The 56902-nt window shown below is 44.0% G+C and carries 61 protein-coding genes and 2 pseudogenes (2 of these 63 running past the window's edge); 7 read left to right on the forward strand and 56 right to left on the reverse strand.

Annotation, left to right across the window (positions count from 1 at the left end; translation table 11 throughout):
• The 6 genes from rlmB to truA all read right to left on the reverse strand — a co-directional run.
• On the reverse strand, positions 1-343 hold the 5' portion of the coding sequence (rlmB, locus tag FZ954_RS06270) for a 23S rRNA (guanosine(2251)-2'-O)-methyltransferase RlmB (protein ID WP_148877761.1). Its footprint begins 389 nt before the window's first position; only the first 343 of its 732 coding nucleotides appear in the window; its start codon is at positions 341-343; its stop codon lies beyond the left edge, outside the window.
• Positions 344-799: 456 nt separating this feature from the next.
• Positions 800-2083 carry a trigger factor gene (gene tig / locus FZ954_RS06275; protein WP_125371121.1) on the reverse strand — a complete coding sequence of 428 codons (1284 nt, stop codon included), beginning with the start codon at positions 2081-2083 and terminating at the stop codon, positions 800-802.
• Positions 2084-2510: 427 nt separating this feature from the next.
• A complete protein-coding gene (locus tag FZ954_RS06285; protein WP_148877762.1) occupies positions 2511-3074 on the reverse strand; it encodes a TIGR01440 family protein in 564 nt (187 codons plus the stop codon).
• Positions 3075-3086: 12 nt separating this feature from the next.
• Entirely contained in the window at positions 3087-3569 is a 483-nt protein-coding gene (locus FZ954_RS06290) for an ECF transporter S component (protein ID WP_045500643.1), read from the reverse strand.
• Positions 3559-4320, reverse strand: a complete 762-nt coding sequence (locus tag FZ954_RS06295; protein ID WP_148877763.1) for a bifunctional hydroxymethylpyrimidine kinase/phosphomethylpyrimidine kinase — start codon at positions 4318-4320, stop codon at positions 3559-3561. Before FZ954_RS06295 ends, FZ954_RS06290 begins: the two co-directional genes overlap by 11 nt.
• Positions 4310-5059: a tRNA pseudouridine(38-40) synthase TruA gene (truA, locus tag FZ954_RS06300; protein WP_148877764.1), complete on the reverse strand. Its 750-nt coding sequence runs from the start codon at positions 5057-5059 to the stop codon at positions 4310-4312. The genes FZ954_RS06295 and truA overlap by 11 nt, the downstream gene beginning before the upstream one ends.
• Positions 5060-5180: 121 nt before the next feature.
• On the opposite strand from truA, the gene FZ954_RS06305 reads away from it, so the two are divergent.
• Positions 5181-5708 carry an NUDIX hydrolase gene (locus FZ954_RS06305; protein WP_148877765.1) on the forward strand — a complete coding sequence of 176 codons (528 nt, stop codon included), beginning with the start codon at positions 5181-5183 and terminating at the stop codon, positions 5706-5708.
• A gap of 111 nt (positions 5709-5819) precedes the next feature.
• Here FZ954_RS06305 and FZ954_RS06310 read toward each other — a convergent pair whose 3' ends face one another.
• The 17 genes from FZ954_RS06310 to FZ954_RS06390 all read right to left on the reverse strand — a co-directional run bounded on the left by FZ954_RS06310 (position 5820) and on the right by FZ954_RS06390 (position 19843).
• Positions 5820-6971 carry an FtsX-like permease family protein gene (locus FZ954_RS06310; protein WP_148877766.1) on the reverse strand — a complete coding sequence of 384 codons (1152 nt, stop codon included), beginning with the start codon at positions 6969-6971 and terminating at the stop codon, positions 5820-5822.
• Between the two features lie 3 nt (positions 6972-6974).
• Entirely contained in the window at positions 6975-7655 is a 681-nt protein-coding gene (locus tag FZ954_RS06315) for an ABC transporter ATP-binding protein (RefSeq protein WP_148877767.1), read from the reverse strand.
• Between the two features lie 2 nt (positions 7656-7657).
• Positions 7658-8230 carry a TetR/AcrR family transcriptional regulator gene (locus tag FZ954_RS06320; RefSeq protein ID WP_148877768.1) on the reverse strand — a complete coding sequence of 191 codons (573 nt, stop codon included), beginning with the start codon at positions 8228-8230 and terminating at the stop codon, positions 7658-7660.
• A 250-nt stretch (positions 8231-8480) separates the two neighbouring features.
• Positions 8481-9029 (reverse strand): carboxymuconolactone decarboxylase family protein, encoded by a 549-nt coding sequence (locus FZ954_RS06325; protein ID WP_009659051.1) that lies wholly within the window; start codon positions 9027-9029, stop codon positions 8481-8483.
• Positions 9030-9212: 183 nt separating this feature from the next.
• A complete protein-coding gene (locus FZ954_RS06330) occupies positions 9213-9983 on the reverse strand; it encodes an acetyl-CoA carboxylase carboxyl transferase subunit alpha (protein WP_045500627.1) in 771 nt (256 codons plus the stop codon).
• Positions 9980-10843 (reverse strand): acetyl-CoA carboxylase, carboxyltransferase subunit beta, encoded by an 864-nt coding sequence (accD, locus tag FZ954_RS06335; RefSeq protein WP_148877769.1) that lies wholly within the window; start codon positions 10841-10843, stop codon positions 9980-9982. Before accD ends, FZ954_RS06330 begins: the two co-directional genes overlap by 4 nt.
• Before the next feature lie 65 nt (positions 10844-10908).
• Positions 10909-12276 carry an acetyl-CoA carboxylase biotin carboxylase subunit gene (locus FZ954_RS06340; protein ID WP_148877770.1) on the reverse strand — a complete coding sequence of 456 codons (1368 nt, stop codon included), beginning with the start codon at positions 12274-12276 and terminating at the stop codon, positions 10909-10911.
• A gap of 18 nt (positions 12277-12294) precedes the next feature.
• Positions 12295-12717, reverse strand: a complete 423-nt coding sequence (gene fabZ, locus FZ954_RS06345; protein WP_008809611.1) for a 3-hydroxyacyl-ACP dehydratase FabZ — start codon at positions 12715-12717, stop codon at positions 12295-12297.
• Complete coding sequence (gene accB, locus FZ954_RS06350) at positions 12714-13199, reverse strand: acetyl-CoA carboxylase biotin carboxyl carrier protein (protein WP_148877771.1); 486 nt, start codon at positions 13197-13199, stop codon at positions 12714-12716. The genes fabZ and accB overlap by 4 nt, the downstream gene beginning before the upstream one ends.
• Entirely contained in the window at positions 13200-14432 is a 1233-nt protein-coding gene (gene fabF, locus FZ954_RS06355) for a beta-ketoacyl-ACP synthase II (RefSeq protein WP_045500616.1), read from the reverse strand.
• A 51-nt stretch (positions 14433-14483) separates the two neighbouring features.
• Positions 14484-15218 (reverse strand): 3-oxoacyl-[acyl-carrier-protein] reductase, encoded by a 735-nt coding sequence (gene fabG, locus FZ954_RS06360; protein ID WP_148877772.1) that lies wholly within the window; start codon positions 15216-15218, stop codon positions 14484-14486.
• A 12-nt stretch (positions 15219-15230) separates the two neighbouring features.
• Positions 15231-16151: an ACP S-malonyltransferase gene (gene fabD / locus FZ954_RS06365; protein WP_148877773.1), complete on the reverse strand. Its 921-nt coding sequence runs from the start codon at positions 16149-16151 to the stop codon at positions 15231-15233.
• Positions 16144-17118 (reverse strand): enoyl-[acyl-carrier-protein] reductase FabK, encoded by a 975-nt coding sequence (gene fabK, locus FZ954_RS06370; RefSeq protein WP_148877774.1) that lies wholly within the window; start codon positions 17116-17118, stop codon positions 16144-16146. The genes fabD and fabK overlap by 8 nt, the downstream gene beginning before the upstream one ends.
• 129 nt (positions 17119-17247) lie before the next feature.
• Positions 17248-17472 carry an acyl carrier protein gene (locus FZ954_RS06375; RefSeq protein WP_005591706.1) on the reverse strand — a complete coding sequence of 75 codons (225 nt, stop codon included), beginning with the start codon at positions 17470-17472 and terminating at the stop codon, positions 17248-17250.
• Between the two features lie 53 nt (positions 17473-17525).
• A complete protein-coding gene (locus FZ954_RS06380) occupies positions 17526-18500 on the reverse strand; it encodes a beta-ketoacyl-ACP synthase III (protein WP_148877775.1) in 975 nt (324 codons plus the stop codon).
• Positions 18500-18934, reverse strand: a complete 435-nt coding sequence (locus FZ954_RS06385; RefSeq protein WP_148877776.1) for a MarR family winged helix-turn-helix transcriptional regulator — start codon at positions 18932-18934, stop codon at positions 18500-18502. The genes FZ954_RS06380 and FZ954_RS06385 overlap by 1 nt, the downstream gene beginning before the upstream one ends.
• A gap of 117 nt (positions 18935-19051) precedes the next feature.
• Complete coding sequence (locus FZ954_RS06390) at positions 19052-19843, reverse strand: enoyl-CoA hydratase (protein ID WP_148877777.1); 792 nt, start codon at positions 19841-19843, stop codon at positions 19052-19054.
• 245 nt (positions 19844-20088) lie between these two features.
• Here FZ954_RS06390 and FZ954_RS06395 point away from each other — a divergent pair, with 245 nt between their 5' ends.
• On the forward strand, positions 20089-21456 hold the full coding sequence (locus FZ954_RS06395) for an aspartate kinase (protein ID WP_045500602.1): 1368 nt from the start codon (positions 20089-20091) through the stop codon (positions 21454-21456).
• Positions 21457-21522: 66 nt separating this feature from the next.
• Here FZ954_RS06395 and FZ954_RS06400 read toward each other — a convergent pair whose 3' ends face one another.
• From FZ954_RS06400 to FZ954_RS06445, 10 genes are all read right to left on the reverse strand, one after another.
• Positions 21523-22434, reverse strand: coding sequence for a DMT family transporter (locus FZ954_RS06400; protein ID WP_148877778.1), 912 nt, complete (start codon positions 22432-22434; stop codon positions 21523-21525).
• Positions 22435-22537: 103 nt separating this feature from the next.
• Entirely contained in the window at positions 22538-22831 is a 294-nt protein-coding gene (locus FZ954_RS06405) for a hypothetical protein (protein ID WP_148877779.1), read from the reverse strand.
• A gap of 48 nt (positions 22832-22879) precedes the next feature.
• Positions 22880-23236: a hypothetical protein gene (locus tag FZ954_RS06410; protein ID WP_148877780.1), complete on the reverse strand. Its 357-nt coding sequence runs from the start codon at positions 23234-23236 to the stop codon at positions 22880-22882.
• Positions 23237-23326: 90 nt separating this feature from the next.
• Complete coding sequence (gatB, locus tag FZ954_RS06415) at positions 23327-24760, reverse strand: Asp-tRNA(Asn)/Glu-tRNA(Gln) amidotransferase subunit GatB (protein ID WP_148877781.1); 1434 nt, start codon at positions 24758-24760, stop codon at positions 23327-23329.
• Positions 24760-26226 (reverse strand): Asp-tRNA(Asn)/Glu-tRNA(Gln) amidotransferase subunit GatA, encoded by a 1467-nt coding sequence (gene gatA, locus FZ954_RS06420; protein ID WP_148877782.1) that lies wholly within the window; start codon positions 26224-26226, stop codon positions 24760-24762. The genes gatB and gatA overlap by 1 nt, the downstream gene beginning before the upstream one ends.
• A complete protein-coding gene (gene gatC / locus FZ954_RS06425; RefSeq protein WP_005591696.1) occupies positions 26226-26528 on the reverse strand; it encodes an Asp-tRNA(Asn)/Glu-tRNA(Gln) amidotransferase subunit GatC in 303 nt (100 codons plus the stop codon). The genes gatA and gatC overlap by 1 nt, the downstream gene beginning before the upstream one ends.
• Positions 26529-26730: 202 nt before the next feature.
• Positions 26731-28467, reverse strand: coding sequence for an aspartate--tRNA ligase (gene aspS / locus FZ954_RS06430; protein ID WP_148877783.1), 1737 nt, complete (start codon positions 28465-28467; stop codon positions 26731-26733).
• 310 nt (positions 28468-28777) lie between these two features.
• Positions 28778-29335, reverse strand: a complete 558-nt coding sequence (locus tag FZ954_RS06435) for a cysteine hydrolase family protein (RefSeq protein ID WP_148877784.1) — start codon at positions 29333-29335, stop codon at positions 28778-28780.
• Positions 29335-30123 (reverse strand): GTP-sensing pleiotropic transcriptional regulator CodY, encoded by a 789-nt coding sequence (codY, locus tag FZ954_RS06440; RefSeq protein ID WP_005591692.1) that lies wholly within the window; start codon positions 30121-30123, stop codon positions 29335-29337. Before codY ends, FZ954_RS06435 begins: the two co-directional genes overlap by 1 nt.
• A gap of 211 nt (positions 30124-30334) precedes the next feature.
• Complete coding sequence (locus tag FZ954_RS06445) at positions 30335-31549, reverse strand: pyridoxal phosphate-dependent aminotransferase (RefSeq protein WP_148877785.1); 1215 nt, start codon at positions 31547-31549, stop codon at positions 30335-30337.
• Positions 31550-31806: 257 nt separating this feature from the next.
• On the opposite strand from FZ954_RS06445, the gene FZ954_RS06450 reads away from it, so the two are divergent.
• Complete coding sequence (locus FZ954_RS06450) at positions 31807-32262, forward strand: universal stress protein (RefSeq protein ID WP_048763464.1); 456 nt, start codon at positions 31807-31809, stop codon at positions 32260-32262.
• A 108-nt stretch (positions 32263-32370) separates the two neighbouring features.
• Here the strand turns inward: FZ954_RS06450 and uvrA are convergent, their stop codons facing one another.
• A complete protein-coding gene (gene uvrA / locus FZ954_RS06455; RefSeq protein ID WP_148877786.1) occupies positions 32371-35196 on the reverse strand; it encodes an excinuclease ABC subunit UvrA in 2826 nt (941 codons plus the stop codon).
• 122 nt (positions 35197-35318) lie between these two features.
• Here uvrA and FZ954_RS06460 point away from each other — a divergent pair, with 122 nt between their 5' ends.
• On the forward strand, positions 35319-36263 hold the full coding sequence (locus FZ954_RS06460) for a magnesium transporter CorA family protein (RefSeq protein WP_045500579.1): 945 nt from the start codon (positions 35319-35321) through the stop codon (positions 36261-36263).
• An 18-nt stretch (positions 36264-36281) separates the two neighbouring features.
• Positions 36282-36956 carry a DUF1129 domain-containing protein gene (locus tag FZ954_RS06465; protein ID WP_148877787.1) on the forward strand — a complete coding sequence of 225 codons (675 nt, stop codon included), beginning with the start codon at positions 36282-36284 and terminating at the stop codon, positions 36954-36956.
• 31 nt (positions 36957-36987) lie between these two features.
• On the opposite strand, the gene FZ954_RS06470 is transcribed toward FZ954_RS06465, so the two are convergent.
• The 11 genes from FZ954_RS06470 to gla all read right to left on the reverse strand — a co-directional run bounded on the left by FZ954_RS06470 (position 36988) and on the right by gla (position 45572).
• On the reverse strand, positions 36988-37497 hold the full coding sequence (locus tag FZ954_RS06470) for a GNAT family N-acetyltransferase (protein WP_148877788.1): 510 nt from the start codon (positions 37495-37497) through the stop codon (positions 36988-36990).
• Between the two features lie 97 nt (positions 37498-37594).
• Entirely contained in the window at positions 37595-37834 is a 240-nt protein-coding gene (gene rpsR, locus FZ954_RS06475; RefSeq protein ID WP_000068664.1) for a 30S ribosomal protein S18, read from the reverse strand.
• A gap of 40 nt (positions 37835-37874) precedes the next feature.
• On the reverse strand, positions 37875-38354 hold the full coding sequence (locus FZ954_RS06480) for a single-stranded DNA-binding protein (RefSeq protein ID WP_148877789.1): 480 nt from the start codon (positions 38352-38354) through the stop codon (positions 37875-37877).
• Between the two features lie 11 nt (positions 38355-38365).
• On the reverse strand, positions 38366-38656 hold the full coding sequence (gene rpsF, locus FZ954_RS06485; protein ID WP_002896497.1) for a 30S ribosomal protein S6: 291 nt from the start codon (positions 38654-38656) through the stop codon (positions 38366-38368).
• 176 nt (positions 38657-38832) lie between these two features.
• The gene (gene fni / locus FZ954_RS06490) at positions 38833-39837 is read right to left on the reverse strand and encodes a type 2 isopentenyl-diphosphate Delta-isomerase (RefSeq protein ID WP_148877790.1); all 1005 of its coding nucleotides are present in this window, start codon (positions 39835-39837) and stop codon (positions 38833-38835) included.
• A complete protein-coding gene (locus tag FZ954_RS06495; RefSeq protein ID WP_148877791.1) occupies positions 39821-40840 on the reverse strand; it encodes a phosphomevalonate kinase in 1020 nt (339 codons plus the stop codon). Before FZ954_RS06495 ends, fni begins: the two co-directional genes overlap by 17 nt.
• A complete protein-coding gene (mvaD, locus tag FZ954_RS06500) occupies positions 40830-41777 on the reverse strand; it encodes a diphosphomevalonate decarboxylase (protein ID WP_148877792.1) in 948 nt (315 codons plus the stop codon). The genes FZ954_RS06495 and mvaD overlap by 11 nt, the downstream gene beginning before the upstream one ends.
• A complete protein-coding gene (gene mvk / locus FZ954_RS06505) occupies positions 41759-42637 on the reverse strand; it encodes a mevalonate kinase (protein WP_148877793.1) in 879 nt (292 codons plus the stop codon). Before mvk ends, mvaD begins: the two co-directional genes overlap by 19 nt.
• Before the next feature lie 179 nt (positions 42638-42816).
• Entirely contained in the window at positions 42817-43749 is a 933-nt protein-coding gene (locus FZ954_RS06510) for a serine hydrolase domain-containing protein (RefSeq protein WP_148877794.1), read from the reverse strand.
• The gene (locus tag FZ954_RS06515) at positions 43746-44483 is read right to left on the reverse strand and encodes a CppA N-terminal domain-containing protein (protein ID WP_148877795.1); all 738 of its coding nucleotides are present in this window, start codon (positions 44481-44483) and stop codon (positions 43746-43748) included. Before FZ954_RS06515 ends, FZ954_RS06510 begins: the two co-directional genes overlap by 4 nt.
• 192 nt (positions 44484-44675) lie before the next feature.
• Positions 44676-45572 carry an aquaglyceroporin Gla gene (gene gla, locus FZ954_RS06520; RefSeq protein WP_125383404.1) on the reverse strand — a complete coding sequence of 299 codons (897 nt, stop codon included), beginning with the start codon at positions 45570-45572 and terminating at the stop codon, positions 44676-44678.
• 101 nt (positions 45573-45673) lie between these two features.
• Here gla and FZ954_RS06525 point away from each other — a divergent pair, with 101 nt between their 5' ends.
• A complete protein-coding gene (locus FZ954_RS06525) occupies positions 45674-47965 on the forward strand; it encodes a Xaa-Pro dipeptidyl-peptidase (protein WP_148877796.1) in 2292 nt (763 codons plus the stop codon).
• 36 nt (positions 47966-48001) lie between these two features.
• Here the strand turns inward: FZ954_RS06525 and FZ954_RS06530 are convergent, their stop codons facing one another.
• Complete coding sequence (locus FZ954_RS06530; protein ID WP_187423339.1) at positions 48002-48415, reverse strand: glycosyltransferase; 414 nt, start codon at positions 48413-48415, stop codon at positions 48002-48004.
• Between the two features lie 169 nt (positions 48416-48584).
• Here FZ954_RS06530 and FZ954_RS06535 point away from each other — a divergent pair, with 169 nt between their 5' ends.
• The gene (locus tag FZ954_RS06535; RefSeq protein ID WP_148877797.1) at positions 48585-48884 is read left to right on the forward strand and encodes a YbaB/EbfC family nucleoid-associated protein; all 300 of its coding nucleotides are present in this window, start codon (positions 48585-48587) and stop codon (positions 48882-48884) included.
• 119 nt (positions 48885-49003) lie between these two features.
• Here FZ954_RS06535 and FZ954_RS06540 read toward each other — a convergent pair.
• The 10 genes and pseudogenes from FZ954_RS06540 to FZ954_RS06585 form a co-directional block, all read right to left on the reverse strand.
• Positions 49004-49108, reverse strand: a pseudogene (locus FZ954_RS06540) (IMP cyclohydrolase); the annotation flags it as partial.
• A gap of 30 nt (positions 49109-49138) precedes the next feature.
• Positions 49139-49522 (reverse strand): hypothetical protein, encoded by a 384-nt coding sequence (locus FZ954_RS06545; protein WP_148877798.1) that lies wholly within the window; start codon positions 49520-49522, stop codon positions 49139-49141.
• A gap of 130 nt (positions 49523-49652) precedes the next feature.
• Positions 49653-50135, reverse strand: coding sequence for a Panacea domain-containing protein (locus FZ954_RS06550; protein WP_000794233.1), 483 nt, complete (start codon positions 50133-50135; stop codon positions 49653-49655).
• A 2-nt stretch (positions 50136-50137) separates the two neighbouring features.
• Complete coding sequence (locus FZ954_RS06555) at positions 50138-50995, reverse strand: hypothetical protein (RefSeq protein WP_148877799.1); 858 nt, start codon at positions 50993-50995, stop codon at positions 50138-50140.
• Between the two features lie 139 nt (positions 50996-51134).
• A complete protein-coding gene (gene purH, locus FZ954_RS06560; RefSeq protein WP_148877800.1) occupies positions 51135-52682 on the reverse strand; it encodes a bifunctional phosphoribosylaminoimidazolecarboxamide formyltransferase/IMP cyclohydrolase in 1548 nt (515 codons plus the stop codon).
• Between the two features lie 41 nt (positions 52683-52723).
• Positions 52724-53430, reverse strand: a pseudogene (locus tag FZ954_RS06565) (suppressor of fused domain protein).
• A gap of 60 nt (positions 53431-53490) precedes the next feature.
• On the reverse strand, positions 53491-54042 hold the full coding sequence (purN, locus tag FZ954_RS06570; RefSeq protein WP_148877802.1) for a phosphoribosylglycinamide formyltransferase: 552 nt from the start codon (positions 54040-54042) through the stop codon (positions 53491-53493).
• Positions 54039-55061, reverse strand: coding sequence for a phosphoribosylformylglycinamidine cyclo-ligase (gene purM / locus FZ954_RS06575; protein ID WP_148877803.1), 1023 nt, complete (start codon positions 55059-55061; stop codon positions 54039-54041). Before purM ends, purN begins: the two co-directional genes overlap by 4 nt.
• Positions 55062-55104: 43 nt before the next feature.
• Complete coding sequence (purF, locus tag FZ954_RS06580) at positions 55105-56547, reverse strand: amidophosphoribosyltransferase (protein ID WP_148877804.1); 1443 nt, start codon at positions 56545-56547, stop codon at positions 55105-55107.
• A 12-nt stretch (positions 56548-56559) separates the two neighbouring features.
• Positions 56560-56902: the 3' portion of a phosphoribosylformylglycinamidine synthase gene (locus FZ954_RS06585; RefSeq protein ID WP_148877805.1), read on the reverse strand. 3383 nt of this gene lie beyond the right edge of the window; only the last 343 of its 3726 coding nucleotides appear in the window; its start codon lies beyond the right edge, outside the window; its stop codon occupies positions 56560-56562.

Consider the following 56902-nt stretch of genomic DNA (forward strand, 5'->3'; position numbering starts at 1 on the left):
TGCGCAAGATAGAGCCTAGATTATGCGGGTCTGTCAAGCCATCCAAAATCAATAGCAGAGGATTCTCTTCCTGCTCCGCTTTTTTCAAAACATCCACCAAATCTGCATAGGCAAACTCCGATACCCGCAAGACAAAGCCTTGGTGAACAGCTCCATCCGTCATCTCCTGCAAGGTTTTCTTGGGTGTCCAAGAGATAGAAACCTTCTTTTCTGCCGCCAAATCTTTGATCTTGCTCACGTTTTTGCCACGCAAGTCGTCCTGAATATAAAGTTTATTTCCCGTATTGGCCATCAAGGCCTCGGTCACAGCATGCACGCCGTAAACAATATCATTTTTTTCCATACTAACAGTATATCACAAGCTCCCCCAAAAAATCTGTCTAAAAGCTAAATATCTCTCTATGACAGTCTAGCATTTCTCAGCAATCAGCAAAAAACTGCATTTTGGTATCCTATTTGTTTTTGAAATAATTCCTTATTTGGGACTTAGAAACCAGCTAGACTAGCCAGTTCCGCTAGCCGTTTTCCAAACAGAAAGAAATCCCCCCTCGTCAGACAATTGCTTTTGATGAACAGTTATCTAAAGTATCATTTACCTTAAAATCTAAAGGAAAGTGACCGACCGAGGCCTAAGTTGCCATGAGTCTATAGGAAAAGCGACTAGTCGATATCTAAGTTCCACACATCTCTCTTGAACAGTTCTTATTTTGAAATAAGCTCTCTAACATCAAAAAAAGAGAGAACAAATTGTTCTCTCCTATGCTTGCATTTGTCATCCACTAGGGCTGACTAGAAGCTATTATTTTACTTTAGCAGTGCTTGTGATGACTTCAACTGCTTTTTTAACAGCGATATCATGTTTAAGCATTTCTTCTGAAAGCAATTGGCGAACGCGGTCTGCTTCCATGTTGTAGTCTGTTGCCAATGAAGTGATTTCTGCTTCAACTTCTTCAGCACTAGCTTCAAAGCCTTCTGCTTTCGCAACTGCTTCTACAACAAGGTTCGTCTTAGTGCGTGCTGCAGCATCTGCTTCATATTGTTTGTGAAGGTCTTCTTGAGTTGTACCAGTGATTTGGAAGTACATATCAGGAGAGATACCTTGACGTTGCATGTTGCCGAGGAATTCGTTCACAGCGCGATGAACTTCTTCGTGAATCATTTCTTCTGGAAGGTCAACGATTTCTGCATTTTCTACTGCAAGATCGATCGCTGCTGCTTCAACTGCATCGTTGTAAGCTGCTTCTTTCGCTTCTGCTAATTCTTTACGGTATTTTTCTTTCAATTCAGCAAGAGTTTCAACTTCTTCGTCGATGTCTTTTGCAAGTTCATCATCAAGAGCTGGAACTTCTTTTTCTTTTACTTCATGGATTGTTGTAACGAACTTAGCTTCTTTACCAGCAAGGTCAGCTGCTTGGTAGTCTTCTGGGAAGGTTACAACAACGTCTACTGTTTCACCAGCTGAGTGACCAACCAATTGGTCTTCGAAGCCTGGGATGAATTGACCTGAACCAAGTCCAAGTGAGAAGTTATCGCCTTTTCCGCCGTCAAATTCAACACCGTCAACAGAACCAACAAAGTCGATGACAACTGTATCACCTTCAGCTGCTGCTCCATCTTTCAGAACCAATTCAGCCAAGTTGTTGCGTTCACGCTCAATGCGCTCATCAACTTCAGCATCAGTAACTTCCTTAGAAACGTCTACAGATACTTCAAGGTCTTTGTAAGCACCCAATTTCACTTCAGGTTTTGTCACAACTTCAGCAGTGATCACCCATTCTTGACCTTTTTCCATTGAAGTCACATCAATTTTTGGTTGTGCAACCACTTCAAGACCAGCTTCTTTTACAGCTGCTTCATAAGCTGCTGGAAGCAATGCATTCAAGACATCTTGATAAAGTGACTCTTCACCAAAACGTTGGTTGAAGACTGGGCGAGGAATATGACCCTTACGGAAACCTGGTACAGCGATATTTTTCTTAACTGCATTAAAAGCACGATCCAAAGCAGGTTTGATTTGGTCTTGACCGATAGTAAAAGTCAATACACCACGATTTGTTTCTTTGTTTTCAAATGATACAGACATTCTGTCAGTTCTCCTTCAAATTTTTTGCATACAATCCATTATAACATAAGTAGCAGTTTTTTCAAGCGACACCTTTTATTTTTCGCCTTTTTCCCCTTTCATACGCTGAAATCTTAGCCACTTTTTACTCTTTTTTGACCATTGCCCAGCTCTCAGCAGACACTATTCCCCTATAACTGTAGATTTATTTTCCTCGCCAGCACGAGAATCGACAGGCAAAGTCTACCATTTGGGAAAAGAGAGTGGGACAGAAATCGGTAATTCGTTAGAATTCGATTTCGTCGTCCCACCTCCGCACAGTTGAGTAGGGCTGTAAAAGCTGATGAAATCAGCGTAGTAGAGCCCACTCAACCACTGAGTCTTGCTCGACAATCCAAAGACAATTGAGAGGCTAGGACTTTTGTCCCAGCCTCTTTCTACTATCCTACTAAGATTTTCGAATCCTATCTTCGATATAAGAGGCTCTGGCTCCGCCAATTAACTTGGGACGACTAGCAAGGGCAGTCACGTGAGCCTGACCCAAACTGCGTAGCTGAGGGCGAATCGGAACCTGAACATGCTTGACATGCATTCCGATTGACGTGTCTCCTACATCCAAGCCAGCATGGGCTGTGATAAACTCAACCTCCACAGGATCTTTCATATAGTCAAAAGCCGCTAGCTGGCCACTCCCGCCTGCATGTAGACTAGGCAGGACATTGACAATTTCTAGATCTTTCTTTTCTGCCAATTCTCGTTCCACGACTAGGGCACGATTGAGGTGCTCACAACCTTGAACGGCCAAGTAAATCCCCCGAGCTTGCAGGATATCTAACAAGGTCTTGACAATGACCTGACCGACTTCCCTGCTGGAATGCTGGCCAATGTGTCCCCCCATGACTTCACTAGAAGATAGACCTAGGACAAAAATATTTCCCTTGACCAAACCCGCCTTGTCCAAGACATCTGTAGCGATCTGTCTGGTCTCCCTTTCAAGCTTCTCTAAATCCATCTCTTACCTCACTTACTCTGGCTGAACGGCTCTTTTCAAAACAAGGGGAAAGGCTCTATAAAGAGCATAGCCGACCACCAAACCAAAAATATTTTGCATGACATTGCCCCAAATCGCTGCGATAGCTGCACCCGGTCCACTCAAGATGCTACCAAAGAGAGCATAGCCGCCGACCATGGCAAGGCCGGCCAAGAGCAAGCCGATATAACGCTGCTTGCCAGTGAAGCCAGCAAAGTAGCCTTGAAGACCATGACAGATGAGGCTGAAGACCATCCACTGTGGATAGCCCGCCACCAAGTCAATCAAGAGACCGGACAAGCCACCAACCAAGGCTCCTTCCTTACGACCAAAATAAAATGCGGTAAAGTAAATCCCTGCATCTAGCAAGGTTAGAAAACCAGTTGGCGTAGGGATTTTGAAAAAATTCCCCAAAACAATGGATAGGGCTGTAATGACAGCCAGCAAAGCGATTTTTCTTGTCTGATTATTTTTCATATTGAATAACTCCATATTGATCTGAGCGCTGAATGGCGCGGTAAACAAAATCTTTTGAATAGTTGACGGCTTCAAGAGGGGATTGGCCTGCCAAAAGCTGACTAGCTATGCTAGAAGCGAAAGTACAGCCGGCTCCTGTATTATTATTTGGTAAAACAGGGCTTTCCAACAACACAAAGTCTTTGCCATCGTAAAATAAATCAAAGGCCTGATCTTGGCTGAAACGATTTCCTCCCTTGATCACGACATTTTGAGCTCCCAGTCCATGGAGAGTCACAGCCGCAGCCTTGAGATCATCCAAAGTCTTGATCTCCGACTGGGTCAAGATCTCTGCTTCTGGTAGATTGGGCGTGATAATGGTCGTATAAGGGAAAAATTTGATCAATTCATCTCGGAGGGCCGAAACTTCTACATCATGGGTTTCCTTGCAGACTAAGACAGGGTCTAGCACGACTGGTATGCCCGTTTGCTTTTTGATGAAGTCCAGAGCCTGATCTGCAATGGCAACCGTTGGTAACAAGCCCAACTTGATGGCCGAAAACGACACATCTTTGAGCGAGGAGAGTTGCTGTGCAAAGACCTGCTCGTCGGTCGGAAGAACTTCAAATCCCTTGTCCGTCATAGCGGTCAAGCAAGTCACCGCTACAAAACCATGCAGACCATGGACCGTATAAGTAGCCAGATCCGCATGAAGACCGCCACCACTAAAAATATCATTGCCAGAGAGGGCTAAAATCAACTTATTCTTCATAAATAATCTCCTTTAGATAAAGACCATTAGGCGCTGCGGTTGGCCCAGCTAGTTGCCGATCCTTTTCTTCTAAAATCCGTTCGATTTGGTTGACTGGCATCCGCTTATTTCCAATCTTGAGCAGGGTTCCCACCATGTTGCGGATTTGCTTATAGAGAAAGCCATTGCCCGAAAAAGTAAAGACTAGAAAATTACGTTGCTCATCAAAAGTCAGACTAGCCTTTGTAATCGTGCGAACCTTATTTTCCACACTGGTACCCGAGGCTGTAAAGCCTGTAAAATCATGCGTTCCCTCCAAGGCTTTAATGGCCTGCTCCATCAGAGGAATCTCCAAAGGATAGGGATAGTGGGTCGCATAGTGGCGCATCATTGGATTTTTTGGCCGACCAATATCCACCAGAAACTCATAGGTCTTGCTGTGCGGCTTGTAACGGGCATGAAAATCCTCCGTCACTTCCTCCACAGAAATGACATCTATATCTTCTGGCGTCTGGGTATCCAAGGCAAACCGCAGCTTTTCTTCATCTCTAGCCGACGGGAGGTCAAAGTGAATGACCTGCCCAAGCGCATGAACACCGCTATCAGTCCGACCAGCTCCGTGGATGACAATGGGCTGGCCTTTGTTGATACGAGTTAAGGTTTTTTCAATTTCTTCCTGAACGCTCCGAGCATGAGGCTGGCGCTGAAAGCCAGCAAAGTCATGTCCGTCGTAGGAAATAAGGGCTTTATAACGAGTCATGCCCTTATTTTAACAGGAAAAAAAGCCTGTCGCAAGAGAGAAAGAATACAACTGTCTGGGTACAGAAAGCATTGACAGAAAGAGCGAAATCAAGTAAACTAAAAAACGCAAGGAGGATACTATGGCAAAGGATATTTCTTATAGGCAAGGACAGGAGCGCTTTCGCTATCGGGCTGCTGCACTCATCATTGAGGAGGAATCCCTCTGTGTCATGTCTTCTCCTAGCGAGGACTATTTCTATTCAGTGGGAGGAGCGGTCAGATTTGGAGAGACCTCCGAAGAAGCTGTCCAGCGAGAAGTTTTCGAAGAAACAGGACAAACGTATGAGATTGAAAAGCTGGCTTTTGTTCATGAAAATTTATTTTCAAACTCAACCGGCGTCCTCAAGGGACTAGACTGTCATGAGATTTGCTTCTATTACCTAATGAAACCACGCGGCAAGCAATTTGATTACCAACATAACCAAGAACAAGTCTATTGGATTCCCCTGACAGACTTGGAAAACTACAAAATTTTTCCAAAGGAAATTACACACATCCTCAAGCACCTCCAGACAGGCATCCAGCATATCATCAGCAAAAAAGAGAGTGGGACAGAAATCGGTAATTCGTTAGAATTCGATTTCGTCGTCCCACCTCCGCACAGTTGAGTAGGGCTGTAAAAGCTGATGAAATCAGCGTAGTAGAGCCCACTCAACCACTGCGTCTTGCTCGACAATCCAAAGACAATTGAGAGGCTAGGACTTTTGTCCCAGCCTCTTTTATTCTCCCAACATGACTTGCTTAATAGTCAGTTGATCTAGCCTCCTGTTGGATAAATAGATTAAACTTTCATAGACTAAGACAAAGACTAGCAAAGTCATCAGGCAGACTCCAAAATCAAAATCATAGTTAACTTTCTGAGCTATTGATTTTTCCATCAATCTGAGTAAAAGCTGCATAATCCCGTATTGATAGCCAGTTCCTAAGACGAAGCCCAAAAAAGCAAGAAAGCGGTAGGGAGCAAACAAACTCTTATGGCACTCATTTCTGCTATAACCAAAAACCTTCATAATAGCTAGGGTTTCTTGATTTTCCTGCAGGAGTACTCCGAGCGACAGGTAGAGGATTGCCACTGACAGGACAGTACCGATTGACATCATCATGATCTGAATGGTCTCATCTGTCAATTCTTTCATACCAAATGATAGCTGAATCATAGCTGAAAAGCACATCGAACCAAAAATGACAAAGAATATTAATAATTTTCTAGACCAGAGCAGGCTGGCAGAAAGGTCTGTTAAAAAGGGACGGTCTTTCCTTATTTTCTTTCCTACTTTCCTTTTTGGTGACTTTTTACTAGAGCTGACCCGCTTGAGCAAGTCTAGAGCAGGCAAACGTAGACAATAACTAGCATAGAGAACGGCTAAAGCAGCAAAGGCTATAGTTGGCAAGACAACGAGAAACAGGAAAAGGGGCCAATGTTGCCGAATGGTAATTTCAGGCAAAACTCCGCTTTGATTACGCAACTGATAAAAATGCGGCATCATAGCAAAAGAAGAGAAATAGCCAGTGCCTGTTCCCAAACCAATTGGAAGACTAAAAAGCCAAAACTTTCGAGCAATTTCCCAGTTTTTATAGCCTAGAGCCTTTAAAACTCCTAATTCTGGCTTATGCTGATCAATAAATTGCCGAATGTAAAAGAAGAGAAGGAGTATCGATGTTAGGGATAAAACAGCTCCGCTAATTGATGCAATCAACCAAGAAATCGCAACTTGAGCATCGTAAGCAGCTTGAATCTCAGGCAACCAATTTGTTTGATCTAGTAAACGGATATCCAGATAAAAATTTAAGAAGAGATTGGTCACAAAGACCGCACAAAAGCTAATAATTGATACAACGACTAATCTATACAAATCTTTCATTGAAAACATAGCTTACCATCCAATCTCATAGGCCGTCTTGGGCTGGCTATTTGTCTCTAAGCTTTGCATCTGACCGCTATTGATATGGACAATGGTCTTAGCCATCTGAGCAATATTTGCATTGTGGGTCACCATGACCAGCGTAAAACCTAGCTCCTCTTGAAGACTTGAAATATAGGCTAGAATCTGACGACCTGTTGCTTCGTCCAAAGCTCCAGTCGGCTCGTCCAAAAAGAGGACATTCGGTCTTTTAGCTAGGGCTCGTGCAATAGCCACCCGCTGCTGCTCACCGCCTGACAGTTGACTTGGATAATGCTGAAGTTTATCACCTAAACCTAAAGCCTCTAAAATACGGACATAATCTTGGTTGCCTGCTAGGTTGGCTCCCATTTTGACATTTTGCTCCACTGTGAGATTTGGAAGTAAGAAATATTGCTGAAAAATAAAGGCAATCTGCGCTCGGCGAAAAGCCGTCAATTGAGCTTCTGTCAGCTTGGATAGATCTTCCTCACCGTAGTATACATGACCACTGTCTGGTTTTTCTAGGCCTGATAAAACGTTGAGCAAGGTTGACTTTCCAGATCCAGAAGCTCCCAAAATGACCAAGTAATCTTGGTCAGCAATCTCCAAGTCGATCCCTTTTAAAACTTCTCTTCCACTGTAAGATTTACAAATTCCCTTTAATCTAATCATTCTTACTTTCCTTTCATTTCCTTTAGGAGGGCAGTAAATACTTGCGTTAAGCGTTCTGTTATTTCCTCCTGACTAAAAGAATAAATACCCGATGCTATCATGCTAGCCAAACCATGAGAATAGATAAATAAATGCTGATAAACGAACTCTGCACTTTCTATGGACATGGGATAATCCTCCACAATCGACTCTAATATCTGCTGATAACTATGGTCTTTCTGAGGTAAAAAGTCCTTGAAAGACTCAATGGGGTGCTTGTGAGGATTTAGATAGAGAATTTTAAAAAGCTGAGGTTCCTGACTGGCAAAAAGGATATAGGCCATGCCAACTGCTCTGAAAGGCTTGGCTCGCTCCAAAGCCGAACGAATATATTGGACCAAAACGAATTCAGCCGCCCGAACAACCGAATGACTTAGATCCTCCATATTTTCAAACTGACCGAAAATAACCTTGGGACTAGACTGTAATCGTTCCGCTAGAGAACGAGCGGTCAAACCAGCTAAACCGTCTTCCCTGACAATCCCTAGAGCTGCTTGGATAATTTCATCACGAGTAAATTTATTTTTAGGTGGCATCAAAACTCCTTTTAGATACAATTGTTGCGCAACATCTGTTTCTTAGAATATAATATCACACAAAACATTAAAAAACAAGTATAAAAAGAAGCCTTTCGGCTTCGATTTTTTATATTTTCTAAAGTATTAGTAAAGCTCTTCCAGAAGTTGAGCCAGGGAAAGTCTCCCCAGCTCGGAACTAGGTTTTGTATTAGATACAGTCAATGAGAGACAAGGGGCGTTCTAAAAAGCTCTGCCACCTCCTCAAAGACTAGGCATAAGGCTGTAATTCCGGATTAATTGGTGTGTTGGCCAGATTATTGGCATAATTGCAGAGGGTCGCAAGGCTAACACCCAAAACTACATCCAGAGCATTCTCATGCGTATAGCCCGCTTCTAGGAAGTCTGCCAAAGCCTCATCTCCGACTCGTCCCTTGGTATTGATGACAGCAATGGTAAATTTGGCAAGCGTATCTAGCTTCGGATCCGTATCAATCGGAGTACGATTGCGCAGAGCCTCCAAAAGATCGTCATTCATTTGAATCTGCTTGATTGAAAAGGCTGTATGGCCCGCCACACAGAAAGCACAGCCATTAGTAACTGCAGCCGTAATCTGCACTACTTCACGCTCAGTCGGTGTCAGGCTGTTACGACGATTGATGGCTCCAACCGTCCGATAAGTTTCCAAAGCCGTTGGCGCATTGGCCAAAAGACCGATTAGATTGGGAATGTAGCCACCGTTATCTTTTTGAACCGTTTCTAAAACCTCTTTCACCTCAGCTGGTGCAGACTCAATCGTATGGATAGTAAATTCTGACATATGAAACCTCATTTCTTTTGATTAGCAACTATCTTAACATAGGTCTGACAGCTTGTATAATATATATTTTATATGGCCTCCATAAAGAGAATATATTGCTACATGTCAAACCAAAATATATTACCTGCCTTAACTGCCTCCATACCTCTCTCAAGCAAGAAAAAGAAGCCCTACGGCTTCTGGCTAATATTTTCTAAAACGTTGATAGCGATCTTCCAAAAGTTGCTCGAGAGAAAGTTTGGAAAGTTCCGCTAGTTCAGTACTGATCTCTTGCTTGACTGCAGCTAAGAGCTCATTTTTATTAAAGCCACGTTCAGGAATGACCTTATCAACGACACCCATCTGCAAAAGTTCGTGCGAGGTGATTTTCATCATCTCCGCCGCCTCCATTGCTCGGCTGCCATCCTTCCATAAAATCGAGGCAAAGCCTTCTGGACTGAGAATGGCATACATAGAGTTTTCCAGCATCCAGACCTTATCAGCAACTGCTAAGGCCAGTGCCCCGCCAGAGCCACCCTCGCCGATGATAATGGCAATAATGGGCACTTTCAGATCACTCATTTCCATGAGATTACGGGCAATGGCTTCGCCCTGTCCGCGCTCCTCAGCACCGACACCAGGATAGGCACCAGCCGTATTGATAAAGGTCACGACTGGACGGCCAAATTTCTCAGCCTGCTTCATGAGACGCAAGGCCTTACGATAGCCTTCAGGATGAGGTTGACCAAAGTTCCGTCGTAAATTATCTTGCAAATTGCGACCTTTTTGAATACCGACCACTGTGACCGGCTGACCATTTAAGGTTCCGATACCGCCAATGACAGCACCATCATCACGAAAACCACGATCTCCGTGCAGTTCCACAAAATCATCAAAAATGCCTTGGGCAAAATCCAGAGCCGTCAAACGGGACTGATCACGCGCTGCTTTGATAATCTGACTGATTTTTGTCATTGGTCACCTCCATGAAATCTCAAGAGAGTAGCAATCCGATCCCGCAATTCACCACGCTTGACTATCGCATCAACAAAGCCATGCTCCAGCAAAAATTCTGCCTTTTGGAAGTCATCTGGTAATTTTTCCCGCACAGTAGACTCAATGACCCGACGTCCGGCAAAGCCTACCAAAGCCTGCGCTTCTGCCAAGATAATATCCCCTTCCATAGCAAAAGAGGCTGTGACACCGCCTGTCGTCGGATCTGTCAAAACGGTCAGGTAAAAAAGACCAGCCTTTGAATGACGTTGCACAGCAGCTGAGGTTTTAGCCATCTGCATCAGGCTCATGATACCTTCCTGCATACGAGCACCACCAGAAGCCGTAAAGAGGACGACTGGCAACTGATGCTCTGTCGCATACTCAAATAGGCGGGTAATCTTCTCTCCGACAACCGTTCCCATGGAAGCCATGATAAAGTTGGAATCCATGATCCCAAGAGCTAATTTTTGGTCTTTTATCATAGCGGTTCCTGTCAAAACGGCCTCATCTAGACCAGTCTTTTCCCGCATCTTTGCCAGTTTTTCTTGATAATTTGGAAAATGTAAGGGATCTGTCGTCTCAATACCTGTGAACAATTCCTCAAAACTTCCTTCATCCACCGTCAAGCTCAGGCGCTCAAAAGCTGAAATCCGAAAAGTGTAGCCACAGCTTGGACAGACACGCTCTGCCCCCAAATCTTTTTGATAAATAATATGCTTACAACCAGGGCACTTGGAAAAAAGCTCATCTGGAACTTCTGGTTTTGGCTGAGGCAAGGCACGAGAGGAACGATTAGGATTGATTCGAATATATTTATCCTTTTTTGAAAACAAAGGCATTGCTTACTCCTTCATTAAATTTTAGAGTGATTCTGCTTCTTTCAAACAAAATCACTCCTTGTCATCTATTTTTTCTCTTGATAAGCCGGAAGGAACTTCTCCATGAGAAAGGCTGTATCATAATCACCAGCAATCACATTAGGATCTGAAATCAGATCCAGCTGGAAACTGCTATTGGTCACGACACCGTCGATTTCTAGCTCATAGAGAGCCCGTTGCATCTTCATCAGGGCATCAAAGCGATTTTCCCCGTGAACGATGATTTTGGCAATCATACTGTCATAGTAAGGAGGAATGGTGTAGCCAGGATAGACCGCCGAATCCACGCGTAATCCCACTCCGCCACTTGGCAAATAAAGATTGGAAATTTTTCCTGGGCTCGGTGCAAAGTTAAAGGCTGGATTTTCAGCATTGATCCGACATTCAATCGCATGACCGCGGATTTCAACATCTTCTTGACTAAAGGACAGCTCCTGACCATCCGCAATCTTAATCTGCTCTTTAACAATATCCACACCGGTAACAAACTCAGTCACTGGATGCTCAACCTGCACCCGAGTGTTCATCTCCATAAAGTAGAATTCACCCTTGGCTTCATCTAACAGAAACTCAATCGTCCCAGCATTTTCATAGCCGACTGACTCAGCAGCCCGAACAGCCGCTTCCCCAATCTGCTGGCGCAGGGTTTTCCCAATTGCCACAGATGGACTTTCTTCCAGCACCTTCTGATTATTCCGCTGCAAAGAGCAATCCCGCTCGCCTAAGTGGACCACATGCCCCTGCTGATCTGCCAAAATCTGCACCTCAATATGGCGCGCTGGATAGATAACCCGCTCCATATACATGGCACCATTACCAAAGGCCGCTTTGGCTTCGCTAGATGCAGATTCAAAGGCCGCTACTAAATCCTCAGCCTTTTCAACCTTACGAATGCCTTTTCCGCCGCCGCCAGCAGAAGCTTTAAGCATGACTGGATAACCAATCTTTTCGGCGACTTCCAAGGCTTCTTCAGAGTTATGAACTTCTCCATCAGAACCTGGGATTACCGGCACTTTCGCCTTAATCATCTGAGCCCGAGCATTGATCTTGTCCCCCATCAGGTCCATAACAGCACCTGAAGGTCCAATAAACTTAATGCCAACTTCTTCGCACATGGTCGCAAATTTAGAGTTTTCACTCAAAAAACCAAAACCAGGGTGAATGGCTTCTGCACCTGTCAGAACAGCAGCAGATAGGACGGCATTCATGTTCAGATAAGAATCCGTAGACTTGGCTGGCCCGATGCAGACTGCCTCATCAGCCAGTAGGGTGTGGAGCGCTTCCTTATCAGCCGTTGAATAAACAGCTACCGTATCAATTCCTAGCTCGCGAGCTGCACGAATAATTCTGACCGCAATTTCCCCACGGTTAGCAATTAAAATTTTACGAAACATGGTGAAATCTCCTCTTTCTTATTGACCAATCGCAAAGGTCAAGGTTCCGCTTGCTGCAAGTTTACCGTCAACTTCAGCCTTGGCCTCTACCACTGCAATAGTGCCACGACGCTTGACAAACTTGGCCGTCATAATCAGCTGGTCACCTGGCACAACTTGCTTCTTGAACTTAACCTTGTCCATGCCAGCATAGAAGACCAGCTTGCCCTTGTTTTCTTCTTTAGACAATTCCAGCACACCAGCCGTTTGAGCCAGTGCTTCCATGATTAAGACACCTGGCATAACTGGATACTGGGGAAAATGTCCGTTAAAGAATGGCTCATTAATCGTCACATTTTTCAGAGCGACAATCTCATCTTCGCTGACTTCCAATACACGGTCCACCAAAAGCATGGGATAGCGATGCGGAAGCGCCTCTTTTATTGCATTGATATCAATCATTTGATGCGTACCAGCCCTTTCCCAAACTCAACCATTTCTTCATTCTGAACCAGAATTTCTGTCACCAGACCATCTTTCGGTGCTGGCACTTCATTCATGACCTTCATGGCTTCAATAATCATCAGGGTTTGACCTTTTTTAACTTGGTCTCCTACACTGACAAAAGCTGGTTTATCTGGACCTGCTGCTAAGTAAGCCACGCCAACCAAAGGACTTTCCACGACATCGCCTTCAGCAGCTGGAGCTGGAGCCTCTGGACCCACCTCAGGTGCTGCAGTTGGAGCTGCTTGGGAAACTGTCTCAGATACAAGTGCACTTGCTGGCTGCACAGGAGCTGCACTGACTGTTGGAGCTGTTGCAACTGCGGCTTGCCCTTCATTCTTACTGAATGTCAGCTCATCGCTTTGATTTTTATAAGAAAATTCACGCAGGCTTGATTGGTCGAACTGAGCCATCAAGTCTTTAATTTCATTGATATTCATCTAGCCCTCCCAACGCTTGAATGCCAGAACAGCATTGTGACCGCCAAAACCAAATGTATTGGAAATCGCATAGGGAATTTCTTGCTCTAAGCCTTGCCCATAAACGACATTCGCTTCAATATAGTCTGACAATTCACTTGTTCCAGCTGTTTTTGGTACAAAGTTATGGCGCATTGCTTCGATTGTAGCGATTGCTTCTACCGCTCCTGCAGCTCCAAGCAAGTGTCCTGTGAATGACTTGGTTGAAGATACAGGTACTTCTTTACCAAGAACAGCTACGATAGCTCCACTTTCTCCTTTTTCATTAGCAGGAGTTGAAGTTCCGTGGGCGTTGACGTAAGCCACTTGCTCTGGAGAAATCTCTGCCTCTTCCAAAGCCAATTTAATCGCCTTAATCGCGCCTTGACCTTCTGGATGAGGTGAAGTCATATGGTAAGCATCACAGGTATTTCCATAACCGACTACTTCAGCCAAGATAGTTGCACCACGTTTTTCAGCGTGTTCCAGACTTTCAAGCACCAACATACCAGAACCTTCTCCCATGACAAAGCCATTACGGTCTTTATCAAATGGAATAGAAGCACGAGTTGGATCTTCTGTAGTTGATAGGGCAGTCAAAGCTTGGAAACCAGCAATGGCAAATGGAGTGATAGACGCTTCTGATCCACCCACCAACATGACATCTTGGAAACCAAACTTGATAGAGCGGAAGGCATCCCCAATCGCATCATTTGATGAGGCACAAGCTGTATTGATTGATTTACAGATACCATTTGCACCAAAGCGCATAGCAACATTTCCTGAAGCCATATTTGGCAAAGCTTTTGGAAGAGTCATTGGCTTAACGCGTTTTGGACCTTTCTCATGCAATCGGATGACTTGATCTTCGATTTCCTTGATACCACCGATACCAGAAGCAACGATGACACCAAAGCGATCTTTGTCAATTGCTTCTACATCAAGATTCGCATTTGTTACCGCTTCTTGAGCTGCATATAAGGCATACAGAGAATAATTGTCAAAACGATTGGTATCTTTCTTGATAAAGTATTTATCAAATGGAAAGTCTTGGACTTCAGCCGCATTATGAACAGCAAAATCGCTGTGATCAAACTTGGTGATGGGACCAATCCCAATCTTACCTTCTTTTAAACTATTCCAAAATTCTTCTGGTGTATTTCCGATGGGAGAGGTTAAGCCATAACCTGTCACAACAACTCGATTTAGTTTCATAGTGAACTCCTTTATGATAATTGGTAAACTGTCAAATCCAAATGCATGCAATTACTGCATAGTCAATCCGCCATCAATCGCGATGACCTGACCAGTGAGGTATTCCTGACCTGCTAAGAATAGGGTAACATCTGCTACTTCTTCGGTATTGCCGAACCGTTTCATTGGGATTTGAGCCAGAGAAGCTTCTTTGATTTTTTCAGAAAGCTCGTCTGTCATATCCGATTCGATAAAGCCTGGGGCAATCACATTGACACGGATATTGCGCCCAGCTACCTCACGAGCAACCGACTTAGAAAATCCAATCAAGCCAGCTTTAGAAGCTGCATAGTTGGCCTGGCCGACATTACCAGTCAAGCCGACAACACTTGATAGGTTAATGACTGCTCCCTGGCGAGCTTTGGTCATTGGTTTCAAGACAGCTTGCGTCATATTGAAGGCTCCAGTCAGATTGACCTTCAGCACTTGCTCGAAGTCTTCCTCTGTCATCTTGAGCATAATCTTATCGCGGGTAATTCCAGCATTGTTGACCAAGACATCTACAGAGCCCAAAGCTGCAATCGCCTCTTCAATCATTCGCTTAGCATCAGCGCCATTAGATACATCGCCTGAAATAGCCACGACTTTGATCGGATAGCCAGCGAACTCAGCCAAAACGTCGTCTGAAATTTGACCGCGACCGTTCAAGACAATATTGGCACCTGCACTTGCAAACTTATGGGCAATAGCCAGACCAATCCCACGGCTAGAGCCAGTAATAAAAACATTTTTATTCTTTAATTCCATTGGTATTCCCCATTATTTTTCCAGTAGGGCTGTTAAAGTCTCCACACTTTCAACATGATAAACAACTGCTGATTTATCAATTTTTTTCAGAAAGCCAGACAATACTTTCCCTGGACCAATCTCGATAAACTCAGTCACACCAGCTTCCTGCATTTTAGCGATACTATCGTAGAAACGAACCGGCTCCATGACCTGACGAGTTAATAATTCCCTGATTCTATCAGTTTCCATGATATCCGCCTCTGTATTGCCCACTAGCGGAAGTTGAAAATCAGCAAATTCTGTTTCAGCCAAAACCTGAGCTAATTGCTCACTGGCTGGTTTCAAGAGTGCTGTATGGAAAGGACCAGAAACATTCAGCGGAATCAAGCGTTTCACACCTGCTTCTTTGAGGAGTTCCACCGCTTTATCCACCGCTGCCACATCTCCTCCAATGACGATTTGACCTGGAGTATTGTAATTAGCAGGAGAAACCACTCCTAGCTGACTAGCCGTCTGGCAAGCTTCCTCGATAAGAGTTACGTCCGCATTTAGGACCGCAACCATCTTTCCAGAACCAGCAGGAGCCGCTTCCTCCATGAAAGCTCCGCGTTTAGCGACTAGAGCTACCGCTGTTTTGAAGTCCAGCGCGCCAGCAGCTACCAAGGCAGAGTATTCGCCCAGAGAAAGACCAGCTACCATATCAGGACGGATTCCTTTTTCTGCCAACAGGCGATAAATAGCAAGAGAAGTTGTCAAAATTGCTGGCTGAGTATAGCGAGTTTGGTTGAGTTTTTCTTCATCTTGGTCAATCAATGCCCGAACATCATAGCCCAGAACTTGACTCGCTTCCTCAAAAGTCGCCTTAACCACATCATACTGCTCATAGAGGTCACGAGCCATTCCCAGATATTGGGCTCCCTGACCAGCAAATAGAAAGGCTGTCTTAGTCATTTCTAGTTACTCCTGCCCAACGTTTTGCTTCTTGCTGAATCTTCTCAGCAGCGCCATAATAGATATCCTTGAGGATTTCTTCGACTGTTTCTTCCTTGCTAACCAAGCCGGCAATCTGACCAGACATGACGGAACCATTTTCCACATCGCCACGGACAACTGCATTGGCCAGAGCACCAGCACCCAGATTTTCAAAAACAGTCAAGTCTGGATTTTCTTGCTTGAATGCTTCTTTTTCAGCCTTTTCAAAATCGCGAGTCAGCTTATTCTTGAGCGCACGAACCGCATGACCGAAGTGCTGAGCAGAAATTGTCGTATCGATATCACGAGCTTTCAAGATCATATCTTTATAATTTTGATGGGCATTGGATTCTTTAGCCACAACGAAGCGTGTACCGACCTGAACTGCCTCTGCCCCCAACATGAAGCCAGCTGCAGCACCAGAGCCATCCGCAATACCACCAGCCGCAATAACTGGAATGTTAACTGCTTCTACAACCTGACGAACCAAGGTCATCGTTGTTAACTTACCGATGTGACCACCAGCTTCCATTCCTTCAGCAATGACGGCATCTGCTCCGATTTTTTCCATCCGTTTAGCCAAAGCCACACTTGGTACAACAGGAATCACCGTAATACCTGCTTCATGGAAACGAGCCATGTACTTGCTTGGATTGCCCGCACCAGTCGTTACCACTTTTACACCCTCTTCGATCACCAAATCCACAATGTCATCTACAAAAGGCGACAAAAGCATGATATTGACACCGAAAGGACGATCCGTCAAAGACTTAATCTTGTCAATATTAGCTTTCACTACTTCCTTAGGCGCATTTCCACCACCGATGATCCCAAGACCACCAGCCTTTGAAACAGCACCAGCCAAGTCACCATCTGCAACCCAGGCCATACCACCTTGGAAAATAGGATATTTAATATTTAATAATTCTGTAATTCGTGTTTGCATAATACCTTCCTCTAATCATTGCTTAAGTAATAGCTTGAGCCCAAACCGCTAGATAGCAGACTTTTTACTTTGAAATTCAAACTATTACCTAAACAAGAGAGAATATCTTGCGATACTCTCAAATCTTTATTATTTTGTTTTTTCTTCTACGTAGGCAACCAAGTCACCAACTGTTTTCAAGCCTTCTTCAGTTTCGATTTGGATGTCAAATGCATCTTCGATTTCTGAAATTACTTGGAACAAATCCAATGAATCTGCTTCAAGATCATCGAAAGTTGACTCAAGTGTAACTTCTGATGGCTCTTTACCAAGTTCCTCAACGATAATTTCTTGTACTTTTTCAAATACTGCCATGGATAGACTCCTTTAAAAATATATTTTTTATCTATGTGTTTCCACATGATTAACTAAATTGTAACAATAAGCGTGCCCCATGTCAAACCTCCACCGAAACCTGACAATAAAATAGTCTGATCTCCGTTCAGCTTAATCAAGTCCTGTTGGACACACTCAGATAATAAAATCGGGATGCTAGCTGCACTAGTATTGCCATATTCCATCATATTAGCAGGTAGTTTTTCCCGAGAAACTCCGAGTTTCTTAGCCATTTTATCTAAAATTCGGATATTGGCTTGATGCAAGAGCAGATAATCAAGCTCCTCCACTGAAAATGGACTCTCTTCAATGGTATTTTTGATAGACTGTGCCACATCACGAATAGCGAAATCAAAGATTGCTCGGCCTTCCATTTTCAAATAGCGGTCATCAACTTGCTTTTCCGAAAATGGAGAGGACAAACCAAGTCCACCACAGGTCAAACTCTGACCTCTCAAGCCATCAGTAAACTGACTTTCAGCCCAAAAATGCTGCTTTTCTGCCGCTTCAAGCAAGACTCCTCCAGCCCCATCACCAAATAAAACTGACGTCGAACGATCCGACCAATCAACGACTTTCGACAGCGTTTCGCTACCGATGACCAAACCTCTTTGATAACGACCAGAAGAAATGAACTTTTCCCCAGTTGACAAGGCAAAGATGAAGCCACTGCAAGCCGCCGTCAAGTCAAAAGCAAAAGCCTTGGTAGCTCCAATATTGGCCTGCACTCTAGCTGCGGTTGACGGCATCATAGAATCCGGAGTGATCGTCGCAATAATGATAAAATCAAGCTGATCAGCAGACAGTTGAGCCTTTTCCAGTAATTGCTCAGCAACCTTTGTAGCTAAATCACTTGTTGACTCAGTCCGAGATAAATGTCGCTGTTTGATACCTGTTCGACTTGAGATCCATTCATCACTTGTATCCATAATCTTGGCCAGATCATCATTTGTGATAACCTGCTCTGGAGCATAATGAGCTACTTGAGTAATTCTTGCATAGTTCATTATTTCAACTCCTCTAAAAAATTATACAAGTTCTGCAAACCTTTTTGCATTGCATTTTTTTCTTCTGGGGACATTCCTTCCACTACTTGCATGACCATGCGATTGTGGAATCGTTTATGAAGGCGATACAAGAGCCTCCCCTTCTTAGTCAAACTCAGATGAACTACACGACGGTCAATGGATGAACGGCGACGCTCGATATACCCTTTACGCTCCAAGTTATTCAAGCTGGTTGTGACAGTCCCCAAAGTGACTAACAATTCCTTTGAAATATCGCTTGGAGTCGCATTAAGCATGGTACCAATAACATCAATAGTATGCATTTCTTTAATGGAGACGTCTTTAAATTGACTGCCTCGGAGGCTGGACTCTTCAATAACCAAAACATTATTAAAAATGGATGTTAAATAATCATTGACTAATTGATAATTCAAACCAACACCTCCTTCATAAACACTTTGACATTCAAATTTTATCAGATCTCAAAATAATTTGCAAGTCCTTTTGAAAATTTATTTGATTTTCAAACAATTTTCTTATCCTACAAATCCTTACTTACCTGTAAATTGTGGACGACGCTTCTCAGTATAAGCTTGGACACCTTCTTTGAAGTCCTCAGTGAAAGCAAGAGACTTCTGTAAAGATAACTCCAACTCCGCATATTCATTCCAACCGCTGAACAGGCTCTTCCAGACCATTTCTTTCATAGCTCTGTAAGAATTCAGCGAACCGCGTTTTAGCTTCTTCAGCAACTGTTCCGTTGTTTTTTCCAGTTTTTCTGCTTCACAAACTTTATAGAGCAAACCATAATCCAGAGCCTTCTCTGCTGTCAGGGCCTCTCCCGTCATGACCAAATGGGTCGCCCGAGTCACACCAATTGCCCGAGTCAGAAGATAAAGTCCACCGGCATCTGGCGCTAAGCCCACTCCCACAAAAGCCTGAATGAAGCGAGATTTTTCCGTTGCAATACAGAAATCTGCAGCCACGACCATATTGGCAGCTGCACCAGCAACAGGGCCATCCACACTCATAATAACTGGCTTAGGTAGCCGTTTCATAGCAAAGGAAATATCATTGACCAACTCTGCAATTTTTACCAGGGATTGAATATCGTCAGCACTGACAGCTCTTTGCATCTCAGCTAGGTCGCCACCGACAGAAAAGACCTTCCCATTGGCATTGATCACTAGAAACTTCACTGCCTCATCATTTGCGGCCAGCTCAATCGCTTCTAAAATCTCCTCACACATCGGAATATTGAAACCATTTGAAACTTCAGGACGATTGAAGGTAATAGTCGCCACTTCATCAACTACCTTATAAAGAATACCATTAAAAGTCATTCTAACTCCATTCCAGACTGGGTAATTACAGTCATTTTATTTCATAATTAAATAATTTGATAGTCAAATTATATTTATTCTAGCATAAAAGATGTAAGAAAGAAAACAAAAACTGGAAAATTTGATTTTATATTCGTTTTTTGCTTATTTTTGCAATAAATTTATATAAAGCGGTGCTTCTGATAGATTTGCAAAATTTTCAGAATTTTGTTATAATTTTTCCTAAATCATCTTTAGGAGTTTCTATGAAAGTTGTAAAATTTGGCGGAAGTTCACTCGCTTCTGCTTCACAATTAGAAAAAGTCTTACATATTGTAAAGTCTGATGCTGAGCGTCGCTTCGTTGTCGTTTCTGCACCAGGAAAAAGAGATGACCAAGATACAAAAGTCACCGATGCCCTGATTAAGTATTATCGCCAGTACATTGCAGGAAATGATGTCTCAAAGGAGCAAAATTGGATTATTAAACGCTACTCCGATATGGTCTCTGAGCTAGGTCTAAAATCTGCAATTATTGAAAAAATTTCTAAGAGCATCATCTCCCTAGCTACTCTGCCAATTGAAAATAATGAATTTCTTTACGATACTTTCCTAGCAGCTGGTGAAAACAACAATGCTAAGCTCATCGCAGCTTACTTTAACCACAATGGCATCCCGGCTCGCTACGTCCATCCTAGAGAAGCTGGACTAGTGGTTTCAAGCGAACCAGGAAATGCTCGGATCCTTCCTTCAAGCTATGATAAATTGGAAGAACTAATTCATTCCGATGAAGTCCTTGTCATCCCTGGCTTCTTTGGTGTCACTCAAGATGGACAGATCTGTACTTTTTCTCGTGGTGGCTCAGATATTACAGGATCGATTATTGCAGCTGGTGTCAAAGCTGATGTCTATGAGAACTTCACTGATGTGGACGGCATCTTCGCTGCTCACCCTGGGATTATTCATAAGCCACGCTCCATCGCTGAGCTTACTTACCGTGAAATGCGGGAATTAGCCTATGCAGGTTTTACTGTCCTTCACGATGAAGCCCTGCTTCCAGCCTATCGCGGAAAAATTCCACTCGTCATCAAAAATACCAACAATCCAGAGCACCCCGGTACGCGCATCGTCCATAAACATAGCGAAGATCATCCTCCTGTTGTAGGAATCGCTGGTGATTCTGGCTTCGTAAGTATTAACATGTCCAAGTACCTCATGAACCGAGAAGTTGGATTCGGTCGCAAGGCGCTGCAGATTTTGGAAGATTTAAATATCGGTTGGGAGCATATGCCAACAGGGATTGATGATCTTTCGATCATCCTTCGTGAACGCGAATTGACTCCAATCAAAGAAGAAGAGATTCTACGCCAGCTTGTACAAAAGGCAGAAGTTGACTACGCTGAGATTGAGCATGACCTCTCTATCATCATGATTGTCGGCGAAAAAATGAAAAGTCATATCGGGGTGACTGCTACTGCGACTAGAGCTCTTTCTGACAATAAAATCAATATCCAAATGATGTCACAAGGTTCCAGTGAAGTTTCTATCATGTTTGTTGTCAATAAGAACCAAGAAAAAGAGGCCATCCGTGCTCTGTACAAAGCATTCTTTGGCAGCTCAGAAAGCGATGAATAAACCAAATTAGTAAACAACAAAGACCTAGCTCTATGTAGAGCTAGGTCTTTCCTTATTCTTTCTTACTTATAATAAACCTTTTTTCTTTTCCAAGATTAAGTCCTTGACAGATATCAACAGGACAGCCAGCAAAATCATGCCCATACCTACAAAATCAAGCAGATAAAAGCGTTCATTCATAATGACAAAGGCAAAGAAGACCGCTGAAATTGGCTCAATCGAAGCTAAAAGACTAGATTTAACAGGACCGACCAAGCTTGTTCCCTTTAAAAAGACGGTATATGCAAAGATTGTCCCGATGACAATGATGCCGACCAAGGCCAGAAGGATATCCGAACGGACTTGCCACTGATGCTGGAAAATACCGCTGAAAGGAAGGAGCAAGATACCTGCAATGGTCATGCCAATCCCGATAACCAGCATGCTTCCCCACCTTTTGATGAGCCCAATCGGCAAAAGAATATAAAGTGCGTATGTAAAGGCTGAGAAAACACCTAAAAATAAGCCTTTTGGCGTCATCGAGAGCTGATTGATCTGACCGTGGGTCGCAATCAGAAAGGTTCCTCCGATAGCCAAAATCATAGAGCAAACCTGAGCCACAGTCGGTGTTACTCTGTCTTTGATACAAGTGTATGCCAAAACTCCCACTGGACAGAGATATTGTAAGACCGTTGCTGTTCCTGCATTCGTCTCATGAATGGCCGCTAAATAAGCATATTGATTGATAAATAAGCCTAGAACTGCAAAAATTAAAATGTGTAGAAGAGAGCTCTTGTCCTTCCAAATCTCTTTAAAAGAATCTTTATTTGTCGCATAAGCCAACATCATCAAGACCAAACCCGCTAGCAACAAGCGCACATTGGTCAAGCTCAGTGCCGAAAAACCATGCTCCATCAGATATTGACCACTTGTTCCCGACAACCCCCAAGCAATCCCCGCAGCCAAGGTATAAAGGGTTCCCCTTAAAACTTTTGACATCCCAAACCTCTTTCTGTTAGCTTTGATCATTATAACATAAACCATAAAGAAAAATCAGTCTGTTTTGACTGATTTTTTATGATTTAGCAGAGCCCAAAAATGGCTAATCCTCTATCTCAAGAAGTAAATAAGGCAAACCTAATATAAAGCCAATAATTCCTAGCATAGCTCGCATTCCAGAAGCTGTAACAAGTACTTTCTGGCCATCTTTAACTTGAATCTTATGCGATTTCATAAAACTTTGTCCAACTTGTAGTTCAACACTGTTTCCCTCAAAAGTCAACGTTTTACTTTCATCATTCGCAAGTTTATCCACAAGTGCACCATTTAGATATACTGCAACATTTTGAACTACTCCGACCATCCCAGTAGCACGTGTAATGGTAAATTTTGACATCAAGAACTCCCTTATTTCAATCCAGCCTATCAACAAAAACTTTTCAGTTTATTCTTCAATCCTAGCTGAGTAAAAAGGCAGAAGAAACATTAAAACAATATAAAGAATTAAGAGAATTGCACGCACTAGACCACCAAAGAACAGGCCGAGCAACAAAACTCCTAGACAGATAGAAAAATTAGTAAAATTTGTTTCAATCAGCAAGGTTTGCCCTGCTTTAACTGTCACTGGCTTGGTTCTCATAGGAGCTGCTCCTACACGAACAACAGCTTCTTCTCCCTCAATAGGAAAGGACGCTTCGTCGCCATTCTGGATTGTACCAACCTTTTGACCATTGATTAAAATTGGAAAATTCCCAATGATCCCTACAAAGCCTGTTCCGCGTTTTACTTTAATTTCTGACATAAGAACTCCTTTATTTTTTATCTATTTTACCATAAGTTCCTTTCAAATAAAAGGCGAAAACCAGCCTCACGACTGGTTTTCTACTTATTTCTATAATTTCTCCAACTCTTCATTGAGCAGTTTTTGTGCTACTTGTGGGTTGGCTTGGCCCTTAGTGGCCTTCATGAGCTGACCAATCAAGGACTTGGCCGCATTCTTGTTGCCGCCCTTATAGTCATTGATGGCTTTTTCATTATCCGCAAAGACTTGTTGAATGATTGGCAATAGCTGGGCAGGATCTGAGATTTGGATCAGGCCTGCTTTCTGTACATATTCCTTAGCAGAACCGCCATTTTTAGCCAGATGGACAAAGACCTTCTTAGCGATCTTAGAGGAAATCGTTCCGTCTGCAATCAAGGCAATCATTTCAGTCAGGTTCTCAGGCGTTAGCTCAATCTCAGAGATGGTCTTTCCTTCAGCATTGAGATATTGGGCCACATCTCCTTGGAGCCAGTTAGAGACAGCCTTGGCGTCAGCGCCTGCCGCAACAGCTGCTTCAAAGAAGTCTGACACAGCCTTGGTCGCGGTCAGCTGCTTGGCATCGTAGTCAGACAGACCGTAGTCGCCCACATACTTAGCCCGGCGCTCTTTTGGAAAGGCAGGCAGACTACTGCGTACTTGCTCAATCCAAGCATCCTCAATCTCAAAGATTGGCAGATCAGGCTCTGGGAAGTAACGGTAGTCCGCTGAACCTTCCTTAACCCGCATGAGCAGAGTTTCGCCAGTTGCTTCGTCATAACGACGGGTTTCCTGACGGATTTGACCACCACTGCGCAGGATTTCAGCCTGGCGTTTTTCCTCAAATGCCAGACCCTTACGGACAAAGTTGAAGGAGTTAAGGTTTTTCAGCTCAGTCTTAGTACCAAACTCTTCCTGTCCGTAAGGACGGATAGAAATATTGGCGTCCACCCGCATGGAGCCCTCTTCCATCTTGACATCCGAAATACCCGTGTACTGGATGATTTCCTTGAGGGCAGTCAGATAGGCATAAGCTTCTTCTGGACTGCGCATATCTGCTTCCGATACAATCTCAATCAGCGGCACCCCTTGACGGTTGAGGTCCACATAAGAGTAACCATCGCTGCCATGGGTATTCTTTCCGGCATCTTCTTCCAAGTGGGCCCGCTCGATACGGATTTTCTTGGTCGTGCCATCTTCTAGCTCAATCTCAATCCAGCCATTGTAGCCAATCGGCTCATCAAACTGAGAAATTTGATAGGCTTTGGGATTGTCCGGATAGAAGTAATTCTTGCGGTCAAAGTGCATCTTCTGGTGAATATCCATGTTCAAAGCCAGAGCAGCCTTGATACCATAGTCGATAACACCCTTGTTCATAACAGGCAGAACACCCGGGAAGGACCAGTCAATGATATTAGTGTTGGCATTTGGATCTTCACCGAAGTGAGCTGGAGCCGGTGAGAAAATTTTTGAATTGGTCTTCAATTCAACATGGACTTCCAGTCCGATAACTGTTTCAAAGTTCATTATTTTTCACCTCCAAAGATAACTGGCTGCTGTTTGTGGTAGTCAGTCGTCGCTTCAAATGCTGCGGCTGCCTGATAGATGGTCGCTTCATCAAAGTGGTTCCCAATCAGCTGCAAGCCGACAGGAAGACCATCTACAAAGCCAGCCGGGATTGAAATCCCCGGTAGGCCAGCCAGATTGACTGGAATGGTCAAAAGGTCCGCCAGATACATAGCCACAGGATCTTGGTTTTGACTGCCTAAGTCATAAGCTACAGTTGGTGCAGTTGGGCCTAAGATCAAGTCATATTTCTCAAAAACCTTGGCAAAATCTTGCATAATCAAGGTCCGAACCTGACCAGCTTTCTTGAAGTAGGCATCGTAGTAACCAGATGACAGACTGAAAGTTCCCAGCATGATGCGGCGTTTCACCTCTTCACCAAAGCCTTCGCTGCGAGATTTGACATAGACATCTTCTAGATTTTCAATCCCTTCTGCTCGGTAGCCATAGCGAATACCGTCAAAACGCTGCAGGTTAGAGCTGGCTTCAGAGGAAGCAATGATATAGTAAACAGCCACGCCGTACTTGCTGTGGGGCAGACTGACCTCTTCAACGATAGCTCCTAGACTTTCCAAGTGCTTGGCTGCTGCCAGAATCGTTTCCTTGACCTTGCTGTCAATTCCCTCACCCATGTATTCCTTAGGCAAGGCAATCTTCATGCCCTTGATGTCTTGGCCAATCTTGCTAGTAAAGTCTGGCACTGCTTCTTGTGATGATGTAGAATCTTTAGGATCATTACCAGAAATAACATTCAGAAGCTGGGCATTTTCCTTAACCGTCTGAGAGAAAGGCCCAATCTGATCTAAAGAAGAACCAAAAGCAATGAGACCAAAACGAGAAACCCGTCCGTAAGTTGGTTTGAGGCCGACTACACCGTTAAAGGAAGCAGGCTGGCGAATAGAACCACCCGTATCTGAACCTAGTGATAGACGAACCTGACCAGAAGCAACAGCTGTCGCTGAACCACCAGATGATCCACCAGGAACCTTGCTGCTGTCCCAAGCATTCTTAGTCGTCTTAAAGTAAGAATTTTCGCTGGATCCACCCATGGCAAATTCGTCCATGTTGGTCTTCCCAACGATAATCATGTCCTTACCGTAAAGCTTCTCTACGCTGGTCGCATCGAAAATCGGCTTGTAGTTGTAGAGCATTTTAGATGCAGCAGTCGTCAAAATTCCCTTGGTTGAGATATTGTCCTTGACCGCCAGCGGAATCCCGCTCATAAGATTATCAGCATCAATGCCCTTGGCATCCAGAGCCGCAGCCTGAGCCAAAGCCTCCTCTTCGCTGATAGTAATGAAACTGTCCACAGCTCCTTCACGTTCTTTGATGTCTGCCAAAGTCGCCTGAGTTAACTCTACTGCAGAAATTTCTTTCTTGACCAGCAGATCATGCAGCTCTTCAATGGTCTTGTGATTAAAAGTCATTAGGCATCTCCTCCGTCATCTAGGATGGCAGGCACTTTGATGTAGCCCCGCTCTTTTTCAGGTACATTTTGGAAAAGCTCTTCCCGGTTCCAGCCTGGCTGAGCCACATCTTCTCGCATATAGTTGATGTTAGCTGCCACATTGGAAGTGAAAGGCACACCCTCTGTGTCCACTTCATTGAGCAATTCGACCATGTCGACAATTTTAGACAAGGTTGTCGCAAACTCAGCTGTCTCTTCTGGTGAAAAAGCCAGTTTTGACAGTTTTGCAACGTGACTTACTTCTTCTTGAGTAATCTTCATCTCTGATTCCTTTCATAAGATAGACGAGCCTGAATGCCAACCGAAAACGATAAATCTAAGAAAGATCTTTATTTTCGAGGTTTTAGCTCGTATTATTTTGCTAAGATAGGGGGCGCCAAGCTCTCGTAGCTGCGACCTCTTTCTTTGGCTTCTTCCTGATTTCTTCAGGAATTCGCATCATTTCATTTTACCATATTTCAGGCTAATTCTTCAATTCCAAATGCAGTTCTTTGAGCTGTCTTTGGTCCACCAAACTTGGACTTTCCAGCATAGGGTCAAAACCAGTACCATTTTTCGGAAAGGCAATGACTTGGCGGATATTTTCTTCCCCAGCCAAAATCATAACCAAGCGATCTAAGCCTAGAGCCAAGCCGCCATGTGGTGGGAAGCCATACTCCAAGGCTTCTAAGAAGAAACCGAAGTCCCGCTCATAGTCTTCTCGGCACATGCCCAGCAGCTCAAACATCGCTTCCTGAGCCTTCCGATCATGAATCCGTAGACTTCCTCCGCCAATCTCATAACCGTTCAAGACGATGTCGTAAGCGTGACTGCGGAATTGATCTGACTCCTGACCTTCTTCAAAAATGCCCTGTGTGAAAGGATGGTGCATGGCTTGATAGCGGTTTTGGTCTTCATTCCACTCCAACAGCGGCCAATCCACAACCCAGAGAAAATGAAGCAGACTCGGATCAATCAGATCCAAAGCTTTTGCGACTTCTAGACGCAGATGTCCCAAAGCTTCCTGAGCCCGACGCTTCTTAGCCATGACTAGCAGAATCAAATCTCCATCCTTGGCCTCAAAACGTGCTAGTAAATCCTGACTCTCAGCCTCAAAGGTGCTAGCCAAATCACCAACCAATTGGCCATTTTCAACCTTTAGACTGGCGAAACGACTGCATCCAAATTCCTTCATTTCCTGATAGTAGTGACTCAGCTGTTTCTTGCTAAAAGCACTAGCCGCATCTGGCACACAGATTCCCATCACTTCCTCTTGGTTGTCCAAAGCTTTCTTGATGAGAAGCGAATCATTGGACTGGCACAAATCCGTCAAACTCTTCAACTCTAAACTAAAACGTGTATCTGGCTTATCAGAACCGAAGCGGCTCATAGCCTCATCATAGCTGATAGTCGGAAAATCTTCTGTTAACTCTAAACCATGAGTTTTCTTGACAACAGCCTTGAGCATAGCTTCAACCAGAGCTCGGATTTCTTCCTCGCTGGCAAAACTCAGCTCTAAGTCCACCTGGGTAAACTCTGGCTGACGGTCGCCCCGCAAATCTTCATCACGGAAGCAACGAACAATCTGATAATAACGCTCGAGACCAGCTCCCATCAGCAACTGCTTGAGCATCTGCGGGCTCTGTGGCAAGGCGTAGAACTGATTTTTAAAGATCCGACTAGGAACCAAGAAATCTCTAGCACCTTCAGGAGTTGACTTGGTCAGATACGGCGTCTCCACTTCCAAAAAGTCCAAACCGTTCAAATATTCTCGAATAGTTGATGTGACCTGATGGCGCAGTTTGAGGTTATGTGTCATCTTCTCACGGCGCAAGTCCAGGTAGCGGTATTTCTGACGCAGATCTTCCCCTGTATGGGCATGCTGGTCCAACTCAAAAGGCAGAGACTTACTGCTAGCAATGACCTCAATCTTCTCTGCCCTTAGCTCAACCTGACCAGACTTGATGGACTTATTGACAAAGCGCTCTTCTCGCTGAACGACTTGCCCTGTCACTGCAATGACATCCTCTTTGCCAATGTCTTCCAGCTTAGCAAAATCTTCTATCTCACCACCAACGAAGACCTGAAGCAAGCCCTCACGGTCCCGTAATTCAATAAAGGCTAGCTTGCCGTGATTGCGGATATTGGCCACCCAGCCAGTTGCGGTCATGGTCTGTCCGACCTGCTCTAAACCGTAGTTTCCGATAAAAATTTCTTTCATATTCTTTCCCTCTCAAATCCATTTGCAAGCCGCCCTGTCCTTAGGCATATTAGCAACTTTCTTACAGCATATCCACTTTCCCTTTTGCAAAACAAAAAGCTTCCGTCTATGAAACAGACGAAAGCCGTGGTACCACTGTTATTCGCCACCTTAAAAGGCAGCCTCTGAGCTCGTAACGTGAGCGGCGTTTGTGCTTAATCACACAAAAGATTACGAAACATGTTCTTCGGTTTTTGCTTTCTTGGTACTGCTCTCAGCTATCAGTACTCTCTGTGCAAGTTAGCAAGCCTACTCTGCTTCTCTTTTACTCTTAAATTGTATCTATTATAGTCGAACCTAGAACATTTTGCAAGTGATTTAAGGCAAATTTGTGATTTTCCTCTGATAGAGAAGCCACTGCCGGCTCTACCACCTGAATCTGGTAACCAAGATTATAGGCATCGATCGCCGTATGCAGGACGCAAATATCTGTCAAGACTCCAGTCAAAATGACCGTATCTACCTTTCTTTCCCGCAGGCGTATATCTAAATCCGTGCCAGAAAAAGCAGAATAATGACGTTTATCCATCCAAAAGACCCTAGAGTCCGCTTGATGCTTGTCATAAAAATCCTCCAAGGGTCCATAAAGATTGCGACCGCTCGTTCCCTTGATATTGTGGGGCGGAAAAAGCTTGCTTTCTGGGTGAAAGGCATCATTTTCATCATGAGCATCAATAGTAAAGAAGATATAGTCGCCTCGATCAAAAGCTGCCTCGGTCACTTGAGCAATGGCTTCAGAAATTGCCTGAGCCGGCGCTCCTGCGGTTAACTTGCCCTCATCTGCAACAAAATCAACTGTATAATCAATGGAAATCAGTGCTTTAGCCATTAATAGTCCCTCTTTTTAATTTCCTCAAAAACATCTGGAATCAGCACTTTCAGATAAGTTCCCTTCATCCCCAGCGAGCGGCTTTCAATAATCCCCGCACTTTCCAGCTTGCGCAAGGCATTGACAATCACTGAACGGGTAATCCCGATGCGGTCAGCAATGACAGAAGCCGTCAGTTGCCCTTCATTGCCATTGAGCTCGCCCAGAATAGCTGAAACGGCTCTTAGCTCTGAGTAAGACAGAGTATTGACCGCCATGGTCACAGCTGTCCGGCGACGGATGTTCTTCTCGTCCTCTTCCCGCTGGAAGTTAAGCAGCTGGATACCGACCACTGTGCTGGCAATCTCAACTAGAATCAAGTCATCATCCAAAAATTCTTTATCATTGCGCCAGATAATCAGCGAGCCCAGGCGAATTCCGGAAACATGAATCGGTGCGATAGTAGTCAAACCATCTGGGAATTCATCCTTGGTTTCCACTGGGAAAATCGTCAAATCGTGAGTTACAGGCAGATTAGCCTCCGTCTCATACACCATGTTTGCTTCTTGGACATATTCTTTGGGGAATGTCTTGTCTTGGAAAAAGGCTTCTACACGATCATTATTTGTCTTGTAGCGCATGAAATAGCCCAAGAGACGGCCCTTGCTGTTGATGATGCAGGCATTGCAATGAATAATATCAGCAAGCTGGCGAGTGATCGCATTGTAAGGAAGTTCCTCCTGAAGTTGCTCTTCTGAACGTTTCAAGATAGAAGTAATCTTCCTTGTTTTTTCTAATAGTTTTGCCATACATTTACCTCGTATTTAGTCTCCTTGATTGTATCATAATCGACCGAAATTTTCAATAATTATCTGAAAATTGTGTATTGAAAAAAAATTCGCTACAATTCTGAAAGATTCAGAATTTAATGATTGCGAAAAAAATCACTTCATCAAAAAAACCATTTAAAACAATTCTAAGACGAATTTGTTTTAAACGGTTTATGACTTATAATTATGCTTATCTGCGGTATTGGCGCAGGAAGCGCGTCATTTTTTCTTGGATCTGAGCTAGCTCATCTACCCGAGGCAGATAAACGATTCGGAAATGATCTGGATCCTTCCAGTTAAAGCCTCGTCCATGGACAAGAAGGACTTTTTCCTGCTTGAGGAAATCCAAGACAAACTGCTCATCATCATCGATACGGTACATTTCTCGATCAATTTTCGGGAAGATGTAAAGACCCGCCTTAGGTTTGACTGCAGACAAACCTGGAATATCTTGAATGGCATTGTAGATGAAGTTTCTCTGTTCATAGATACGGCCACCTGGCAAAAGCAATTCATCCACCGACTGGTGACCTCCAAGCGATGTTTGGACGACCTGCTGGGCCAAGACATTGGAGCACAAGCGCATATTGGAAAGCATATTGAGGCCTTCAATATAGCCTTTAACGTGCCACTTAGGACCAGATAGCACCATCCAGCCAACTCGGAAGCCAGCGATACGGTGGGATTTTGACAGGCCATTCATGCTGACACAGAAAACATCAGGTGCCAAGCTTGCCACAGGCGTATGCACATGTCCATCCATCACCATGCGGTCATAAATTTCATCCGCAAAGATGATAAGATTGTTCTGGCGAGCAATTTCCACGATCTCTAGCAAAAGTTCCTTAGGATAAAGTGCTCCCGTTGGATTGTTAGGATTGATGATAATGATAGCCTTAGTATTAGAAGTGATTTTTGACTTGATGTCGTCAATATCTGGATACCATTCTGCCTGCTCATCACAGACATAATGAACCGCATTCCCACCAGCCAGACTAACTGCAGCCGTCCAGAGCGGATAGTCCGGCATTGGCACTAAGACCTCGTCTCCATCATCCAAGAGTCCCTGCATAGACATAACAATCAGCTCGCTAACTCCATTTCCAAGGTAAATATCATCAATATCAACATTAGGGAAATTTCTGAGCTGGCAATACTGCATAATGGCCTTACGGGCTGAGAAAATCCCCTTAGAATCAGAGTAGCCCTCACTATCACGCGCATTCATAATCAAATCATGAATGACCTCGTCTGGAGCGGTAAAGCCAAATTCAGCTGGATTTCCTGTGTTCAGGCGGAGAATCTTTTCTCCGTTGGCCCGCATCCGCATCGCTTCATCCAAAACTGGTCCACGAATATCATAGGCTACATGCTCCAGTTTGCTGGACTTATTAAATTCTTTCATCCTATTTTCCTCAATTCATCTGAATGATTTTATTATACCACCAGAAAAAAAGATTGACAATCAGGAAGAATTTGGGAAAGCTTGTTTGAATTTAAATATATCTTATAACTTAGGAAAATACACTTATCCATCAAAATAATTTCACTTGATTTCTGAATTTCATTTGCAGCTTTACTTTTTTTCTGAAAAGGTTTACAATATAAGTGAAGATATAAGAAACTCGAATCTTGGATTCGACAAAAGATGGAGGTAGCTTTATGACTCAACAAAAATATGAAAATATCATGGTCGCTGTTGACGGCTCTCGCGAAGCAGAACTCGCTTTTGAAAAAGGTGTTAATGTGGCGCTGAGAAATGCTTCTCGCTTGACAATTGCTCATGTGATTGATACCCGGGCTCTCCAAAGCGTCTCAACCTTTGACGCTGAGGTCTACGAAGATCTCCAAGAAGAAGCACAAAAGTTGATGACAGAATACAAGGAAAAGGCACAAAAAGCCGGAGTCAAATACGTTGATATCGTCATTGAACTGGGCAATCCCAAAACTCTCCTGTCAACTGACATTCCTGACGAACACAAGGTTGATTTGATTATGGTCGGAGCTACTGGTCTCAATGCCTTTGAACGCCTCCTAGTCGGATCATCATCCGAATATATCCTCCGCCACGCGAAAGTGGACTTACTGGTCGTTCGTGACAAAGAAAAAACATTCTAAAACCATCAGGTAAGCAGTTCTAATGCCCTGCTTCACCCATAAATGCAAGTTAAAATCCCTCATTAGGTTAGCCTAGTGAGGGATTTGTGTTTTAGCAGGATAAAAATCTTATTTTAGCTTACCTTTCAAATACTGACCGGTATAGCTGGCTGGATTGGCTGCGACTTCTTCTGGTGTTCCTGTCGCAATAATCGTACCACCACCGACACCGCCTTCCGGTCCTAGGTCGATGATATGATCAGCTGTCTTGATAACGTCCAGATTGTGCTCAATAACGAGGACCGTATTGCCATCGTCCACGAAGCGGGCTAGAACCTTTAGCAAACGCGCAATATCCTCTGTATGAAGCCCTGTCGTCGGCTCATCCAAAATATAGAAGGATTTGCCAGTTGAGCGCTTATGGAGCTCGCTAGCCAGCTTCATCCGCTGGGCTTCACCACCTGACAAGGTCGTAGCTGGCTGCCCTAGAGTCACATAGCCTAGTCCCACATCCTTGATCGTCTGGAGTTTGCGGGCAATTTTCGGAATATGCTGGAAGAATTCCACCGCATCATTGACCGTCATATCCAGAACCTGAGCGATATTCTTCTCCTTGTAGTGGACTTCTAGAGTCTCGCTATTATAGCGGGTGCCGTGGCAGACCTCACAGGCCACATAGACGTCAGGCAGGAAGTGCATCTCAATCTTGATAATCCCATCACCCGAGCAGGCCTCACAGCGACCGCCCTTGACGTTAAAGCTGAAACGGCCTTTCTTGTAGCCGCGAATCTTGGCTTCATTAGTCTTGGCAAACAGATCGCGAATATCGTCAAAAACTCCAGTATAGGTAGCCGGATTAGAGCGTGGTGTCCGGCCAATCGGACTTTGGTCGATATCAATCAGTCTGTCCACATGCTCAATACCGCTGATTTTCTTAAACTTACCTGGCTTAGCAGAGTTGCGGTTGAGTTTTTGGGCAATGGCTTTTTTGAGAATAGAATTGACCAGCGTTGACTTGCCAGATCCAGAAACTCCCGTCACAGCGATAAATTTGCCCAAGGGGAATTTAGCTGAGATATTCTGCAAGTTATTCTCCTGAGCCCCTGTCACTTCAATAAAGCGGCCATTGCCTACACGGCGGTCCAATGGTACCGGAATCTCACGCTTACCTGACAGGTATTGACCTGTGATGGATTTCTTGTTCTTAGCCACTTGTGCAGGAGTGCCGGCTGCGACAATTTCACCGCCGAAAACACCGGCTCCTGGTCCCACGTCAATCAGCCAGTCCGCCTCCCGCATGGTGTCCTCATCGTGCTCAACCACGATGAGGGTATTACCCAAGTCACGCATCTTCTTGAGGCTGGCAATCAGACGGTCATTGTCACGCTGGTGCAAGCCAATAGAGGGCTCGTCCAGGATATAAAGGACGCCACTTAGATTGGAACCAATCTGGGTCGCCAAGCGAATCCGCTGGCTCTCCCCTCCTGATAAAGTCCCAGCCGAACGAGACAAGGTCAGGTAATTAAGACCAACGTTATTGAGGAAGGTCAGGCGGTCATGAATTTCTTTGAGAATAGGGCGCGCAATCGTAGCTTCATTGTCAGTCAAGCTAAGCTTGTCCAACTGAAGCAAATGGTCTGCAATGGACAAGTCTGAAATCTCACCGATGTGCAAGCCATCTTCGCCACCAACCTTGACAGACAGAGCCTGAGGGCTGAGTCGATAACCATGGCAAGCCGCACAAGTCAGCTCATTCATATATGTCCGCATCTGCGTCCGAGTAAAATCACTATTGGTCTCATGGTAGCGACGATTGATATTGGTAATAACCCCCTCAAAAGGAATGTCAATATCGCGCACACCACCAAATTCATTTTCATAATGGAAATGGAACTCTCGTCCATCTGAGCCAAAGAAAATCAGCTGCTTTTCTTCCTCAGTCAGCTCCTCAAAAGGCTTGTCCATATCAATGCCAAAGGCTGCCATGGCCTGCTCCAGCATCTGCGGATAGTAGTTGGAGGAGATGGGATTCCAAGGCGCTAGCGCTCCTTCGCGCAAAGTCTTACCAGAATCTGGCACGACTACATCGAGATCCACCTCCAGCTTAACCCCCAGACCATCACAGTCTGGACAAGAACCAAAAGGCGCATTGAAAGAAAAGAGGCGTGGCTCTAGCTCTGGCACTGTAAAGCCACAAACTGGACAGGCATAGTGCTCAGAAAAGAGTAGTTCTTGACCGTCCATGGTATCAATCACCACATAGCCCTCAGCAATCCGCAGAGCTGCTTCGACCGAGTCAAAGAGGCGACTGCGCACTCCTTCCTTAATGACAATTCTGTCCACCACGACTTCAATATCATGCTGCTTGCTCTTAGAAAGCTCTGGCACTTCTGTTACATCGTAGACATCGCCATCCACGCGCACCCGGACATAACCATCTTTCTGAATCTTGTCAAAAACGGTCTTATGCTGTCCCTTTTTCTTGCGAATGACTGGCGCTAAAACCTGCAGCCGCTGACGCTCTGGCAATTCTAAGACCTTGTCGACAATCTGTTCAACAGACGAAGCCTTAATAGCTCCATGTCCATTGACACAGTAGGGCGTTCCAACACGGGCATAGAGCAGCCGTAGGTAGTCATTGATTTCGGTAGCTGTTCCCACAGTTGAGCGGGGATTTTTGCTGGTCGTCTTCTGGTCGATGGAAATAGCCGGGCTAAGACCATCTATCGAGTCCACATCTGGCTTTTCCATGTTGCCCAAAAACTGCCGAGCATAGGCCGACAGACTCTCCACATAGCGGCGCTGCCCTTCTGCATAGAGGGTATCAAAAGCCAGACTAGACTTACCTGAACCAGACAGACCAGTCACCACGACCAGCTTGTCTCGGGGTATTTCTACATCAATATTTTTTAAATTATGAGCTCGCGCTCCATGAATCACAATTTTATCTTGCATCTCTTCCACACTTTACCTTTAAACTTCTTCTATTATAGCAAATTTTTCTGCAAACTTTTTCCCAAAAGACTAGAATTTGTAGTATAATAAGACGGTGCTTATAAACGATTCTAGGAGGAGATATGAAGCAAGTATTTTTATCAACAACAACCGAGTTCAAGGAGATTGATACACTTGAATCGGGAACTTGGATAAATATGGTAAATCCTTCCCAAAATGAATCTTTAGAAATCGCAAACGCCTTTGGCATTGACATAGCTGACCTACGAGCACCACTCGATGCCGAGGAAATGTCTCGTGTCACTATCGAGGATGAGTACACACTGATCATCGTAGACGTACCTATCACTGAGGAGCGGAATAACCAGACTTACTATGTTACTATCCCGCTTGGTATTATCATCACAGAAGAAGCTATCATCACGACCTGTTTGGAAAAGCTGCCCCTGCTGGATATCTTTATCCACCGTCGCTTGCGTAACTTTTATACTTTCATGCGGTCACGTTTTATCTTTCAGATTCTCTACCGCAATGCCGAGCTATATCTGACAGCCCTGCGTTCCATTGACCGCAAGAGTGAGCAGATTGAGAGCCAGCTGCACCAGTCAACTCGAAATGAAGAACTGATTGAGCTCATGGAGCTGGAAAAGACCATCGTCTATTTCAAAGCCTCCCTCAAGACAAATGAGCGCGTGATTAAAAAACTAACCAGCTCTACTAGCAATATCAAGAAATACTTGGAAGATGAGGATTTGCTGGAAGATACCCTGATTGAGACCCAGCAGGCCATCGAGATGGCTGATATTTATGGAAATATCCTCCACAGCATGACAGATACTTTTGCTTCCATTATTTCCAACAACCAGAATAATGTCATGAAGACACTGGCTTTGGTAACCGTTGTTATGTCCATCCCGACCATGCTCTTCTCAGCCTATGGGATGAACTTCAAAGATAATGAACTGCCTCTAAATGGCGAGCCACATGCCTTCTGGATTATCATGTTTATCGCCTTTGCTCTGAGTGGCTCTCTGACCCTCTACCTCTTCCATAAAAAATTATTCTAACCAGCAGAAAGGACTCACATGTCACAAGTAGTATCAGACAAACTAACTAAGAAAAACAAGGAATTTCTCCACATCGCCACTCACCAACTCCTCAAAGATGGCAAATCCGATGAAGAAGTGAAGGCAATCTTAGAGGAAATCATTCCAAACATTTTAGAAAATCAAGCCAAGGGCATTCCTGCCCGTGCTCTCTACGGTGCACCAACTTACTGGGCCTCTTCTCTCACTGCTAAGGAGCGCTATGACGCCGAGCATCCAAAACAAAACGATGATCCAAAATGGATGATGCTGGATTCCGTCCTCTTCATTTTCGGTTTCTTCACCGTTCTGACTTCCATCGTCAATTTGGCATCTTCTCGACCGTCTGTTTACGGCATGACGACACTTGTCTTTGGTAGTATTGTCGGTGGTCTCGCTTTCTACGCCCTCTATCATTTCGTTTACCGTTTTTACGGACCAGATACTGAGCGTAGCCAGCGTCCACATCTACTCAAATCTATCCTTATCATGCTAGTAGCCATTGGTCTTTGGACCCTTTCAATCATTGGTTCTAGCTTACTGCCTGACTCTCTCAACCCACATTTTTCAAATATCGCCGTTGCCATCATCGGAGGGATCACCCTAGCACTCCGTTTCTACCTCAAGAAGCGCTTCAATATCAAGAGTGCGACTATGGGACCAGCGAAATATTAAACAGCATAAAAAAGAGGTTTTGCAACCTCTTTTATTTTACTCTTTTTAAAAAGTATAAGACCAAGTCATCGTTATTCTCGCACGAAGCATAGGGCGTGAGTGGCTGACTTTGAAACCAAACTCCTGACCCATCTGGCATATAACCGCGACCTACATATAGTCGTTGTGCTGGACCATAGCCTTTATGCAGCCCAACGCCCAAGCTAACCACATCTGAATAATACTGTGCTACTTGCTCTGCTTTGTCCAATAAAGCTGTCCCAATTCCTCGCCTTTGGAAACTTTCAAAAACATTAAAATCCGTTAACTCAGGATAAAGACCAGCAAAAGGCCCATGCTTTGCCAATGGAATAACTGTAATGTAACCAGCCAAAAATTCCCCAACGACCGCTACCAAAACTTGGCGCTCACCCGCCTCTTGCTCCAGAAAGTAGGTTTTTAAAATCTCTCTCCGACCAGGCCAGCCTTGCTGGATAAAAGCATTCGATAAGCCTTCAATATCCTCAAAAAGCATCTTTCTGATGGCTAGTTCTTCTGTCATGGCAAACCTCCCATATCTCGATAGTTGCTCCTATTATAGCACTGTCCCTTCCTATCATCAAGACAGCAAAAATCCCTGCAAAAAGCAGGGACTCTCATTAGTCTTCATTTACGAAAGGCATCAAAGCCATTACGCGAGCGCGTTTGATAGCTGTTGTTACTTTACGTTGGTTTTTAGCTGAAGTTCCTGTTACACGACGAGGAAGGATTTTCCCACGTTCTGAAACGAAACGGCTAAGAAGCTCAGTATCTTTGTAATCAACATATTCAATCTTGTTTGCTGCGATGTAATCAACTTTTTTACGGCGTTTGAATCCGCCACGACGTTGTTGAGCCATGTTATTCTCCTTTATATTATAGTTCTAGTTTTGTCCATTTTTAGAATGGTAAATCATCGTCTGAGATGTCCATTGGGTTTGAATTGCCGAATGGGCTTTCATCACGAGAAAAGTTTGGTACTTGGTTGAATGAGTCAGCATTCCCATAGCTTGGTGCAGAATTTCCACCGAAGCCACCTGAAGGCTGCCCTTCACGGCTTGCACGACTTTCCAGAAGCTGGAAGTTGTCTGCAACGACTTCTGTGACATAGACACGCTGGCCTTGCTGATTGTCGTAGTTACGAGTCTGAATACGACCAGTAATTCCGATTAGAGCGCCTTTTTTGGCCCAATTAGCAAGATTTTCTGCCTGCTGACGCCAGATAACAACATTGATAAAGTCCGCTTCACGCTCACCACTTTGATTTTTAAAGTTGCGATTAACAGCCAGAGTAAAGGTTGCGACCGCTTGGTTTTGCGGTGTATAGCGAAGTTCAGCATCACGGGTCATACGTCCCACAAGTACAACGTTATTAATCATAATTTACCTTCTTAAGCGTCAAGTTTGACGATCATGTGACGAAGAATGTCAGCGTTGATTTTTGAAAGACGGTCAAACTCTTTAAGAGCTGCATCGTCGTTTGCTTCAACGTTAACGATGTGGTAAAGTCCTTCACGGAAATCTTGGATTTCGTATGCAAGACGACGTTTTTCCCAGTCTTTTGATTCAACAACAGTTGCACCGTTGTCAGTCAAGATAGAGTCAAAGCGTGCTACCAAAGCGTTTTTAGCTTCTTCTTCAATGTTTGGACGAATAATATAAAGAATTTCGTATTTAGCCATTGATATGTTCCTCCTTTTGGTCTAATGACCCCAAGACGCTGCAAGGGGTAAGTGAGGTTCACTCACAAATAATAATTATACTAGATTTTCCAACAAATAGCAAGAATAATTTTCGCTTTTCCTTGAATGATTTGCTAAAGCATTTTATCAGCTAGATAAAGCATACCAGCCAGTGATTATTGCACCTGTTCGGCTCCTTCTTTTAAGCGACCGTAAAGCAGATAGGGGACGGATTTTAAGTCTTGGAGGTTGCGGCAGGACAGGGCACACATCAACAGCCGTAAATCTTCTTTCCAACCATTTACAATAGCAATGACCTCTTCGACTGAGTGTTTTTCGACCAAGTCTAACATAGTCCGAGAAAGGCCGACTGCTTTGGCACCCAGAACCAAGGCTTTAACCATGTCTAGAGGATGGCGAATGCCACCACTTGCCAGCAACTCCACCTTGTCCACCCAGTCTTGGGCTGCCAGTAAAGCCTGAGCTGTGGTCTGCCCCCAACCGTTGAGGTAGTCTCGCTGACCGCTCCGCTGATTTTCAATATAGGCAAAGCTCGTTCCACCACGACCAGAAATATCAAAGGTCGCAATCCCTAGTGTCTGAGCTTCCTCAATCGTTTTCCGATCCATGCCAAATCCTACTTCCTTGAGGACAAGGGGAACTGGAAAATCTTTTCCATAAACTTCCAAATGCTGTTTCCAAGTTCTGAAAGTCCGCTCTCCCTCAGGCATTAGCAATTCTTGCATAACATTGACATGTAGCTGGAGAAACAAAGGTTTCAAATCCGATACCGCCTGCAAGCCTGCTGCTACTGGTTTGTCAAGTCCGATATTGCTGGCCAAGAGTAGGCTAGGCTTATCCTTTGCCACAGCATAAGAATCATCATCTGGATTTTTCAGAGCAGCACTGTAGGAACCTGTCACAAAGAGGATGCCGCAGGCCTCCGCCACTTTAGCCAGTTTTTCATTGATTTCTCGCCCTTTTAGACTTCCACCTGTCATAGCATTGATATAAAAGGGAAAATCCCAGTCACGCCCAGCGAAATGAGTGGATAAATCAATCTCGTCCAAATCATAGGCTGGCAGAGAGCAATGGATTAATTCTATATCATCAAAGCTATTGTAGCCAAGGGGCTGTTCTAGGGCGTAGTTGATATGATCATCTTTACGACTTTGGCTCATGAGCACCCATCCTTTCTTGGTAGAGTAATTCCAGACCAGCTTCTTGCCAGCGTTGGATCAAGGTTTGGCTATCTTCGGTAGCAAAAGACAGGGCGAAGCCACAGTCTCCACCGCCAGCTCCACTGCTTTTAGCGACACAATCTAAGCCCTGACTCGCCTCTCTTAAGTCCTGTAATTTCTCCGTGTAAATCAGCGGACTGAGGCTATCTAATAACTGACTGGCAGTCGATAGACTACTCTTTACAGCTGTCTTATCAGCAGACTCAAGAGCTTCTTTCAGACAATCCACCTGAAGCTGGGTTTGAGTCAAGAAGTCTTCGTTTAAACTCGACTTAACCTGCTTGACAAGGTCACTCGAAATAGCCGGTTCTCTCGTCCAACCAACTAAGAAATCACAGGCCAAACTAGGCTGGATTGGCTTAATTTCATAGCCCCAATCTTGCTCTAAAATTTCTAATAGACTTGTGTCGACCAATCGCTGGCGGATTGCCATCCGATCAAAAGAACGATAATAAACCAGTTGTTCATAAGCAATGCAGGCCAGATCTCCCATGGAGCCATTATCCCCCCGCTCGAGAAGCACTACTGCAGCTAGTCTAAAGAGGAGGTCAGGGCTTAGTTCCAGTTGATAAAAGACAGCCATAGCCTTGATCGTCAAGACAACCACGCTGCCACTGGAACCCAGCCCAAACTTGCGCCCGTCTTTCTCCATTTTTCCTCTGATAGTCAGAGCAAATGGGCGCAATGGGCGTTGCAGCAAGCTGAGATAGTCATTCATCAGCTGAATAGCCTCTTGAATCAAGCCATAGTCCGCGTCTGGCGATAGACTGGCTTTGTGGCTAAAAAGATCCGAATCCAGCTCATAGCTGTCCGCCGCCTCAATCTCTGCCCGCATATAGATGGGGATATTCTTAATCAAAGCCGCATGACCAGGACTCAGGACAGCATATTCCCCGGCTAGATAGAGCTTTCCGCAGGTCTGGACTTGCATCTTAGTTTCCATCAGGCAATTCCTTGGTTTTGGAGACAATCAGACGGTACTGATTCTCAAAGAGGGGCACCAAGTCTTCCAAGTCCTCTTCAAGACAGAGAACCTTGACATTAGGACCAGCGTCCATGGTGAAATAACAAGGATGTCCCTGGCCTCGGAGCTGGCGAACAAAATCCATCGCAGTATAGCTTTCCTCTGTCAGATAAGTAAATGGAGGCGTGGCTGTCTCTGTCGTTGCATGCATCCGCAGGGCATTCTCCTCGGTCAACTGCCCAACTTTTTCAAAATCATTATCCTTTAGGTAGACTAGCATATCCTGATAGTCCTGTGCTGACTGGTCAATCCAAGCCTGAAAATTTTTGGACGTTTCGGCACAGAGCTGCATGCCAAGTCGACTAGAAATCGGCTTTTTCTCATCATGAAGCACCAACATAATCATGGCTAGCTTAAGATCGGTTTGCACAGGATAAATCGCTCCGCTATCCTTGTCCCATGCTGCCAAAGGACCAAAGAAGGAGCGGGCTGACGAACCTGAAGCAAACTTGGCCAACTGAGCCAGCTCCTCAGTACTGTAATGAGTTTCAAAATAAGCATCACAGGCCTTGACCAAAGCAGATAAGCCGCTGGAACTAGAGGATAAACCTGCTGCTGTCGGCATATTATTACTGGTATCAATCCGCACCCAGTCACTTGGCTCCGTGCGAAAGCGATCAATAATCCGACTGACCTTAGCATGCTCTTCTGGGCTTTGCAGTTGCCCATCGATATAAAATTCATCGCCAGCAGCCTCAGCCGAAAGTGGACTTAACTGGGTTTGGGTATACATATTCTCTAAAGTCAAGGAAATACTGCTAGTGGAAGGAATCATCCGCTCAGCATCTGCCTTTCCCCAATACTTGACAATAGCAATATTGGCGTAAGACTTGACACTTACAGGCTTTCTATCCATATATTGCTGGCTCCTTTCTCTCTCAAAAGACGGGCTAGGTCTTCCGCCTCTTTCTTTTCTTTTATTAGCACAATCATGCAGCCACCTAAGCCACCGCCACTCATTTTGGCTCCAAGAGCCCCATTTTCAAGCGCCAGCTCGACCAAGTCATCAGATAGCTGGCAAGAAACTCCCAACTGGGCTAGTTTGCCGTGAGCCTTGGTCATGGCCTGTCCCATGGTTAGCAAATCCTTGAGATGGATCGCCTTCTCAACAATTTTCGTCAAATTTCCCAGCTCCTGTAAGAGGGGCAGAGCCTCCTGACCCAAGCTTTCCACCTTTTTGATGGCTTCCCGCGTGTGTCCGTGAATACCCGTATCCGCAATCAACAGATAAGCGCTCAAATCTAACTCAATCTCTGAAAATCCGACATTGCGGATAAACTTGATGGCTACATCACTAAGACAGGTCTTGGCATCCAGACCGCTTGGATTCATATGGGCAATCATCTCTGCTCGATTGGCCAGAATTTCCAGTGTCTCATGATCCAAGGCTTCTTCGAAGTAGTCAAAAACCGCACGAATGGCTGCAATGCTGACAGCAGCAGACGAACCCATGCCCCGTTTTTCTGGCACCATAGAATCCACTTGACAGCGAATCTGATCACCTTGCTTCCCTAAGTGCTCCAGACAGGCAAACACAGCCATGGACAAGGTATCTTCCTCATAGAGAGTCCAAGGCTTCTCAGAAGGAAATACCTGACAAGTCACTTCGATATTATTGAGAGGCAAAGCCAAGGCTGGATAGCCATAGACCACCGAATGCTCCCCCATCAGAATAATCTTGCTATGTGCCTTGCCGACACCCTTCTCTTTTGTCATACTTTCTCTCTATTTCTTCCTTCTATCTTCTATATTTTAATATACTTTTGAAAAAAAAGCGATCTTTTCCCATCTTAACTGACAAAGTCACGTTAAGCAGTCAAAAACTCCAAGCAAAAGCCGGAGTTCTATCCTATTTCATCATCAGTGACTGGCCTTTAGCCTCGGTAGGGAGGATGCTACCACTCTTTTCTGATTAGAGCCATCAGTTCATTGCGGTCTAAAATCCACTGGGCACGCTCATCCTTTTCATAGGTGCGATTGGAAAGAAAGATTGCTGCTTTCTGTTCCGCCCGATTGTACATGATAAAAGTACCCGTATAGCCTGTATGATCCAGCCATTCCCCTTCCAAATTCCAAGCCAGACTGCGCGTCTTGCCCGGCTCTAGAGCAAAGTTTTGGCTCAATCTCTCTGCAAATTCATCCCGCAAATAATGCTCTAAAAAAATCTGCAAATCCTCAAGCCTTGAAAAAAGCCCAGCGCTACCAGCATGCTGGCCTAAGACACGCGCTTTGGGATCATGAACCACCCCTGCTTCAACGCCACGAACAGTCGGCACCGCAGAAGCTACTGGCCCAAAGCTAGTGTTCTTCATCGCCCACGGCTTAAAAATCTTGTCTTCAAATAACTTATCCAAAGCTTCCCCGTACAGCTCCTCCAGCATAAAGCCCAGCAGGAGAAAATTAACATCTGTATAATGGAAGGTTTTGTCATCCAGCACTGTCAAGCTATTGAGGGCTACCTTTAGTTCTTGAGCATTGAGCCTATCCCGATTGGGAATAAAGGGATCGAGCCCAGAGGTATGGGTTAATAGCTGGCGCAGAGTCACCCGATCATCATGAAAGGCTGGATAGTATTGCCGCAAAGGCACATCGATATCCAAGTCACCAGTCTGAAACAAAAATGCCACCAAGGTTCCTACGCCAACCACCTTACTAACACTGGCCAGATCATAAACCAAACCTGCTCGCGTTGCTGATTGATTGGCCGGGTCTGCCAGACCCAGATAAAAACTCTGCCAGTGACCATCACGATAAAGAGACAAACTAGCCCCAGGATAAAGCCCCGCAGCAAGCTGCTGATCGATCTTTTCTAAAATCCGCTGGGTCATAGTTGTTCAAACCATAGTTCAATATTACTTTGGTCTTGGCCGACTAAGAATTTTTTAGATTTAGGTACAAAAAATTCCTGTGGCGCAAAAATCGATGACAATTTTTCCACATCAAAGTCCGTCACCAAACATTTGAGCATAGCCAAATCCCAAGTTTTTGTATTATCAGCCGTCAAATCTTCTCCTTGGGCTTCCTGCACATCTAGGAAATCCAAGACATTACTCACTGGCTGATAGAAAGCCTTGACAGCTTGTGAATCTGGGACACGAAGCTCAATCTTTTCCACATCAAATTGACTCAAGCCGATAAAGTCGTCCTGCACTTCAAATGCAGGAGTTTCTTGGACTGGTTGTAAGCTACTCAGATCCTCTTCCGCGTGGAGCAAGAGGCGATCGCCTTCTGGGGAAGTCGCTTCAAAAGCATAACCGTTCTCCCCACGATATAAACTGTCAACTTCAAACCCTCGAGCCAACAAGGCTTCAATTTCTGACGCTTGTGCCACCTTGATCACTAAGCGAGCCAATTTCTTTGCCCCTTTCACTCGGCGAGAGCGCATGCTTGGAGATTCTTCTAAAATCAATCTTTCTGTTTTGGTTTGATCGCCCAAAGACAACTGGGCTCCTTCTTCCAATAGGGATTTCATCCCCAGCGTTTTACTATAGAAATCTTGATTTAGGTTCCGATTATTTACTTTTATTACTGGAACGATTCTTGCAACATGATTCACACTCATAACTTCCTCCAAACCATTTTATTGTAATAAATTTTCATTTTTTTGACAAGAAATTATGCGCAAACCAACAATTTTCAGAACATTTCCACTATCCTAATCTAACAGACCAAAAATATAAACCAAATCGAATTTTTCTATTAGTAAAAAACCAACAAAAAAAGACCGAGATTTCTCTCAGTCTTTCGATAGATATTATCCGTAAATCGCTTTAAATAAAGCTACTGCTGCAATACCAGCTGCAATTGGTGCCACAACCGGTACCCAAGAATACCACCATTTTGAATCGCCCTTGTGTTCACCAAGGATTGATTTTGGCAAGATAAAGTGCAAGATACGAGGTCCGAGGTCACGGGCTGGGTTAAGACCTGGTCCAGTAGGACCTCCAAGTGAAGTTACCAAAGCCATGACAAGGAAACCAAGTGCCAAGTGAGCGACAGCAGATGATCCATTTGTTGCTTGTGCAAATGTATTGTGAATAAGACTTTGAACATCTGATTCTGCTACTTTTTGGCCTGCTTGAGCTGCTTGAAGAGCTTGTTGTTGTACATTCTTCTCGATAAGAACCTTCAGTTCCGCACCGAAGTGAAGTTTAGTCATGCCCATCGCTGCAAAGAAAAGAACAAAGGAACCAACAAACTCATTGATAAAGCCATTAATTGTTGCTGCTTTACGAGATTCAGGTGTTCCGTGATCTAGACTTGAAATGGTTGAGAAAGTACCCAAGATATTATTTGGATTTTCTGTTTTCAAGTAGTAAGGGCGGTGTGTCGCTACGACCAAAGCCTGTCCGAAGATAGCACCCAAAACTTGAGCAAGAATGTAAGGTGCTACATGCGCCCATGGGAAGTAACCGCTAATCGCAAGTCCTAAAGTGAAGGCAGGGTTGATGTGGTTACCTGAGGTATTTCCAAACATCAAAGCTGGAATCATAACCCCCATACCGTAACCAACGGCAATGACCAACCAGCCACTTTGATGACCTTTAGTTCCTTTTAATTCAACATTGGCAACAGCACCATTCCCCAAAATGATAAGGATAGCTGTTCCTAAAAATTCCGTGGCATATTTAATAGCCCAACTGAAATCCATCTAATTTCTCCTTTAAAATTTTTTAGACAATCTATATTTTATCAAGTATAATGGATAATGTAAAGGTCATTTTAATAAAAACCAGAAAAAGAGGGAAAAATATGCGCTTTAATCAGTATAGTTATCGCAAGACAAATCCAGACACCATGCGCCAAGAATTAGCCGACTTGGGCTTTGTTTATGAGCCGCACCTTTCTGACAAAGACAATCTCCAAAGCTTCCTACGACGTTGTTTCTTTCTCTATCAGGATACTGATTACTTGCTTCGAGCTTGGGCAGCTGATAGCGAAACTGACCTATTGACCTTCTTTGAGTCAGACCATGAACTGACAGCTGAGGTCTTCTATATGACTGCCTTTCAGCTCTTGGATTTTGTGCCTTTTGTTGATTTCACCGATCTTGAGAAATTCCGAACAGAAAGTAACTTCCCTATCGTTTACGACGATCTGCTAGAAAACCTCTACCAGTTGCTCAACACTCGAACAAAAAATGGCAACCTGTTGGTTGATAAGCTGGTCAGCGAGGGTTTGATTCCTGAGGACAATACCCACCACTACTTCAACGGTAAGAGCCTGGCAACCTTTTCCAGCCATGATGCCATTCGTGAGGTGGTTTATGTAGAATCACGCGTGGATACTGATGGAGACGGTCAGCTAGATCTGGTCAAAGTTAGCATTATCCGTCCTCGTTACCAAGGGCAAATCCCTGCTGTCATGACCGCTTCTCCTTATCATCAAGGAACCAACGACCCTGCCAGTGACAAGGCTCTCCATAATATGAATGTGGATTTGGCAAGGAAAGAACCTCATCAAATCACTGTACAAGATCCTGAGCTTAAATTGCTCCAGTTGGATTCGCCAGCTCTTGTCCAAGAAGTCTCTGAAGCTGAGGAAAAATTGGGTCATATTGGCACCTACACGCTCAACGACTACTTGCTACCCCGCGGTTTTGCCAATCTCTACGTGTCTGGCGTGGGAACCAAAGATTCTCAAGGCCTGATGACCAGCGGTGACTACCAGCAGATCGAGGCCTATAAGAACGTTATTGACTGGCTCAACGGCCGCTGCCGAGCTTTCACCGACCACACCCGCCAGCGGGAAATCAAGGCTAGTTGGTCCAACGGAAAAGTAGCTACGACCGGTATCTCCTATCTGGGCACCATGTCCAATGGATTAGCGACAGCTGGAGTAGATGGGCTGGAAGTCATTATCGCCGAAGCTGGGATTTCTTCTTGGTACAACTACTACCGCGAAAACGGCCTTGTCACAAGTCCAGGCGGCTACCCAGGAGAAGACTTTGAATCCTTGACCGAACTGACCTACTCCCGCAACCTGAGGGCTGGTGACTACCTGCGTCATAATGATGCCTATCAGCAAAGCCTAGAGCAACAGCGCAAAGACCTAGACCGGCAAACCGGAGATTACAATCAATTTTGGCATGACCGCAACTATCTGCTCCATACAGATAAGGTCAAGGCCGAAGTCGTCTTCACTCACGGCTCTCAGGATTGGAATGTCAAGCCCCTCCATGTTTATAATATGTTCCGAGCTCTGCCAGCTCACATCAAAAAGCACCTCTTCTTCCATAACGGTGCCCATGTTTACATGAACAACTGGCAGTCCATCGACTTCCGCGAGTCTATCAATGCTCTGCTGAGCAAAAAACTGCTGGGTTGTGAATCAGACTTTGAACTGCCAACAGTCATCTGGCAGGACAACAGCCAAGCTCAAAGCTGGCTAACTCTGGAAGACTTTGGTGGACAGAAGAACTACGCTCATTTCCAACTAGGTGAAGGCGCTCAAGAGATTCAAAACCAGTATTCAGAAGAAGAGTATAATCGTTTTGCCAAGAGCTATCAAAGCTTTAAAAACGAACTCTTTGACGGCAAGGTTAACCAGATTACTCTGGATTGGACTTTGGAAGACGACCTCTTCCTCAACGGGGCCACCCAGCTCAAACTGCGCCTTAAATCCAGCACGGACAAGGGACTGCTTTCTGCTCAATTGCTGGACTTCGGACCAGCTAAGCGCCTCACTCCGATTCCGACACCGCTTGAGCCTCGAGTCATGGACAATGGCCGCTACTATATGCTGGACAATCTGCTTGAGCTGCCTTTTGCTGAAATGCCACACCGTGTCATTACCAAAGGTTTCCTCAACCTGCAAAATCGGACAGATTTGCTGACAGTCGAAGAAGTCACTCCTGACCAATGGATGGAATGTAGCTTTGAGCTGCAACCAACCATCTACAAGATGAAAAAAGGCGACCAACTACGCCTCGTCCTCTACACCACAGACTTCGAACACACCGTCCGTGATAAGACAGATTATCAGTTGACGGTTGATTTAGGGCAATCTAGTCTGTACTTGCCAACCATGATATCACAACAATAAAACTAAAAGACGCTGATTTTTCGGCGCCTTTTTCTCTTATTTTAGATTGAAATATTTCTCAGCATATTTTTTATAATCTGGCTTTTCCTTGCGGTTCATAGCAAAGAGCATACTACCTGTGAGATAGTCTTCGTCTGAATCAGGAATTAGCATAATAGCAACATTTTTATCTTTCTCAGGAAAGACGATAGAAAATATTTTGCCATTATCTTTCCGAGTCAGGCCATAATAACTCACCCCATTTTTAAAACCAACAGCATTTTGAGTATACTTATACTCTTCTTCGTTGATAATGATGGTTTTCTCTTTTATTTCAATGGTCGTTTGTTCTCCTCTAACATCCTGCACATTCCATTTCCCCTGAATTTTAGGGCTGCCACTACAACCGATTAAGATGAAGAGGGATGAGAGCACTACCAACAGCAAACCTTTTATATTCTTATTTTTCAAGTTATCTTCTCCTCGGTATATAGTTTCGTGACCATACTACCATAAATACTAAATCTTTGTCAAACCTTCTAAAAATGTTCTTCTTGCCACTTTTCCAAAAAATGATATAATTGAAGAGTGAAGATTACCAAGGGGATCAGCCCTTGCGAGAGAAAGGAAAGAAAATCTTATGATGAATATGCAAAACATGATGAAGCAAGCCCAAAAACTTAAAAAAGACATGGAAATTGCTCAAGCAGAATTAGCGGCAACTGAATTTGTTGGAAAATCTAGCCAAGATTTAGTCGTAGCAACTCTTACTGGTGATAAAAAGGTTGTCAAAATTGACTTTCAGCCTGCTATTGTAGACCCAGAAGATATGGAAACTCTATCTGATTTGACTAGTCAAGCTATCAATGCTGCTATCGATCAAATCAACGAGGTAGCTAAGCAAAAACTCAGCGCTTTCCAAAGTGGACTTTCTTTCTAAATCTGTTAAGTCCTTATAAAAATCAACTCCCAAAAAGATGAACCAATCATCCTTTTGGGAGTTTTTTTGCGCAAAAAATTGGAGAAAAGATCTCTCCATTTTCTCCAATATAAATCTTCTTAATGTCTAAAATGTCTCACGCCTGTGAAGACCATAGCCATTCCGTATTTATCAGCCGCTTCGATTGACTCTTGGTCACGGACAGAGCCTCCTGGCTGGATGATAATTATTCTCAGAAACAAGATATCCCTTAACTATAAATGTTGGTAACCTTTTTTGTAAATGACTGCCGCCAGCTTATTTTTTATTGTACTAAGCATATCGGAATTAATAGAAAACAGAACTTCCTTTTCAGTAATTGTAGTATCAGTAACAGGAATTGTAGTAATTTGTGAAAAATCCAAAATCAAATAGACTGAACTATTTTGATAACTTTTATGCTTAAACTCTAGTGCGTTAAATATAGTATCATTAAACTTAAAAACTACCTTCCCATCTTCTTTCTTGAATTTGAATTTATTCTCGTAAAACGTATCGGATAAAATTTTTTCAATTAAGTTTTTAGAGATAACGCATCCACGAATGAACTTATAATAACGTCTTTTATTTTGTGCTATATCACATTCTGGACTAATCATTGAATTATCAAACACTATACCAAGTTTTTCTGAGTTACTTGAAAAGTCTAACTTAATTTGACAATTTAGGAAATAAAAAAAAGCGAACAAGAAAAATCCTCGGTTCATAACGAACCGGGGATTTTTAAAATTATTGAATGTGTAATCTGGATTCTTCCTCTGCTAATTGAACTAAATTTAAATGATTATACTTTTGAACATGTTTTATTGGATATGTATCATAGACATACTCAATAAATCCGTTCCAATAAAGATTCCTTGTTTTATCAATTACATCATCAATTATCGCTTGTGTTTCTCTATCTAAATCAGGATATTCTAGCCGTTCCCTATCATTTTTAGATTGAACTATGTACTTTGTTGTACCAAATGCTGATTGCTTTTTCACAATACTCAATTCCTTATCTTCATCAGCTGCATCATAAACATCTGAAACAAAAGGCCCAAAATGATCAAATTTCCATTCAATATCAGTTAACTGCCTGTGTTTTCTCTTAGCCATTTCCCAATCAACCAAGTACACTAACTTCGTTGTTCTTGTTTTAGTTAATTCTTCAGGAATGGGATAGTTTTTTACTATATAGCGTAATACTTGATCTACCATATTTTTCATTATTAATTTCCTCTTAATTTATTGTCCATAAGTTGATATAGGTACTCCATCATATCAGAATCTAATTTACTTTTCAATTGTTTCTCACTTAAATTCGCGATTTTAGAATTTATAGATTCGATAACAATAACGCCTATAGACTTATCCCTATTCTTGTCCTTCACATTTTTTATATAAAATGCGCGGCTTTTCATTTTTAAATGTCTTAGTGTTTCAGGAGCCATATTCATTTCACTAGCAAAATAATCAATGTTTTCAGTATAGCTTGCTTCAGGAATAGCCTCCACATAAAAATCATCATCCTTTGTTTCCCAACATTTAGAAATATAGCCCTGATCATGTGGATACGAAGGGCGACTATGCTCTTTAAAACGATTTGATGTACTATATCGAGCTACAATTTCAAAGTCTTTATCAATACTATTTCTATAATATAATGATATTCTATCTGATTCCGTTAACCCTAATTTTCTATAAAGCATGATTAAAAAATATTTTTGATTATCTTCAATTGTTAAGGCATAAAATTCGTTTTCATTTTCAAGACGCTCTTTTTCTTGTCTAGCTCTTTCGACTTCTTCTTCTAATTGTTGAATTTTTTGAACATGTTTTATATCATTTTTATATTCAAAAAAAGTTTGAGCTGCAATTAAAATTAAAATTATAATTATTAGAATCAGAACTCCCCACCAATGCTTCATCAAAACTTGTAAAGGCAATATTGGCAAAGACAATAATATTGGAATTACCATTATAAAATATTGAGGAAATAATTGTTTTACATAATTTTTTATCCCTACCTCCTCTTTTACATAATTCCACCATTTAAACCAATTACTATCATTTTGTTGCTCAGGCATAACTTGTCCAATCTATATAATTACATCTTGTTCAAAATAATTATAACAGAATCTATTCAAAATTTCATAGTTAGACGATAAATTTACAAAATAAAACAACCAACTTTTAGCTGATTGCTTTTCGCTATTTATTAACTTCTTAATGCCTAAAATGCCGGACACCAGTGAATATCATAGTCAAGCCATATTTGTCAGCGGCCTCAATAGATTCTTGGTCACGGACAGAGCCTCCTGGCTGGATGATGGCCTTGATACCTGCTTTGGCGATTTCTTCCACGTTATCGGCAAATGGGAAGAAGGCATCTGAAGCCAGAACAGCGCCGTCAAGGCGGTCTTTGGCTTGGTCAATGGCGATACGAACAGAAGCCACACGGTTGGTTTGACCAGGGCCAACACCCAGTGTCATGTGGTCATTAGTCACGATGATTCCGTTTGATTTGACGTATTTGATAGCCTTCCAAGCGAACTCAAGAGCAGTCGCCTCTGTCTCAGTTGGCTGGCGTTTTGTCATCACTTGCCAGTCAGCTGGGCTTTCCTTGACCACGTCTTGGTTTTGCACCAGAAGTCCACCGACAACACCTGTGTATTCTGCTTCCACTTCACTAGCATCTTGAGCATCAAATGGCAAGGCAAGGATACGCAAGTTTTTCTTTTTATTGGTCAAAATGGCTAGCGCTTCATCCGTATAGCTTGGCGCGATGATGATTTCAAGGAAAACACCATGCATCTTCTCAGCTGTCGCAGCATCCACCTCACGGTTGAGAACGACAATGCCGCCAAAGATAGACACTGGATCAGACTCATAAGCATAATCCCAAGCAGTTTCGATGTCATCTGCCTGACCAATTCCACATGGATTCATATGTTTCAAAGCCACAACTGTTGGACGCTCTTTGAAATCACGGATAATACGGATAGCTGCATCCGCATCGCGGATATTGTTGAATGATAATTCTTTACCGTTAAGTTGTTTAGCTGAAGCAATTGAGTAAGCCGTTGGTAAACCTTTTTGGTAGAAGTCCGCATCCTGTTGAGGATTTTCCCCATAGCGCATAGCTTGCTTGAGGTCATAAGTCAAGGTCAGCTTTTCTGGTTTACTTTCGCCCACTTGAGCTGTGAAGTATTCCGCAATCAAGGCATCATAGGCCGCTGTGTGACGGAATACTTTTGCTGCTAAACGTTGACGCGTTTCGTAACTTGTTTCGCCATTTGCTGCCAATTCGTCAAGCACCACTTCATAGTCAGCAGGATCTACTACAACTGTCACGCTAGCGTGGTTTTTAGCTGCTGAACGAAGCATAGACGGTCCGCCGATGTCAATATTTTCTACCGCATCAGCGTATGTCACATCTGATTTGAGAATCGTTTCCTTGAATGGATAAAGGTTGACCACTACAAGGTCAATAAGCTCAATATTATTATCTTTAGCCGCCTCTAAATGGCTATCGAGATCACGACGAGCCAAGAGGCCACCGTGGATATTTGGGTGAAGGGTCTTGACACGGCCGTCCATCATTTCTGGGAAACCAGTCACATCATCGATCGCAATGGTCTCCACCCCAGCATTATCAAGGGCAACCTTAGTCCCACCTGTCGAGATAATCTCCCAACCAAGTTTTTTAAGTTCTTGGGCAAATTCAACAATGCCCGCTTTGTCTGAGACGCTGATTAAGGCGCGTTTTGTCATGTTTTTTCCTTTCATTGTATCAAGAGGTGCTTTCACATCATTTAAACCAAAGACTGGCGACTATAATCTGTAAGCTGATCTCCAAGTCCTTGCAACAATTTCCTGACCTCCAGCTTACTTGTTTCACTTTCATAAATACTTCGCAGTTCGGCGTCTGTCGCACCAATTAAGGTTACAAATTCCACTTTTCCATGCGGAGTATCTAGAGGCTTAGCTAAATCATCAGCAGCAGTCAAGAATCCTGTCAAATTAGATTTCTGTTGGGCATCAATTCCTACCGTTTGCTTGGTATAGATGTATTCTTCTGGCAAAACCACTTTACCCGTTTTAAAAATATATCTTGCCACATACTGTAGCAAACCACAGCCATTTTTAATTTCTTCTTCGTCATTATTTGATTTCTTTAACTTAAAGGTTAATTCAATCCCATAACCACTGTATTCAAGATCTTCGCTTTCTTTGGTATATAATTCTGATAAACCATAACTCACAAAATGCCAAAAATCTCCTGCATCGTAAACACTGATGCCATCAAGTGGATCTGGACCGCCTAGCATATACTTGATAACTGTTCCATAATGAAGAGGACTGGGCTGATCAGGGTATAAACGATTAAATTCTGCATCAATCGCTTCCCATCCTGGAGCGCTATCATCTGTATTTTCAACTTTAATAACAATCTTGTCCTTATCTTTAGTCGGCGTCTCTTCGCTAGAAGGTTTTTTCTTAAAAAATCAAACAAACCCATAAATTTCTCCTTAGCAGATGACTTTTAATCCTTGCCGCAAAATCGTCTATGATTTCCTTCTTATTTTCGTGCAACTCCCAAGCTATCCAGAACCTCTGGATACAACTTGTACTCTGCTTCATGAATGCGGGCTTCAAAACTGTCAATGGTATCATCAGCTAGACGTGGTACACGGACTTGTTTGATAACCTTGCCTGTATCCACACCCGAGTCCACCCAGTGAATGGTCACACCACTCTCAGCGACATCAGCATTCCAAGCGTCCTCAATCCCATGAGCACCTGGAAATTCTGGCAGGTAGGCTGGATGAATGTTGATGATTCGATCTTCATAAGCCTCCAATAAGGTTGGCCCAACGATTTTCATGTAGCCGGCGAGACAAACCAAGTCAATCTGGTGTTCCTCCAAGAGTTCGACAAGGGCTGCTTCGTAGTCTGCCTTGTTCTCAAACTCTCTGAGTTCAAAAGCATAGGACAGGACGCCGAGCTTTTCTGCCCGCTCTAGCACATAGGCGTCACGATGGTCTGAAAAGACAAACTCTACCGGAAATTCTTCGGCAATCACCTGAAAGTTTGAGCCATTACCAGAGGCAAAAACCGCTATTTTTTTCATTTGATGATGACACTTTCGTTTTCTTTCTTGACGATGCGACCAATTTCATAGACTGGTTCATCCAGCAATTCCTTGACAAGACCTACATTTTCAGGGCTAACTGCCAACATGAGCCCTACACCCATATTGAAGATTTCAAACATTTCTTCGTGCTTGATCTGACCGTATTTTTCAAGGGCTTTGAAAATCGGAAGCACCGGGACCTTGCTTTCCTCAATCTCTGCAGCCAAGTCAACTGCAAACATACGAGGGACATTTTCGATAAAGCCCCCACCTGTGATGTGGGCAATGCCGTTGACCAGCCCTTCCTTGATGAGTGGCAAGACAGCCTTGACATAGATACGAGTCGGCTCAAGCAGGACTTCCTTGAGTTGCTTGCCTTCCAATTCTGGCAAGACTTCCTCACCTGTGTAGTCGGCAAAGACACGACGCACGAGTGAGTAACCATTGGAGTGGATACCACTTGAAGCAAGCCCGAGAAGAACATCACCTTCAGCTACTTTTGAACCGTCTATGATGTGAGATTTTTCAGCCACACCGACTGCAAAACCAGCCAAGTCATAGTCATCTTCGCCGTACATACCTGGCATTTCAGCCGTTTCCCCACCGATGAGGGCCGCGCCTGCCTGCACACAGCCTTCTGCCACACCAGCAACGACTTGTTCTAGTTTAGCTGGTTCATTCTTCCCTGTCGCGACGTAGTCAAGGAAGTAAAGAGGCTCCGCACCTGCAGCGATGATATCGTTGACACACATGGCCACACAGTCTTGCCCAATCGTATCATGCTTATCATACTTGATGGCCAACATGAGCTTGGTCCCGACACCGTCAGTCCCTGAAATCAAGACGGGCTCTTTGACACCTGTTTTTGAAAGGTCAAACATGCCACCAAAGCCACCAAGAGCTCCCATGACACCCGCACGCTCCGTGCGAGCCACGTGCTTTTTGATCCGCTCAACAACTTCATAACCCGCTTCAACATCCACACCGGATTGCGCATAAGCATTTTTATTTGTCATCTTTTCTCCTCTTCCTTTCCTTTAATGGAGAGCCTTCATCCGCCTATTTGTAAAAACTGGTCTTGTCTTCCAAACTTCTACGATAGTCTTCTTCATAGTCGTAGAGAGGAGTTGGGTAGTCACCGTCAAAGTAAGCGACACAGAGACCACCGTTCGGCGCATCTGTTTCAATCCCGATAGAATTAATCAGGCCATCAATTGAAAGATAGGTCAGGCTATCCGCACCAATGATTTGGCGAGTTTCTTCAACTGTATGATTAGCCGCAATCAGCTCCTGGCGCGTCTGGATGTCAATCCCGTAGAAACATGGATAAGCTAGCGCAGGACTTCCAATAGCAACATGAACCTCAGAAGCCCCCGCTTCTTTCAAAAGCTGAACGATACGGCGAGAGGTTGTCCCACGAACAATAGAATCATCAATCATGACCACACGTTTGCCTTTAACAACACCCGAAACAGCAGACAGTTTCATCCGCACCCCTTGCTCCCGCAATTCTTGAGTCGGTTGGATAAAGGTGCGTTGGGTGTATTGATTTTTAATCAGCCCCATTTCATTTGGCAGACCAGATTCTTCCGCAAACCCCATAGCTGCGCTGAGTGAGGAATTAGGCACACCAACCACAATATCCGCTTCGTGCTTGAACTCACGCGCCAATTGAGCCCCCATACGTTTGCGGGCCGTATGGACGTTAACACCATGGATGTTAGAGTCAGGACGGGCAAAGTAGATGTACTCCATAGAGCAAATCGCGAGCTGAGTATCATTCGTATAACTATCATACTGGATCCCGCTGTCATCCACGATCACAATCTCTCCTGGTTTTACATCGCGAATCCACTCGGCACCAATGACTTCAAAAGCACAGGTTTCAGAGGAAACGACCACCGCTCCGTTGGCCATTTTCCCGATAGAAAGCGGACGGAAGCCATTAGGATCAAGCGCCGCAATCAACTTATCCTCAAACAGCAAGATATAAGCAAAGCCACCTTTGACAAGACTGAGCGCCTCCTTGATTTTGCCCATCAAGTTTGGATTGTGACTCCGACGAATCAAATGAGCCAAGATTTCAGAATCAGAGGTTGAGCTGAAAATAGCACCTCTTTGTTCCAATTCTTTTTTGAGCGATTCAGCGTTGGTCAAGTTTCCGTTATGAGCAAGACCAAACTGCATATCATGAAAGCGAAAAATGAAAGGCTGGATATTATCTACAGAAGCTTCCCCAGCAGTCGCATAACGCACATGCCCGATGGCAGCAGTTCCTGTCAGTTTATCCAATTTGGTAGGATTTTTGAAAACTTCTGATAGAAGCCCCATATCACGATGGCGCTTCAATTTCCCTTGGTCATTGGAGAGGATTCCAGCCCCCTCCTGACCACGGTGCTGAAGACTGTGGAGCCCAAAATAGGTCATTTTAGCAGCATCTGGATGTCCCCAAATACCGAAAACACCACATTCTTCATTAAGAGATTTTACTTCGTATGTCATTTTTTATACCTTTTATTTCCCTGTGAAATAACGCACAGCTGACGCAAACAGGTGCTGGTCTTTATTTCCTGGGATATTTTGGAAGAGACCGTCTTCATAACGTTCTGAGTGGCCCATCTTACCGATGATTTGTCCGTTCTTACTGGTAATTCCTTCGATGGCATTGACAGAACCATTCGGATTATACTTAGAATCCATGCTTGGTTTGCCCTCAAAGTCAACGTATTGGCTAAAGATTTGACCATTGTCACGGAGCTCCGCAAATTCCTCAGCCGTCACAACAAACTTCCCTTCACCGTGCGAAACAGGAATAGCATGGATATCACCCACTTGCACTCCGGCAAGCCACGGTGAA

Origin of the sequence: Streptococcus sp. Marseille-P7375 (genome assembly GCF_902460365.1) — a bacterium.
Lineage (GTDB): Bacteria > Bacillota > Bacilli > Lactobacillales > Streptococcaceae > Streptococcus > Streptococcus cristatus_I.

Bases quoted from the DNA above. Each gene is read 5' to 3' on its own strand.
- FZ954_RS06450 (WP_048763464.1), top strand. From the start codon at position 31,807: ATGACTCAACAAAAATATGAAAATATCATGGTCGCTGTTGACGGCTCT.
- FZ954_RS06400 (WP_148877778.1), bottom strand. From the start codon at position 22,434: ATGTCAAAAGTTTTAAGGGGAACCCTTTATACCTTGGCTGCGGGGATT.
- fabG (WP_148877772.1), bottom strand. From the start codon at position 15,218: ATGGAATTAAAGAATAAAAATGTTTTTATTACTGGCTCTAGCCGTGGG.
- FZ954_RS06315 (WP_148877767.1), bottom strand. From the start codon at position 7,655: ATGATTAGATTAAAGGGAATTTGTAAATCTTACAGTGGAAGAGAAGTT.
- fni (WP_148877790.1), bottom strand. From the start codon at position 39,837: ATGAGCCAAAGTCGTAAAGATGATCATATCAACTACGCCCTAGAACAG.
- FZ954_RS06320 (WP_148877768.1), bottom strand. From the start codon at position 8,230: ATGCCACCTAAAAATAAATTTACTCGTGATGAAATTATCCAAGCAGCT.
- gatA (WP_148877782.1), bottom strand. From the start codon at position 26,226: ATGACTTTTAATCACAAGACCATTGAAGAGCTGCATGATCTGCTGGTC.
- FZ954_RS06290 (WP_045500643.1), bottom strand. From the start codon at position 3,569: ATGAAAAATAATCAGACAAGAAAAATCGCTTTGCTGGCTGTCATTACA.
- FZ954_RS06395 (WP_045500602.1), top strand. From the start codon at position 20,089: ATGAAAGTTGTAAAATTTGGCGGAAGTTCACTCGCTTCTGCTTCACAA.
- codY (WP_005591692.1), bottom strand. From the start codon at position 30,123: ATGGCAAAACTATTAGAAAAAACAAGGAAGATTACTTCTATCTTGAAA.
- aspS (WP_148877783.1), bottom strand. From the start codon at position 28,467: ATGAAAGAAATTTTTATCGGAAACTACGGTTTAGAGCAGGTCGGACAG.
- FZ954_RS06510 (WP_148877794.1), bottom strand. From the start codon at position 43,749: ATGACCCAGCGGATTTTAGAAAAGATCGATCAGCAGCTTGCTGCGGGG.
- FZ954_RS06340 (WP_148877770.1), bottom strand. From the start codon at position 12,276: ATGTTTCGTAAAATTTTAATTGCTAACCGTGGGGAAATTGCGGTCAGA.
- accB (WP_148877771.1), bottom strand. From the start codon at position 13,199: ATGAATATCAATGAAATTAAAGACTTGATGGCTCAGTTCGACCAATCA.
- fabD (WP_148877773.1), bottom strand. From the start codon at position 16,151: ATGACTAAGACAGCCTTTCTATTTGCTGGTCAGGGAGCCCAATATCTG.
- FZ954_RS06525 (WP_148877796.1), top strand. From the start codon at position 45,674: ATGCGCTTTAATCAGTATAGTTATCGCAAGACAAATCCAGACACCATG.
- mvaD (WP_148877792.1), bottom strand. From the start codon at position 41,777: ATGGATAGAAAGCCTGTAAGTGTCAAGTCTTACGCCAATATTGCTATT.
- gatC (WP_005591696.1), bottom strand. From the start codon at position 26,528: ATGAAGATTACTCAAGAAGAAGTAAGTCACGTTGCAAAACTGTCAAAA.
- fabZ (WP_008809611.1), bottom strand. From the start codon at position 12,717: ATGATTGATATCAATGCAATAAAAGAGGCGCTTCCGCATCGCTATCCC.
- fabK (WP_148877774.1), bottom strand. From the start codon at position 17,118: ATGCAAACACGAATTACAGAATTATTAAATATTAAATATCCTATTTTC.
- FZ954_RS06445 (WP_148877785.1), bottom strand. From the start codon at position 31,549: ATGAAAGAATTTAATAAGTCCAGCAAACTGGAGCATGTAGCCTATGAT.
- FZ954_RS06545 (WP_148877798.1), bottom strand. From the start codon at position 49,522: ATGATTAGTCCAGAATGTGATATAGCACAAAATAAAAGACGTTATTAT.
- FZ954_RS06405 (WP_148877779.1), bottom strand. From the start codon at position 22,831: ATGTCAAAATTTACCATTACACGTGCTACTGGGATGGTCGGAGTAGTT.
- FZ954_RS06380 (WP_148877775.1), bottom strand. From the start codon at position 18,500: ATGAACTATGCAAGAATTACTCAAGTAGCTCATTATGCTCCAGAGCAG.
- FZ954_RS06550 (WP_000794233.1), bottom strand. From the start codon at position 50,135: ATGAAAAATATGGTAGATCAAGTATTACGCTATATAGTAAAAAACTAT.
- FZ954_RS06470 (WP_148877788.1), bottom strand. From the start codon at position 37,497: ATGACAGAAGAACTAGCCATCAGAAAGATGCTTTTTGAGGATATTGAA.
- truA (WP_148877764.1), bottom strand. From the start codon at position 5,059: ATGACTCGTTATAAAGCCCTTATTTCCTACGACGGACATGACTTTGCT.
- accD (WP_148877769.1), bottom strand. From the start codon at position 10,843: ATGCCTTTGTTTTCAAAAAAGGATAAATATATTCGAATCAATCCTAAT.
- FZ954_RS06325 (WP_009659051.1), bottom strand. From the start codon at position 9,029: ATGTCAGAATTTACTATCCATACGATTGAGTCTGCACCAGCTGAGGTG.
- FZ954_RS06410 (WP_148877780.1), bottom strand. From the start codon at position 23,236: ATGTCAGAAATTAAAGTAAAACGCGGAACAGGCTTTGTAGGGATCATT.
- FZ954_RS06515 (WP_148877795.1), bottom strand. From the start codon at position 44,483: ATGAGTGTGAATCATGTTGCAAGAATCGTTCCAGTAATAAAAGTAAAT.
- FZ954_RS06310 (WP_148877766.1), bottom strand. From the start codon at position 6,971: ATGTTTTCAATGAAAGATTTGTATAGATTAGTCGTTGTATCAATTATT.
- tig (WP_125371121.1), bottom strand. From the start codon at position 2,083: ATGTCTGTATCATTTGAAAACAAAGAAACAAATCGTGGTGTATTGACT.
- FZ954_RS06330 (WP_045500627.1), bottom strand. From the start codon at position 9,983: ATGACAAAAATCAGTCAGATTATCAAAGCAGCGCGTGATCAGTCCCGT.
- purN (WP_148877802.1), bottom strand. From the start codon at position 54,042: ATGAAAAAAATAGCGGTTTTTGCCTCTGGTAATGGCTCAAACTTTCAG.
- FZ954_RS06435 (WP_148877784.1), bottom strand. From the start codon at position 29,335: ATGGCTAAAGCACTGATTTCCATTGATTATACAGTTGATTTTGTTGCA.
- gatB (WP_148877781.1), bottom strand. From the start codon at position 24,760: ATGAACTTTGAAACAGTTATCGGACTGGAAGTCCATGTTGAATTGAAG.
- mvk (WP_148877793.1), bottom strand. From the start codon at position 42,637: ATGACAAAAGAGAAGGGTGTCGGCAAGGCACATAGCAAGATTATTCTG.
- FZ954_RS06285 (WP_148877762.1), bottom strand. From the start codon at position 3,074: ATGGATTTAGAGAAGCTTGAAAGGGAGACCAGACAGATCGCTACAGAT.
- FZ954_RS06495 (WP_148877791.1), bottom strand. From the start codon at position 40,840: ATGGAAACTAAGATGCAAGTCCAGACCTGCGGAAAGCTCTATCTAGCC.
- FZ954_RS06460 (WP_045500579.1), top strand. From the start codon at position 35,319: ATGAAGCAAGTATTTTTATCAACAACAACCGAGTTCAAGGAGATTGAT.
- FZ954_RS06305 (WP_148877765.1), top strand. From the start codon at position 5,181: ATGGCAAAGGATATTTCTTATAGGCAAGGACAGGAGCGCTTTCGCTAT.
- rpsF (WP_002896497.1), bottom strand. From the start codon at position 38,656: ATGGCTAAATACGAAATTCTTTATATTATTCGTCCAAACATTGAAGAA.
- fabF (WP_045500616.1), bottom strand. From the start codon at position 14,432: ATGAAACTAAATCGAGTTGTTGTGACAGGTTATGGCTTAACCTCTCCC.
- gla (WP_125383404.1), bottom strand. From the start codon at position 45,572: ATGGATTTCAGTTGGGCTATTAAATATGCCACGGAATTTTTAGGAACA.
- FZ954_RS06375 (WP_005591706.1), bottom strand. From the start codon at position 17,472: ATGGCAGTATTTGAAAAAGTACAAGAAATTATCGTTGAGGAACTTGGT.
- purH (WP_148877800.1), bottom strand. From the start codon at position 52,682: ATGACAAAACGCGCCTTAATCAGCGTCTCAGACAAAGCGGGCATTGTT.
- purF (WP_148877804.1), bottom strand. From the start codon at position 56,547: ATGACATACGAAGTAAAATCTCTTAATGAAGAATGTGGTGTTTTCGGT.
- FZ954_RS06535 (WP_148877797.1), top strand. From the start codon at position 48,585: ATGATGAATATGCAAAACATGATGAAGCAAGCCCAAAAACTTAAAAAA.
- FZ954_RS06295 (WP_148877763.1), bottom strand. From the start codon at position 4,320: ATGAAGAATAAGTTGATTTTAGCCCTCTCTGGCAATGATATTTTTAGT.
- FZ954_RS06480 (WP_148877789.1), bottom strand. From the start codon at position 38,354: ATGATTAATAACGTTGTACTTGTGGGACGTATGACCCGTGATGCTGAA.
- FZ954_RS06390 (WP_148877777.1), bottom strand. From the start codon at position 19,843: ATGACTTTTAATGGTATTCTTTATAAGGTAGTTGATGAAGTGGCGACT.
- FZ954_RS06465 (WP_148877787.1), top strand. From the start codon at position 36,282: ATGTCACAAGTAGTATCAGACAAACTAACTAAGAAAAACAAGGAATTT.
- FZ954_RS06555 (WP_148877799.1), bottom strand. From the start codon at position 50,995: ATGCCTGAGCAACAAAATGATAGTAATTGGTTTAAATGGTGGAATTAT.
- rpsR (WP_000068664.1), bottom strand. From the start codon at position 37,834: ATGGCTCAACAACGTCGTGGCGGATTCAAACGCCGTAAAAAAGTTGAT.
- purM (WP_148877803.1), bottom strand. From the start codon at position 55,061: ATGACAAATAAAAATGCTTATGCGCAATCCGGTGTGGATGTTGAAGCG.
- uvrA (WP_148877786.1), bottom strand. From the start codon at position 35,196: ATGCAAGATAAAATTGTGATTCATGGAGCGCGAGCTCATAATTTAAAA.